Origin of the sequence: Klenkia marina, assembly GCF_900101025.1 — a bacterium.
In the GTDB taxonomy this organism is placed as follows: domain Bacteria; phylum Actinomycetota; class Actinomycetes; order Mycobacteriales; family Geodermatophilaceae; genus Klenkia; species Klenkia marina.
Genome location: NZ_FMUH01000008.1, coordinates 1 through 57,403, shown reverse-complemented (window position 1 = coordinate 57,403; position 57,403 = coordinate 1). Strand labels below are relative to the sequence as shown.

Below are 57,403 nucleotides of genomic sequence, written 5' to 3'. Positions count from 1 at the left end.
AGCGCCAGCGGGTCGCCGTGGCCCGGGCCCTGGCCGCCCGGCCCGAGGTGGTCGTGGCCGACGAGATCACCTCGGCCCTGGACGTGTCGATCCAGGGCACCGTGCTGAACCTGGTGCGCCGGCTGCAGCGCGAGCTGGGCACCTCGATGCTGTTCATCTCGCACAACCTGGCCGTGGTGCGCTACGTCGCGAGCACCATCGCGGTGATGCGCGAGGGCCGGATCGTCGAGCAGGGCCCCGCCGAGCAGGTGCTCGGAAACCCCGCGCACGACTACACCCGCGAGCTGCTGGCCGCGGTCCCGGCAGGTGTGCGGTGACCGATCAGCTGCTCGCCGACATCCACGAGCTCGTCAGCTGCGAGTCGCGGTCCGACGACCTGGCCGCCGTCGCCCGCAGCGCCGACGTCGTCGCCCGGGTGGGCGCGCGCCGGCTGGGCTGCGCACCCGAGCGCATCGTGCTGGAGGGCCGCACCCACCTGCGCTGGCGGCTGGGGGAGGGCCCGACGGAGGTGCTCGTGCTGGGCCACCACGACACCGTCTGGCCGATGGGTTCGCTGGCCACCCACCCGTCCGAGGTCGTCGACGGGGTGCTGCGCGGGCCGGGCAGCGTCGACATGAAGGCCGGGCTGGCGGTGGCGTTCGCCGCCGTCGCCGCCCTCCCCGACCCGGCCGGGGTGACCGTGCTGGTCACCGGCGACGAGGAACTGGGGTCGCCGTCCTCGCGCGGGCTGATCGAGGCGGAGGCCCGCGGCTGCCGGGCCGCCCTCGTGCTGGAGGCCGCCGCCGACGGCGGTGCCCTCAAGACCACCCGCAAGGGCGTCTCGCTGTACCGGGTCGAGGTCACCGGCCGGGCCGCGCACGCCGGGCTCGCACCCGCCGACGGCGTCAACGCCGGCGTCGAGCTGGCCCACCAGGTGCTCGCGCTGACCGCCCTCGGCGACCCCGACCGGGGGACGACGGTCACCCCGACCGCGTCGTCGGCCGGCACCGTCACCAACACCGTGCCGGCGCGGGCGTGGGTGGCCGTCGACGTCCGGGTGCCCGACGCCGCCGAGCAGGACCGGGTCGACGCCGCGGTGCGCGCCCTGCGCCCGGTGCTGCCCGGCGCCCGGGTCGAGGTCACCGGCGGGCCCAACCGGCCCCCGATGGAGACCGCGGCCGAGCTGTTCGACCGGGCCGCCGGGGTCGCCCGCCGGCTGGGCCTGCCCGAGCTGCGGGGTACGGCGGTCGGCGGGGCCTCCGACGGGAACTTCACCGCCGGGGTCGGGGTGCCCACCCTCGACGGGCTGGGCGCGGTGGGCGGCGGTGCGCACGCCGACGACGAGCACGTGCTGGTCGCCGAGCTGGCCCCGCGCCGGGCGCTGCTGACCGGGTTGCTCGTCGACCTGCTGACCGGGGACGGGGCCGACCGGTGAGCGCGCCGACGCCGGTGGACGACGCGGTGCTCTCCGCCGAGGCCACGGGCCGGGCGGCCGGCGTGCAGGTGCGCGCCGTCACCTCCGTGCCCGACCTCGCCGCGGTGTCCGGGCTGCTCGGCGCGATCTGGCAGCGGGCGGACAGCCCGCCGCTGAGCACCGAGCTGCTGCGTGCGCTCGCCACCGCCGGCAGCTACGTGGCCGGCGCCTACGACGGGCCCGACCTCGTGGGCGCGTGCGTGGGGTTCTTCGCCGAGCCGGCGGCCGGGTCGTTGCACAGCCACATCGCCGGGGTCTCCGGGGCGGTGCGCGGCCGCAACGTCGGCTTCGCGATGAAGGTGCACCAGCGCGCCTGGGCGCTGGCCCGCGGCGTCGGCACGATCACCTGGACCTACGACCCCCTGGTCGCCCGCAACGCCTGGTTCAACACCGGCAAGCTCGGCGCCGCCGCAGTGGCCTACCTGCCCGACCACTACGGCGGCATGCGCGACGCGCTCAACGGCGCCGACGAGACCGACCGCCTGCTGGTGCGCTGGGACCTCGCGGCGCCGCAGGTCGTCGCGGCCTGCCGCGGCGAGGCCCCGGGGACCGCCGTCCCGTCCGGTGCGGTCGTGGCGCTGGCCTGCTCGCCCGACGGTGCCCCGGTGCCCGGGCGCACCGACGGACCGGTGCTGCTGGTGGCCGTCCCCCGCGACGTCGAGGCGCTGCGCCGGGACGACCCGGGGCTCGCGGGGCAGTGGCGCACCGCCGTCCGGTCGGTGCTGCACCCGGTGCTGGCCGAGGGCGGGCGCATCACCGGGTTCGACCGCGCCGGGCGGTACGTGCTGCACCGGCGCACGACCACCGACGCACCAGGGGAGAGGACATCGTGGAGCTGATCGACGCACCGGTCGAGGGGATCGAGCTGCGGCGGGTGGGGTTGCCCCTCGTCGCCCCGTTCCGCACCTCGTTCGGCACCCAGACCCACCGCGACGTGCTGCTGGTGCGGGTGGTCACCGGCGCCGCCGAGGGGTGGGGCGAGTGCGTGGCGATGGCCGACCCGCTGTACTCCGAGGAGTACGTCGACGGCGCGGTCGACGTGCTGCGCCGCTTCCTGGTGCCCCGGCTGGCCGCGGCCGGCCGCGTCGACGCCGCGTCGGTGGCGCAGGTGCTGGCCCCGGTGCACGGGCACCGGATGGCCAAGGCGGCCCTGGAGCTCGCCGTGCTCGACGCCGAGCTGCGGGCCAGCGGCACGCCGCTGGCCCGGCACCTCGGCGCGGTGCACGACCGGGTCCCCTGCGGGGTGTCGGTCGGGATCATGGACTCGGTGCCGGCGCTGCTGGGTGCGGTGGGGGAGTACCTCGACCAGGGCTACGTGCGGATCAAGCTCAAGATCGAGCCCGGGTGGGACGTCGAGCCGGTGCGTGCGGTGCGCGAGCGCTTCGGCGACGACGTGCTGCTGCAGGTGGACGCCAACACCGCCTACACCCTCGCCGACGCCCGGCACCTGGCCCGGCTGGACCCCTTCGACCTGCTGCTGGTCGAGCAGCCGCTGCCCGAGGACGACGTGCTCGGGCACGCCGCGCTGGCCCGGCAGATCGCCACCCCGGTGTGCCTGGACGAGTCGATCACCTCGGCCCGGGCGGCCGCCGAGGCGATCACGCTGGGCGCCTGCTCGATCGTGAACGTGAAGCCCGGCCGGGTGGGCGGGTACCTGGAGGCCCGCCGGATCCACGACGTCTGCGCCGCGCACGGCGTACCGGTGTGGTGCGGCGGCATGCTGGAGACCGGGATCGGCCGGGCGGCCAACGTCGCGCTGGCGGCGCTGCCCGGGTTCACGCTGCCCGGGGACACCTCGGCGTCCGACCGGTACTACCGCACCGACCTCACCGAGCCGTTCGTGCTGGCCGAGGGCCACCTCGGCGTCCCCACCGGGCCGGGCACGGGCGTCGTCCCGGTGCCCGAGGTGCTCGAGGAGGTGACCACCTGGCGCGAGTGGTTGCCCCTGTGAACCGGACGGATCACTAACGTCGACCCGGTGATGGGAGCGCCCGCCGGGCTGCGCCGGGTGCTCGACGACCTGGGCACGACGTTGCTGGACCTGCTGCACGGCGACCCGGACGCCGTCCCGCGGCTGGGCGGGGTCGCCATCCACGACCCCATCGACGAGCCCGAGCTGCCGCCGGCGGCACTGGTGCTCGGCGTGGGGGTGGGGGGCGCCGCCGCCACCATCACCCTGCTCACCCAGCTGGGCCGGCGGGGCGCTGCGGGGCTGGTGCTGCGCGCCCCGGTGACGGTGACCCCGGCGGTGCTGGCCGCGGCGCGGGAGTCCGGGGTGGCGCTGCTCGGGCTGACCCGTGGGGCCACCTGGGCGCAGCTGGCGGCCATGCTGCGGGTGCTGCTGGCCGAGGGCGACGTCGGCGCGCAGACCGCCGAGTCGCTGGGCGGGCTGCCCTCGGGTGACCTCTTCGCCCTGGCCAACGCCGTGGCCGCCCTGGTCGACGCGCCCATCACCATCGAGGACCGGAGCAACCGCGTGCTCGCGTTCTCCGGCCGGCAGGACGAGGCCGACCGCGGGCGCATCGAGACCGTGCTGGGCCTGCAGGTGCCCGAGGTGTACTCGCGGGTGCTCACCGAGCGCGGGGTGTTCCGCGAGCTGTACCGCTCCACCGGGCCGGTGCTGGTCGACCCGGTGAGCCCCCGGGACGGCGCCGGCGCCCTGCCCCGCGCGGCCATCGCGGTGCGGGCCGGCGACGAGGTGCTCGGCTCGATCTGGGCGGTGCTGCGCGACGGGCTCAGCCCCGACCGCGCCCGCGCCCTGGGCGAGGCCGCCACCCTGGTCGCGCTGCACATGCTGCGGCTGCGCGCCGGTGCCGACGTGCAGCGCCGGCTGCAGGCCGACCTGGTGTCCACGGCGCTGGAGGGCGGCAGCGGCGCCCGTGAGGCGCTGCACCGGCTCGGGCTGGCCGACCGCTCGGTGGTGGTGCTGGCCCTGGCCGCGCTCGACCCCGTCGACGGGGTGGACGTCGCCGGTGACGCCGGGTCGGCCAACGACCGGCAGCGGCTGGCCGACGCGTTCGGGGTGCACCTGTCCGCCGTCCACCCCCGGTCGGCCACGGCCCTGGTCGGGCACGCCGTCTACGGCCTGGTGCCGGTCACCGGCGAGGACGCCGACGCCGACACCCGGGCGGTGCGGATCGCCACCGACTTCCTCGACCGGGTCGGCCCGCGCATCCCCGCCGTCGTGGGCATCGGTCCACCCGGCCGCGACGTCGCGGGCCTCGCCGCCGCCCGGGTGGCCGCCGACCGGGCGCTGCGGGTGCTCCGGGTGCGCGGGGGTGCGGTGCGGGTGGCCCGGTCCGACGACGTGCACGTCGAGGGGCTGCTGCTCGAGCTGCACGACCTGGCCGAGGCCCGCGGTGACCGCCCGGCCGGGCCGGTGGCCCGGCTCGGGGAGTACGACGCCGCGCACGGGGCGCAGCTGGTGCCGACGCTGCGGGCCTGGCTGGACGCCTTCGGCGACGTGCCGGCGGCCGCGGCGGCGGTCTACGTGCACCCCAACACGTTCCGCTACCGCCTGCGCCGGGTCGCCGAGGTGGGCGGCCTCGACCTGGGCGACCCCGACGTCCGCTTCGCCGCGATGGTCCAGCTCCGCCTGCTCGACCTCTGACCCGGCGCGCACACCAGTTGCCCGGTTCTCGCCCCCTCGACCGGCCCGCAGAGGGCGAGAACCCTGCAACCGGGCGTCACGGAGGAGCCGGGTGGGCGTCAGGGACCCGTCGACGGCTGCCGGAGGGTCGTCGTCCGGCGGCATGGTCGAGCCGTGACCACGTCGATCGCGGCTGCGCGCACCACCCACCGCGGCGCGGACGAGCTGGACGCCTGCCCCGCCTGCGTGGGCCGAGGCCGGCAGGCAGGATCGTGGCCATGGCCTACGAGGCGGCGCAGAACCGCTACGACGACATGACCTACCGCCGCACCGGGCGCAGCGGCACCGACCTGCCCGCGATCAGCCTGGGGCTGTGGCACAACTTCGGTGACGACGTCCCCTTCGACAGGCAGCGCGACATCCTGCGCCGGGCCTTCGACCTGGGCATCACCCACTTCGACCTCGCCAACAACTACGGACCGCCCTACGGCTCGGCGGAGACCAACTTCGGCCGGCACCTGCGCGACGACTTCCGCCCCTACCGCGACGAGCTGGTCATCTCCAGCAAGGCCGGCTACGACATGTGGCCCGGGCCGTACGGGCAGGGCGGCGGCGGGCGCAAGTACGTGCTGGCCAGCCTCGACCAGTCGCTGACCCGCATGGGCCTGGAGCACGTCGACGTCTTCTACAGCCACCGGCCCGACCCCACCACGCCGCTGGAGGAGACGATGGGTGCCCTGCACACCGCCGTCACCAGCGGCAAGGCGCTCTACGCCGGCATCAGCTCCTACGGCCCCGAGGACACCCGGCGGGCCGCTCAGATCCTGGCCGACCTGGGCACGCCGCTGTTCATCCACCAGCCCAGCTACTCGATGCTCAACCGCTGGATCGAGACCGAGGGGCTGCTCGACGTCCTCGCCGAGGTCGGCGCCGGCTGCATCGCCTTCTCGCCGCTGGCCCAGGGCATGCTCACGAGCAAGTACCTCGGCGGGGTGCCGGAGGGCTCGCGGGCCAGCCAGGACAAGTCGCTGTCGACCGACCTGCTCACCGACGAGGCGCTGGACCACGTGCGGGCGCTGAACACCATCGCCGAGGGCCGCGGGCAGACCCTGGCCCAGATGGCGCTGGCCTGGGCGCTGCGCGACGAGCGGGTGACCACCGTCCTGGTGGGCGCCAGCAGCGTGCGCCAGCTCGACGACAACGTCGGCGCCCTGCAGAACCTGGCCTTCACCGACGACGAGCTGGCGACCATCGACCGGCACGCCGTCGACTCCGGCATCGACCTCTGGGAGGGCCCCCGCACCGCGGCGGGGTGACCCACGAGACGGGTTCGCACCGGTGGGTGCGGGGCAGGTCATCAGTTGCCCCGCACCCGCTCGCGAAGGAGAACCCCATGAGCCGCCCCAGGATCGTCGTCGTCGGTGGCGGGTTCGCCGGGTTCCACGCCCTGCGCACGCTGGAGAAGCTGCTGCCGGCCGACGCCGCCGAGCTCGTGCTGGTCAACCCCAGCGACTACCTGCTCTACAGCCCGCTGCTGCCCGACGTCAGCGCCGGCGTCGTCGAGCCCCGGCACATCGCGGTCAGCCTGCGGCAGCGGCTGCGCCGCACCCGGGTCGTGCTGGGCAGCGCCACCGACGTCGACCACGCGGCCCGGACGGTCACCGTGCGGACGACGGACGACGGCGGCGCCACCGAGCAGGTCGTCACCCTGGCCTACGACCGCCTGGTGCTGGTGCCCGGCTCCATCACCCGGCAGTTCGACATCCCCGGGGTGGCCGAGCGCGCACACGGGGTGAAGACGCTGGTCGAGGCGCAGTTCCTGCGCGACCACCTGCTGCGCCAGCTCGACCGCGCCGACGCCTTGCCGGCCGGCCCCGAGCACGACGCCGAGCGCCGGGCCCGCATGACCGTCGTCGCGGTGGGCGCGGGCTACACCGGCACGGAGATCGTCGCCCAGCTGCAGTACTGGCTGGGCACCATCGCCGCCCGCTGGTCGACCGTGCGGCCCGAGGACATCCGCTGGGTGCTCATCGACCTGGCCGAGAGCGTGCTGCCCGAGCTCGGCCCGGAGCTGGGGGAGAAGGCGCTGGGTGCGCTGAAGCGGCGGGGCATCGACGTCCGGCTCGGCGTGACGGTGAAGGAGGCCCGCGAGGGCGAGACCGAGCTGACCGACGGCTCGACCATCCCCAGCCGCACGCTGGTCTGGGGTGCGGGTGTCGCGGCCAGCCCGCTGGTGCAGACGCTCGACCTGCCGCTGCAGAAGGGGCGTCTCGTCGTCCGGCCCGACCTCTCGGTGCCCGGCGCCGAGGGCGTCTTCGCCGGGGGTGACGCCGCCGCCGTCCCCGACCTCACGCAGGAGGGCACGCCGCTGACGCCGCCGACCGCCCAGCACGCCCAGCGCCAGGGCACCGCGCTGGGCCGCAACGTGGCCGCCAGCCTGGGCCACGGGACGGCGAAGGACTACCGCCACCACGACCTCGGCCTGGTCGCCGACCTCGGCGGCCGCGACGCCATCGCCAAGCCCCTGGGCATCCGGCTGAGCGGCCCGCTGGCCAAGCTGGTCGCGCGCGGCTACCACCTGTACGCGCTGCCCTCGATGGCCAACCGGGTGCGGGTGGGCACCGACTGGCTGCTCGCCGCCCTGCTGCCGGCGCAGTCGGTCGAGGTCACCCGCATCCGCCCGGACCAGGCCCTGGTCAGCACCGCCCAGCAGTCACAGGCCCACCTGCGCGGCTGATCGCCCCGTGCGGCTCTGCCCCGACGACGCCGACGCGATCTGCGTGCGCCTGCCCTGACCGGCGGTCAGGGCAGCACGGGCCCGCCGGTCAGCCGACCGCCGGCACGGCCACCGGGCCGAGCAGCAGCTCGCCGGCCCGGTCGGCGGGCAGCGGCCGGCTGAACCACCACCCCTGGGCGTGGTCGCACCGCTCGTCCTGCAACCGGCCCAGCTGTGCGAGGTCCTCGACCCCCTCGGCCACGACGGTGAGGCCGAAGGTGTGCGCGGCCCGGATCATGAGCGCGACCAACTGGTCGTGCCCGGGCTCGGTCGAGGCCACGAAGCTGCGGTCGATCTTGAGGGTGTCCACCGGCAGGCTGCGCAGCTGGCCGATCGAGGTGTAGCCGGTCCCGAAGTCGTCGATGGCCACCGAGACCCCGAGCCCGCGGATGGCGGCCAGGTGCTCGGCGGCGACCGGGTCGTCGACCAGCACGGTCTCGGTCACCTCGAGCACCAGCCGGTCGGCGGGCAGCCCGGCGTCGGCGAGCGCGGCGGCGACGTCGGCGACGACCCGCCGGTCGGTGAGGTGCCGGCCGGACAGGTTGACCGCCATCGTCACCGCGTCGGCGCGACCGGCGGCGGCTGCCCGCCAGGCGGCGAGCTGGCGGGTGGCCTGGCCGAGCACCCAGCGGTCGAGGTCGCAGACCAGCCGGGTGGTCTCCGCGATCGGGATGAACTGGTCCGGGGGCACCATGCCGTGCCCGGGCCGGTTCCACCGCACCAGGGCCTCGTAGCCGGCCACGTCGGCCGAACCCACGTGCACCACCGGCTGGTAGTGCACCTCGAACTCGCCGTCCCTGAGCCCCGCGGCGATCGCCCGCTCCAGCTCGGCCTGCGCGGACAGCTGCTCCCGCAGCGCGTCGTCGAACACCTCGGCGCGGCCCCGGCCCCGCGCCTTGGCCCGGTAGGCGGCCGTGTCGGCCTCGGCCAGGAGGGCGTCGGCGTCGACCCCGGCGTCCCGGCTGACGGCGACGCCGATGCTCGCGCCGATCCCGACCCGGTGCCCGAGGGCGGTGATGGGGTGCGACACCACCGAGATCAGCCGGTCGGCCAGCTCGACCAGGTCGGCCTCGGCGTCCACCGGCTCGACCAGCACCACGAACTCGTCCCCGCCGAGCCGGCACACGACGTCGCCGCCGCGCAGCTGGCCGCGCAGCCGGCGGGCGACCTCGCGCAGCACCTCGTCGCCGCAGGCGTGGCCGTAGCCGTCGTTGACCGCCTTGAACCCGTCGAGGTCGACGAACAGCAGCCCGGTCTTCTCCCCGGAACGGCGGCCGCGGTTGAGCGCCGCGGTGGTGAGGGCGAGCGCCTGGGCCCGGTTGGGCAGGTCGGTGAGGGGGTCGTGGGCGGCCTGGTGGGCCAGCGCGGACTGCAGTTCCTCGCGCTGGCGGACCGAGCTGACGATGCGCTGCACCGAGGCGTGCACGACCGTGCCCAGCGGACCGGGCAGCGGCTCCTCCAGCAGCACGTTGGTGAGGTCGCCCTCGGCCACGGCCCGGGCCTGGTCCTGGATGCGCCGCAGGCTGCCGACCGCCGTCCCGAGTGCGGCGCCGACGGTGCGCACCTCACGCGGTCCGCGTGCCTCGACCTCGACCAACGACCCCTGGCTGACCTCCGCCGCCTGGGCGGCCAGGCGCCCCAGGGACCGCCCGATCGTGCGGGCCAGCAGCGCGGCCCCGAGGGCGGCGAGCGCAGCCAGCCCACCGGCCAGCACCAGGGTCGTGGTGGAGCGGACCGTGGCGGCGTCGGCGTCCTCCTCGGCCAGCAGCTGGGCCCGCTGGAAGGCCGCCCCCGACAGGGCGGCGGTGTCGGTGTCGCGGGTGGTGCGCTGCAGCACGAGCGTGACCACCTGCGCGACGGTGGGGACGGCCCCCGGAGGCGTGGCGGCCGGGTCGAGCGAGGAGTCCAGGCCCTGGACCGCAGGCGTGACGGCGAACCGCTGCCAGCGGTCGGCGATCGAGGGGTCGGTCAGGTCGGCGAGCTGCGCCCGGGCGTCGGTGTAGGCCAGCCACCCGGTCTCCCAGCCCAGCCGGGAGCCGATCAGCGAGCCGGCCTCCTGGTCGATCATGGAGCCCAGGTAGAGCGGCATCTGGCGGCTGGCGGCCTGCGCGTAGCCGGCCACCAGCTGCGCGTCGGCGATGGCGGCACGGGTCGCCGCGGGGGTGCCGCCGGCGCCGGCGTCGGTGGCCGTCCGCCGCTCGACGGCCATCAGCTGGTCCGACAGCGACACGTAGTCCAGGTACAACCCGTGCAGGCCGGTGGTCCGGGCCTCGCCCACCCGCCGCAGGGTGGCCAGGTCCGCACGCACCGTGCCGGCCAGGTCCGGACGCCGGTCGCCCAGCGCGGTGAGGGCGTCGTCGGTGGCTGCGCGGTAGTCCGACTGCAGTCCGGCGACGAGGGGTCGCTGGGCGGACACCTGGGTCACCGGCAGACCGATGGCCTCGATGGTGGCCGGGCTGTCCATCGCCCACAGCAGCAGCGCCCAGACGGCCTCGTTCTCCACGGTCCGGCGCGCCTCGTCGACCAGCGCGGTGACCTGCACGGCCGCCTCGGCGCGGACGGCGCTGGCCGCCTCTGCCCGCCGGGTGTCGATGATGACCGAGCTCAGCACGAGGACGCCCAGCAGGGGCACGCCGACCAGAGCGGTCAGGTACGCCCACAGCGGGACGCCGCGGCGGGTGCGGCTGGGCGGGCGGGTGCGGGCTGCGCGCGGCACAGGACCTCCGAAGGACGGCAGGGGGTTCCCGTGGTCTCCAGGACGACCATCCATCGGCATGCGGAACAAGATCGCCCACCGGGGGCCCGCGCGCGTCCCCCCTCCGGGGGAGCACCGCCCGGCCGCCCGCGGCCTGCACGGCCCCCGCCGGGCCGCGAGACTGGGCCGGTGACCGACCTCCGCTTCTGGTTCGACCCCGTCTGCCCCTTCGCCTGGCTCACCAGCCGCTGGGTCGAGGAGGTGGCCCGGCGACGCGAGTACACGGTCGAGTGGCGGTTCATCTCGTTGCGGTTGCTCAACGCCCACGTCGACTACGCGACCCACTTCCCGCCCGAGTACGAGGCCGGGCACACCGCGGGCCTGCGGTTGCTGCGGGTGGCCGCCCGTGTGCGCGACCAGCACGGCGACGACGGCGTCGGCCGGTTCTACACGGGCGTCGGCCAGGGCATCCACGACGCCGAGCCCACCGGCGGCACCCCCGGCCACGACCGCCGCGGCACCCGCGACTTCCTCGCCCCGGTGCTCGCCGACCTCGGTCTGGCACCCGACCTCGCCGACGCCCTGGACGACGACGCCCTCGACGCCGGCATCCAGGCCGAGACCGACGAGGCGCTGGCGCTGGCGGGCAAGGACGTCGGCACCCCGATCCTGCAGTTCCTGCCCCCGGACGGGTTGGCCTTCTTCGGCCCGGTCATCAGCCGGTTGCCCGCCCCCGAGGACGCCGTCGCGCTGTGGGACCACGTCGTGGGCCTGGCGTCGTTCCCGGGGTTCACCGAGCTGAAGCGGTCGCTGCGCGAGCGCCCCCAGCTGCGCAGCTTCGGGGTCGAGCCCGGTGAGGTCGGGCAGACCGAGGACTGGCACGGCGGCAGCCGGCGGCAGAAGCGGTGACCCCGCTGCTGCTGGCCGACGTCCGGCCGTGGGGCGACGACCCCGTGGACCTGCTGGTGGACGGCGACCGCATCGCCGACGTCGTCCCGGCCGGCTCCGGCACGGCGGCCCGGCGGGTCGAGGGCCGCGGTCTGCTGGCGCTGCCGGGGTTGGTCAACGCGCACGCCCACGTCGACAAGAGCTGGTGGGGCAGGCCGTGGCAGCCCTACGGCGGCGAGCAGACCACGCAGGGCCGCATCGCCCACGAGCGCGCCGAGCGCGACGCCCTGGGCATCCCGTCGGTCGAGGCGACGGTGCGGGTGCTGCGTGAGCTGCTGCGGCACGGCACCACCGCGGTGCGCAGCCACGTCGACGTCGACCTCGGGGTGGGGCTGCGCGGTCTGGACGTCGTCCGGGAGGCCGCGGCCGCGCTGGACGGCGCCGTCGAGGTCGAGGTCGTGGCCTTCCCGCAGGACGGCGTGGTGCGCCGGCCCGGGGTGCTCGACCTGCTGGACGCCGCAGCCGCGGCCGGGGCGGCGTCCGTCGGCGGGCTGGACCCGTGCTCGATCGACCGCGACCCCGTGGCCCAGCTCGACGGCCTGTGCGCGATCGCCGAGCGGCACGGGTGCGGGCTCGACCTGCACGTGCACGACGGCGGCGAGCTCGGCGGGTTCACCTACGACCTGGTGCTCGAGCGGGTGCGCCGGCACGGTCTGCAGGGTCGGGTGACGGTGTCGCACGGCTTCGCGCTGGGCGAGCTGCCGCCGGCCCGGCAGGAGCGGCTGCTCGACGAGCTGGCCGAGCTCGACGTCGCCTGGACGACGGTCGCCCCGGTGCGGTCGGCCCCGCTGCCGTGGGCGGGCATGCGGCAGCGGAGGGTCGGGCTCGGGCTGGGCACCGACGGCATCCGCGACCTGTGGTCCCCGTTCGGCGACGGCGACCTCCTGCGGGTGGCGCTGGACTTCGCCCGCCTGCACGGCCTGCGCACCGACGGCGACCTCACCGCCGCGGTCGAGGCGGCGTCGGTCGGCGGGGCCCGCTTCGTGCACCGCGACGTGCACGGGTTGGTGCCCGGAGCCCGGGCCGACGTGGTGCTCCTCGACGCGGAGAACGTGCCCGACGCCCTGGTGCGCGCGCCCCGCCGCGAGGTGGTCCTGGCCGGCGGCCGCGTCGTCGTCCGCGACGGTGAGCTGCTGGTCTGAGGACGAGGCTCAGCGCAGGTAGGAGGCCCCGTTCACGTCGAGGACGGCGCCGCTGCACCAGAGGGCATCCGGACCGGTGAGGAAGGCGACGGCGGCCGCGACCTCCGGCGGCTCGCCCACCCGGCCGAAGGGGCTCTGGGCCCGGATGCCGTCACCGGCCGGACCGGCCAGCAGGGAGGTCGCCATGTCGGTGGCCACGAACCCCGGCGCAACCGCGCTGACCCCGATGCCGTGCCCACCCAGCGCCAGGGCGAGGGACTGGGTGAGGGAGTGCACCGCGGCCTTCGACGCCCCGTAGGCCATCGCCTGCGGCTCGCCTCGGTAGGCGCCGCGTGACCCCACGGTGACGATCCGGCCCCCGACCGGGCCCTCCGGACGGTCCAGCAGGTGCCGCACGACCTGCCAGCTGACGTTCGCCGTGCCGACGACGTTGACCGACAGCACCTTGTGCCAGGAGGCCTGCCACTGCTCGTAGTCGGAGTCCTCGATGACCAACGGGTCGTGCGCGGCCGCGTTGTTGACCAGGACGTCGACCCCGCCCAGCCCGGCGACGGCGTCGGCCACGAGCGCGGCCACGGCGGCCGGGTCGGCCAGGTCGCCGGTGACCAGCACGTGCCCTGCGCCGGGCAGTCCGTCCAGCACGGCGCGGGCGGCATCGACGTTGCGCCCCGCGTGCACGGCGACGGCGTCGCCCCGGGCGGCCAAGGTGTGCGCGATCGCGGCGCCGATGCCGCGCGAGGAGCCGGTGACCAGGGAACGGGTGCGGGACGTCACCCCCGCACGGTAGCCACCTGCTCAGCCGGGCCGGACGGAGAACAGGTCGCCGGGCTGGCGCCCCGAGCCGTCAGCCCGGCGGCACCCCGGCCGCGGCCAGCAGGCGGTCGACGAGCTGCATCGTCACGACGTTCTCCTCGGCGCTGCCGTCGGGGGCCACGAGGGTCGCGGCGAAGGCGGCGAGTTCGCCGACGAAGCCGCGCAGGTGCAGGTCCTGCTCGCCGCCGGACATCGTGCTGCTCGCCGCGTGCCGCACCTCGACCCGCTCGTGGCCGGCTCGCCAGTCGCCGCTCCCGGGCAGGCGGGTCTCGGTGGTGCGCGTGTCCGTCACCCGCACGACGGCCCGCTCGAACTCGACCTCGACCACGTCCACCTCCGACGAGTACGCCGGGAGCGAGGACAGCCGCAGGGTGCCGTGCACCCCGGGAGCCGTGGTGAGCAGCGCCCGGAGCGTCTCTCCCACGCCGTGCTGGGTGGCGCTCGCGACGACGTCGAGGGGCGCCCCGAGGAGGAACGGCACCAGGTCGACGTGGTGGACGGCTGCGAGGGTGAGGAACGACCGGACGTCGGGGGCGAAGGCCCGGGCGTCGGCGGCGAACCGCACGTCGAAGCCCACCGGTGCGCCGTACCGGCCCGACGCGATGATCGACCGCAGCTCGACGAGGGCTGGTGCGTGCCGCTTCATGAACGCCGCCCGCAGCACGACCCCGGCGTCGGCGGCCAGGTCGGCCAGCCGGCGCGCCTGGCCGGCATCGGCTCCGACGGGCTTCTCGCACAGCACGTTGCGCCCGGCTCGCAGCACCGTCTCGACGATGCCGGGCTGGTCGGCCGGTTGCGCGCACACCACCACGTGGGTCAGGTCGGGCTCGCCGACCAGCAGGGCCTCGACCGAGCCGTACGGGGTCCCGGCCGCCCCGGCCCGGGTCAGGCCGGCGCGGGACCGGTCGACGTCGCGGGTGGCCAGGGCGCCGATCTCCACCCCGGCGGCCCGCAGGGCCGGGACCAGGTTGACCTGCGCGTGGTGACCGGCCCCGACCAGGGCGACGCGGGTGTCGCCCACGTCAGCGACCCCCGCCCTCGACGATCCGCCGGATGGCGGCGAGGGTGGCGGGGACGCCCTCGCGTGCCGCGGCCTGCCGGGTGGCGATCTCGTGCTCGGCGTCCGGGCCGTACTTGTCGGCCATGAACTGCAGGCCGGCGTCGGTGAACTCCCAGGACTCGGTGAGCCGGGTGCCGCCGTCGACCGGCTCGAGGTCGTAGCGCCACAGCACCTTGCGGTCGTTGACGCTCCAGGCGAAGGCCCGGCCGCGATCGGCCTGCTCGACCCGCGATCGGGTCTCCCAGGTGCGCTCGGGCGTCTCCTGGCGGCCGCCGAACTCGTCGCCGACCGCGCCGGTGCCGCCGTCGAGCCACCAGCACTCCCGGCACTGCGGGCTCCACTCGCCGGTGCGGGTGACGTCGGAGACGACGTCGTACACCGCCTCGGGGGAGGCGGCGACGACGACCGAGTCCGACAGGCGCAGGCTGCTCATGCCCCGAGTCTGCCGCCCGGGGCCCGCTGCGTCAGGTCAGGCGACGGTGCGGTCGGCGGGGGAGTCGATCGGGGTCGGGTCGGCGGCCGACCCGTGCAGCCCGCCGGACTGGGCGACCTCGAAGTCGGGCCCGAGCTTCTCCAGCGCCAGGCGTCCGTAGACCTGCTGCTGGGTGGCCACGCGCTGGGCCCGGCCCTTGCCGAGGAAGGACACGATCCAGCTGAACGTGGTGGTCAGCCGGCTCTTGAACCCGACGATGTAGACCAGGTGGACCAGCAGCCACATCGCCCAGGCCAGGAAGCCGGTGACCTTGATCTTGCCCAGGTCGGCGACGGCCTTGTACCGGCTGATGGTGGCCATCGAGCCCTTGTCGAAGTACTCGAACTTCTCCTTGTGCTTGCCGCCGGAGACCGTGGCCTTGATGCGGTCGGCGGCGAAGCGCCCGCCCTGGATGGCGACCTGGGCGACGCCGGGCAGCTTGTCCAGGCTCATCATGTCGCCGACGACGAACACCTCGGGGTGACCGGGCAGCGTGAGGTCGGGCTGCACCTCGACCCGGCCGGCGCGGTCGATGCTGACGTCGCACTGCTGGGCCAGCAGCGCACCCAGCGGGCTGGCCTGCACGCCCGCGGCCCAGATCTTGGTCGCGGCGGTGATGCGACGGGTGGTGTCACCCTCCTTGACGTCGAGGCCGTTGGCGTCCAGACCGGTGACCATGGCGCCGAGCTGGATCTCCACGCCGATGTCGCGCAGCTGCTTGGCGGCGTTCTGCTGCAGCTTGGGCGCGAACGGCGGGAGGACCACGGGGGCGGCGTCGAGCAGGATGACCCGCGCGGACCTCGGGTCGATGTTGCGGAAGTTGTTCTTCAGGGTGCGGCGGGCCAGCTCGGCGATCTGGCCGGCCATCTCCACCCCGGTCGGGCCGGCGCCGACGACGACGAAGGTGAGCAGGCGGTCGATCTCGGCCGGGTCGGTGGCCGCCTCGGCCATCTCGAACGCGCCCAGGATGCGCCCGCGCAGCTCGAGGGCGTCGTCGACGCTCTTCATCCCCGGGGCGAACTGGGAGAACTGGCTGTTGCCGAAGTACGACTGCCCGGCACCGGCGGCGACGATCAGGTGGTCGTAGCCGAACGTGCTCTCGCGGCCCAGCAACCAGGACGTGACGGTGCGGTCGGCCAGGTCGATGTCGACGACCTCGCCCAGGATCACCGTGACGTTCTTCTGCTTCTTGAGGATGTCGCGGGTCGGCGGGGCGATCTCGCCCTCGCTGATGATCCCGGTGGCCACCTGGTAGAGCAGCGGCTGGAACAGGTGCTGCCCGGTCTTGGCGATGAGGGTGATGTCGACGTCGGCCTTGCGCAGCCGCTGCGCGGCGAACAGCCCGCCGAAGCCGGAGCCGATGATGACCACGCGGGGACGGCGGGGGGCGGTCGGGGTGGTGGTCACAGCAGCGGCTCCGGATGTCGTCATGATGTCTTCATCGTCCCACGCGGCACGATCTCCAGTCGGCCGTACCCGTCCGGGCGAGCCGACCTGCGGTGCGACGTCGCCCACAGCGTCCACCGGCGGCGCGGACGCCGCCAGACCGCGACGGGTCGGTCAGCGCCGGCGGTCGCGCACGGCCTGGGTGAGCAGCCCCAGCCCGATGCCCAGCATCCAGACGTCCTTGGACACCGGCAGACCGTCCTGGGTGGGGGCCACCGACTTGCCCGGCTTGGTCATGCCGGGGGTGCGCAGGTAGAGCCCGAGCAGCCCGCCCGAGAAGGCGGTGAGCGCGGCGCCGGCGACGGCGGTGGGCACGAACGGCGTCAGCAACGCGGCGCCGATGGCGATCTCGCCGGTGGACAGGGCCTTCGCGAAGGTGCGCGGGGAGACCTTCGACAGGAACGGGTAGGCGCCGGCGGCGAACCCGTGCAGGCCGGCCGCGGTGCCCTCGTCGGCGTGCCGCTTGCCCAGGCCCGAGTTGAGGATGAACGCCCCGGTGGCCAGGCGGGGGGCGATCTCGGCGGGGGTGATGGGCAGGCGCATGGGACCTCGTTCGTCGGCGCGGGTGGGGAGGCCCCGATCCTCCCTCACCCCGCCGACACCCGCCCGGGGGCCGGTCGGCCCCCGGGCGGTCCGGTCAGCGAGGCGTCAGCGGCCCGCGCGGCGCGGCCGGGTGGGCTGCTGCCCTGCCCGGGCGGCCAGCTCGGCCCGGGTGCGCGCCGGACCCGACGAGCGACCGCCGCCGGAGGACGACCGGCCGGCGGCACCCGAGGCGCCGCCGGAGGCCCGACCGCCGCCACCGCCACCACCGGCGCCGCGGCGACGTCCGCCGCCGGTGCCCTGGGGCTGCTCGACGACCGGCGCGGGCTCCACGTAGGGCGCGGCCGGGCCGGTCAGCGCGCTGATCTCCCGGGCGCCGGGCTTGATCGCCGACACCTCGGGGGTGATGCCGGCCTGGCGGGCCAGCAGGCGCACCTCGCCGGCCTGGTCGGGCGTGGCGATGGTGACCACGGTGCCCCCGGCCCCGGCGCGGGCGGTGCGGCCCGACCGGTGCAGGTACGCCTTGTGCTCGGCCGGCGGGTCGACGTGGACGACGATCGCGACGTCGTCGACGTGGATGCCGCGGGCGGCGATGTCGGTCGCGCACAGCACGCGCGTCGAGCCGGTGGTGAAGGCCTCGAGGTTGCGCTCGCGGGCGTTCTGGCTCAGGTTGCCGTGCAGGTCGACGGCCGGCACGCCGGCGGCGGTGAGCTGCTTGGCCAGCTTCTTGGCCTGGTGCTTGGTGCGGGTGAACAGCACGGCCCGGTCCAGCCCGGAGGCGAGCTCCTTGACCACCTGCGCCTTGTCGGCGGCGTCGACCCGGAAGACGTGGTGGGTCATGGTCGACACCGGGGCGACGGCCGGGTCGACCGAGTGCGTGGTCGGCCGGTCGAGGTAGCGCTGCACGAGGACGTCGACGCCGTTGTCCAGGGTGGCCGAGAACAGCAGCCGCTGGCCGACCTTCGGCGTGCGGTCCATGAGCCGCTTGACCCCGGGCAGGAAGCCGAGGTCGGCCATGTGGTCGGCCTCGTCGAGGATCGTGATCTCGACGGCGGAGAGGTCGCAGTGGCCCTGCCCGATGAGGTCCTCGAGCCGGCCGGGGCAGGCGATGAGCACGTCGAGGCCACCGGCCAGCGCCTGCACCTGGGGGTTCTGCCCGACCCCGCCGAACACCACGGCGGTCTTCATGCCGACGGCGGTGGCCAGCGGGGTGACGACGGCGGCGACCTGGTTGGCCAGCTCGCGGGTCGGCACGAGGATCAGCGACCGCGGCTTGCGGGGCTGCCGCTTGGTGGTGGAGGCGGCGAGCCGGGCGACCAGCGGCAGCGAGAAGGCCAGCGTCTTGCCCGAGCCGGTGCGGCCCCGGCCCAGCACGTCCTTGCCGGCCAGGGTGTCGGGCAGCGTCGCGACCTGGATGGGGAACGGCGCGGTGATGCCGCTGGCGGTCAGCGTCTCGACCAGGGGCGCGGGGACGCCGAGCGCGGCGAAGGTCGTGTCGGTCGCCAGCACGGTGGCCGGGGCCTGGGCGGGGACGACGGCCGGGGCCGCGGGACGGGCGGGCGCCGGGGTGGCGGGGGTCCGCACGGCGGTCTGCTGCTCCGCGGACGGCTGCTCGGCGGTCTGCTGCCCCGTGGCCTGCCCCGTGGCCTGCTCGGGGCGCGGGCCGTTGCCGCGACCTCGGCCACCGCGGCGGCGGCGCCGTCCGGTGCCGGGCTCGCCCGGGGTCTCGGGCCGCGGGGGCTCGTGCCGGGTGACCAGCGGCTGGGCCGGGGAGCCCGCGCCGGGGGCGCGGAAGGCGGGGGCCTGCCGGGCGCCGCCGGGGCCGGCCGGGCTGGTCGCCCGGCGGCGGGGGCGGGCGGCGGGGTTCTGCTCGGTGCTCACGGGGGTGTCCTCACCAGGTCGGTGGCCACCGTTCATCGCCAGGGCGGGGCCCGGGTGGGGGCCGCACCGTCCGGTCGGACGTCGGGTCGCCGGCGCGCCTCGGTGGCGCTGCCTCTGCGCCGACGTCGGGTCCACCCGCTCAGGAGGAGCAGGGGGCGGCGCCGGTGATCACCACTGTGCCACGTCGACCCCGGCCGGTGGCCCGCGGCCGGGGAGTCGGTGGTCACACCGCGTCGGCATGTTCCCGGGACCGACGGTGGGGTAGGTCCGTCCGTCGTGACTGCAGCGTGACCTCCACCGACCGCCGTCCCGGCCCCGCCGAGGAGACCTACGAGCCCGACCCCCGCCGCTGGCGGGCGCTGTCGTTGACCCTCGTGGCCGGCTTCATGACCCTGCTCGACGTCAGCATCGTGTCGGTCGCGCTGCCCTCCATGCGCGAGGCGCTGGGCACCGACGCCGCCGGCGTCCAGTGGGTGGTGTCGGGCTACGCGCTCACCTTCGGGCTGGTGCTCGTGCCGGCCGGGCGGTTGGGTGACGCCTTCGGACGGCGGCGCATCTTCCTGGTCGCGCTCGCCGGGTTCGTGCTGGCCAGCGCCGCGGCCGGCGCGGCGCCGAACGTCGAGACGCTGGTGGCGGCCCGGCTGGTGCAGGGTGTGGCCGCCGGTTTCCTGGCCCCGCAGAACTCGGCGCTGATCCAGCAGCTGTTCCGCGGCGCCGAGCGCGGCAAGGCGTTCGGCCTCTTCGGCGCCACCGTGGGGCTCTCGACCGCCACCGGGCCGGTGGTCGGCGGGCTGCTCATCGGGTTGTTCGGCGAGGACCTCGGCTGGCGGGCCATCTTCTTCGTGAACGTGCCGATCGGCGTCGTGGCCCTGCTGCTCGCCGCCCGGCTGCTGCCGAAGGGGCGACCGTCGGGCACCAGCACGGACATCGACGTGGTCGGCACGCTGCTGCTGGGGCTGGGCGCGGTGCTGGTGCTGCTCCCGCTGGTGCAGGCCGAGGCCGGCGGGTTGAGCCGGTTGTGGTTCCTCTTCCTGCTGGGTGCGGCGGCCCTGGTGGCCTTCGTGCGGTGGGAGCGGCGGGTGGTGGCCCGCGGCCGGGAGCCGGTGTTCGACGTCCGGCTGCTCACGCAGACCCGGGGCTACGCCGCGGGCGTGGCCGTCGGCACCGTCTACTTCATCGGGTTCAGCGGCATCTGGCTGGTGTTCGCGCTCTACTTCCAGACGGGGCTGGGGTGGACGGCGCTGCACTCGGGGCTGTCGGTCATGCCCTTCGCCATCGGCGCCGCGGGGTCGGCGGCGCTGGCCGGTCGACTGGTCAGCACCTACGGGAGGCTGCTGACCGTCATCGGTCTCACGGTGGTGTCCACCGGGCTCATCACCACCGCGGTGCTGGTGGCCACCGTGCCGCCCGACGTGCTCACGTGGGCCGTGGTCCCGGCGCTGTTCGTCGCCGGGCTCGGCGGCGGCTTCGTGATCAGCCCGAACATCACCCTGACCCTCCGCGACGTGCCGGTGCGCATGGCCGGGGCGGCCGGCGGCGGCCTGCAGACGACCCAGCGCTTCGGCGCCGCACTGGGCTCCGCCGTCCTGCCGGGTCTGTTCTACGTCGTGCTGGGCTCGACGGGGGACTACTCGACGGCGGCCGGCATCGCCCTCGGCGTCGCGGTGCTCGGCGCGCTGGGGGCCCTGGCGATCGCCGTGCCCGACTGGCTGCGCGACCGGAGGGCCGACCGCGGTGCCGACGGCGGGGCCGGGAGCGGGGCCGACAGCGGTTCCGGCAGCGGTGCCGACCCGGGGCAGCCGACCGACCGGCACCACGCCGACCACCACGGGCACGCCGCGCACCACTGATCGAGCGCGGCGGGATCCTTGCGCCGCGTGGCCGTCGCACCCCTGGTGGGCGGCGGTCGGTGCGGGTCATGCTCTGCGCCGTGACTGCACCCTCCCGTCGTGTGCACCCCGCCTGGTGGGTCGCCGTCGTCACCTTCCTGGCCCTCGTGGGCGCGGCGGCGTTCCGCGCCGTGCCCGGGGTGCTGATCGAGCCGCTGCAGGCGGAGTTCGGCTGGTCGACGTCCACCATCTCCGCCGCCGTCGGGCTGAACATGGCGCTGTACGGCCTCACCGCGCCGTTCGCCGCGGCGCTCATGGAGCGCTTCGGGATCCGCCGCGTGGTGGTGGGCGCCCTGCTGGTGGTGGCGGTCGGGTCGGGGCTCACGGTGTTCATGACCGCGCCCTGGCAGCTGGTGCTGTGCTGGGGTCTGCTGGTCGGGCTCGGCACCGGGTCGATGGCGATGTCGCTGGTGGCCACGGTCACCGGGCGGTGGTTCGTGGCCCGGCGCGGGTTGGTCTCCGGCGTGCTGACCGCCGGCGGCGCGGCCGGCCAACTGGTGTTCCTGCCGGTCGTGGCGAGCATCTCGGCCGCCCACGGGTGGCGCCCGGCGGCGTTGGGCACCACGGTCGCCGCGCTCGCCGTCGTCCCGCTGGTGGCGTTCTTCCTGCGCGACCGGCCCAGCGACGTCGGGGCGGTGCCGCTGGGCGGCACGGCCGCCGACGAGCCACCGCGCAGCACCGGCAACGCCGCCCGCACCGCGCTGGCCGGGCTGGCGCTGGCCGCCCGCACCCGGGTGTTCTGGCTGCTGGCCGCCGGGTTCGCGATCTGCGGGGCGACCACGAACGGCCTGGTGCAGCCGCACTTCATCCCGGCCGCGCACGACCACGGCATGCCGGTGACCACCGCCGCGTCCCTGCTGGCCCTCGTGGGGCTGTTCGACATCGCCGGCACGATCGCCTCGGGGTGGCTGACCGACCGCGTCGACCCCCGCCTGCTGCTGCTGGCCTACTACTCGCTGCGCGGGCTCTCGCTGTTCCTGCTGCCGCCGCTGTTCGGGTCGGACCTGCAGGCCTCGATGATCGCCTTCATCGTCTTCTACGGCCTGGACTGGGTGGCCACCGTGCCGCCCACCCTGGCGCTGTGCCGTCAGCACTTCGGCCCCCGCGCGCCGGTGGTGTTCGGCTGGGTGTTCGCCAGCCACCAGCTGGGCTCGGCGGCCGCCGCGTACTCCGCCGGAGTGGTGCGCGACGTGACCGGCAGCTACGACGGTGCCTGGTACGGCGCCGCGCTGCTGTGCCTGGTCGCGGCCGGGCTGTCGATCGCGATCCGCCGCGGGCGCAGCTCGGCGGCGGTCCCGCCGGAGCGGGAGGCCGCCGCCGAGGACGCCGTGGTGCGGGGGTAGGTCAGCGGCGCCGGCGCGCCTCGCGCGCGGCTCGCCGGCGCCGGGAGTCCAGGAACTCGCCGCCCTTGCACAACGCCCGCGAGAGCGAGGTGGGGCCGTTCTTGGTCTCCAGCGCGGTGCCGAGCCGCTGCAGCAGCTTGGCCGCCAACGGCGCGCCGACCGACAGCAGCAGCCACATGCGCAGGCGACGGGTGAGGAACAGCCACATGGGGAGGACTCCAGGGGTAGGGGAGTGACCATGCTGCCGGTCGGCGGCCGGTCGCGCTCACCAGGGCACGGGGCCGTCGTCGTCGGAGTAGGTGCCGGTCGGCCCGCCGTCGGGCAGCGTGGCGAGCCGGATCGCGCTCTGCGCGCCCTGCGCCGGGGTGCGGGTGCCGCGGTGGCCGTTGAGGTCGGTGGCCACGAACCCCGGGCACATCAGGTTGACGAGGATTCCGGTGTCCTTCAGCTCCTTGGCGTACTGCAGCGTCACGGCGTTGAGGTAGGTCTTGGACGGCGAGTACGCCGCCGACAGCGGCCCGGTGCTGCCGTCGTCGGCGGCCTGCCGGGTCAGCGACCCCACCCCGCTGGAGACGACCACGATCCGCGGGGACGGCGAGCGGCGCAGCATCGGCAGCACGGCGTTGGTCAGCCGGATCACGCCCCAGACGTTGACCTCCACGGCCGCGCGGACCGCGGCCAGGTCGACCGCGCTCGGCAGCTGCTCGCCGCCCCCGGTCACCCCGGCGTTGTTCACCAGCACGTCCAACCCGCCGCGGTCGGCCAGCAGCGCAGCGGCCGTGGCCACGCTGGCGTCGTCGGTCACGTCCAGCGGCACCCCGAAGGCGTCCACCCCGGCGTCGCGCAGTCGAGCGACCGCGTCCTCCCGGCGGGCGTCGTCCCGGGCGCCGACGCCGACCGCCCAGCCCAGGCGGCCCAGCCCGGCGGCGATCTCGTACCCGATGCCCTTGTTCGCGCCGGTCACCAGCGCTGTCGTCGTCCGTGTGGTCGTCGGTGTCGTCGTCATGGCCCCAGCGTCGACCCGGGTCGCGGTCGGGCGCCAACACCGATCGGGTGCCGATCGATACCCGAGAGGTATCGGCCCGGCGTACCGTCGTCGCGGTGGAGACCCGCGAGCTGCGCTACTTCGTGGCCGTCGCCCAGGAGCTGCACTTCGGCCGGGCGGCGCAGCGGCTGGGCATCGCGCAGCCGCCGCTGTCGCGGGCCGTGGCCCAGCTCGAGCGCCGGCTGGGCACCGCGCTGCTCACCCGCTCGAGCCGGTCGGTCGCGCTGACCCCCGCCGGGGAGGTGCTGCTGGCCGAGGCCCGTGCCGCGCTGGCCGCCGTCGAGGCCGCGGAGCGGCGCACCCGCCGTGCCGGGTCCACCGACCGGCCGGGCCTGGTGCTCGCGGTGAAGGCCGGCGCCTCGGCCGAGCTGCTGGCCAAGCTGCTGGACGCGCACGCCGCCGAGCCCGACGCGGTCCCGGTCGACGTGCTGCTGGTCGGCATCGGCGAGCAGGGCCAGGTGCTGCGCGACGGCCGGGCCGACGTCGCCCTGCTGCACCGCCCCTTCGACGACCTGGCCGGCCTCGACGTCGAGGAGCTGGGCACCGAGGGGCAGATCGCCGTCCTGCCGGCCGGGCACGAGCTCGGCACCCGTCCCGAGCTGGTGCTCGCCGACCTCGACGGCGTGCCGGGGCTGCCCGCGCCCCGCTGGCCCGGGCCCAGCGGGGTGACCTCGGGGCCCGGCCCCCAGGTGCGCGACCACGCCCAGCTGCTGCAGCTCATCGGCCTGGGCCGCACCTTCGCCGTGCTGCCGGACTCGGTGCGCGGGCAGCTGCCGGAGGGCCTGCGCGCCGTGCCGGTGGCCGACGCACCCGCCGTGACGACGGTGATCGCCTGGCCGCCGCACAGCCGCTCGCTCGCCGTCGCCGGCCTGGTGCGCACCGCCCTCCGGCTGTAGCCCCGGTCAGGCCGGGACGGCGGCTCGTGCGCCGAGCTCGGCCTTGACCAGGTCGGAGGCGCGCTCGGCGATCATCATCGTGGGCGCGTTGGTGTTGCCGCGCACCAGCGTCGGCATCACCGAGGCGTCGACCACCCGCAGGCCCTCGATGCCGCGCACCCGCAGCTGGGGGTCCACGACGGCCTGGTCGTCGGTGCCCATGCGGCAGGAGGACACCGGGTGGTACAGCGACTCGAGGGTCTCGCGCACCGACCTCCGCAGCTCGGCGCGGGTCGCGCGGGTGCCGCCGGGGGACCACTCCTCGGCCAGCACGCCGGCCAGCGGACCGACCGCGGCGATCTCGCGGGCCTTCTCGACGCCGGTCACGAGGGCCTCGAGGTCGCGGTCGTCGGTCAGGTAGCCGGCGTCGATGGCCGGCGCCCAGGTGGGGTCGGCCGAGCGCAGCCGCACCGAGCCGCGCGACTCCACCCGCACGAGGACGGCGCAGGCGGTGAAGGCGTCGACGTCGGGGTCGACCCGGGCCTGCTGCCAGTACTTCACCGGCAGGAAGTGGAACTGGAGGTCGGGCTCGGCCAGGGCGTCGTCGGAGCGGGTGAACAGGCCGGCCTCGGCCAGGTTGGAGGTCAGCGGGCCGCGTCGGGCCGCGAACCACTGGGCGTAGCCCTTCGGGGACTCGCCGCGGAACAGCGACTCGCCGCTGCGGACGTTCCAGATCGTGGGCACGAGCGGGTGGTCCTGGAGGCCGCCGCCCACGCCGGGCAGGTCGTGCCGCACGTCCACACCGACCTCGCGCAGGTGCTCGGCCGGGCCGATGCCCGAGAGCATGAGCAGCTGCGGGGTGCCGATTGCCCCGCCCGAGAGGATCACCTGGTCGGCGAACACCTGGTGCACCGCGCCGTCGGAGACGTACTCGACGCCAATCGCCCGGTCGCCCTCGAGCAGCACGCGGGTGGTGCGGGCCCCGGTGCGCACGGTCAGGTTGGGGCGGCTCGTGGCCGGGTGCAGGTAGGCGTCGGCCGCCGACCAGCGCCGGCCGCGCTTCTGGGTCAGCTGGTAGAGCCCGGCGCCCTCCTGGCGCGCACCGTTGAAGTCGGGGTTGCGCGGGTAGCCGGCAGCCACCGCGGACTCGACGACGGCCCGGCTCCACGGGTGCGGCGAGCGGGGGTCCTCCACGCGCAGCGGACCACCGGCGCCGTGGAACTCCGACCCACCGCGGCCGTTGTCCTCCATCCGGCGGAACAGCGGCAGCACCGAGTCGTAGGACCACCCCGGGTCGCCGGTGAGCTGCGCCCACTCGTCGTAGTCGGCGCGGGCACCGCGGATGTAGATCATCGCGTTGTTCGAGCTGCACCCGCCGAGCATCTTGCCGCGCGGCCAGAAGACCCGGCGGTCGGCGGCGGCCGGCTGCGGCTCGGTGGCGTAGTTCCAGTCGCGGCGGGTGCGGAAGGTCTTGTAGAGCGCAGCCGGGATCTGCACCTCGAGCACCTTGTCCGAACCGCCGGCCTCCAGCAGCAGCACCCGCAGCGACGGGTCCTCGGTGAGCCGCCCGGCCAGGGCGCACCCGGCGCTGCCCGCGCCGACGACGACGACGTCGAACCCGCTCACCGGTGGCGCCCGTGCAGCAGGCCCATCACGCGGGCGAGGGCGTCGGCGGCCTTCTCGGGGCGGGCGAAGCTCATGAGCGGCACCGGCAGGGCGAACCGCTGCCGGGTGATCGCCTTGGCCCGGGTGAACTCGCGCAGGCCGTCCTCGCCGTGGATCCGGCCGAACCCGCTCTCGCCGACCCCGCCGAACGGCAACGACGGCACGCTGGCGAAGGTGATCACCGAGTTGATGCTGGTCATGCCGCTGCGCATGCGGCGGGCGAGGTCCATGCCGCGCTCGGCCGAACCGGTGAACACCGACCCGCCCAGGCCCAGCGCCGTCCCGTTGGCGAGGGTGAGCGCCTGCTCGGCGTCGTCGACCTTCGTGATGGTGATGGTCGGCCCGAAGGTCTCCTCCTGCACCGCCGCCGAGGTCTCGGGGACGTCGAGCAGCACGGTGGGGGCGACGAAGCCGTCGGTGATGGTGCCCCCGGTGGCGGTGCGCCCGCCGGCGGCCGCGGCGTCGTCGAGGTGCCGGCGGACGACGTCGGCCTGGGAGGGCATCGTCATCGGCCCGTAGGCGGCCTGCTCGTCGGCGCCGGGGCGCAGGCCCTCGACCTTCTCGGTGACGGCGGCGACGAACGCGTCGTGCACGGCGGCGGTGGCGTAGACCCGCTCGATGCCGATGCAGGTCTGCCCGCCGTTGCTCATCGCGCCCCAGACGGCGGCGTCGGCGGCGGCGGCCACGTCGGCGTCGTCGTCGACGATCATCGCGTCCTTGCCGCCGCACTCCATGAGCACCGGGGTGAGGGTCTCTGCGCAGGTGGCCATGACCTTGCGGCCGGTCGCGGCCGAGCCGGTGAACGCGATCTTGCCGACACCGGCGCGGCACAGGGCCGCCCCGGTCTCGCCGAGGCCGGTCACGACCTGCAGGGCGTCGGGGACGTCGGGGACGGCGGCCGCCCACGCCTGCCCCAGCCAGACGCCGATCGCCGGGGTGAACTCGCTGGGCTTGAACACGACGGCGTTGCCCGCGGCCAGCGCGTAGGCGATCGAGCCCATGGGGGTGAACACCGGGTAGTTCCACGGGCCGATGACCCCGACCACGCCGAGAGGCTGGTACTCCAGCACCGCCTGGTGGTTGGCGGCGAGCAGCCCCGGGTTCACGCTGCGCGGGCCGAGGGTCTTCCTGGCGTGCGCGCCGGCCCAGGCCAGGTGGTCGACGGCGAGGGTGATCTCCAGCAGCGCGTCGGCGTGCGGTTTGCCGTTCTCGCGGTGCACCAGGTCGGCCAGTTCGTGCATGCGCCGGGCCAGGTAGCCGCGGAAGGCGGCCAGCCGGGTGCGGCGCTCGGCGAACCCGAGCGCGCCCCACGCCTCGGCGGCCGTGCGGGCCCGGGCGACCGCGGCGGCGACGTCGGCGGCGGTGTGCACCGGCAGCTCGGCGACGAGCGCACCGTTGGCCGGGTCGGTGGAGCGGAAGGTGTCGGCGGGGGCGGCGGTGCCCCGGTCCTCGACGAGAGACATGCCCGGGATCCTACTGCTCGGTAGCCCTTTGGTGTGAACCGAGGTAGCAGGTACTAGCGGGGCACGGTGAAGGCGACGGGCGCGACGGTGACCGGGGCGCCGGTGAAGGTCGCCGGGTTGCCGAGCACCGTCCAGGCCCCGTCGAGGGACGTGGTCAGGGTGCCGCCCGCGAAGTCTGCGGGCAGGTCCCACACCGCACCGACCCCGATCGTGCCGGAGAGCGACCCGAAGGTGTCGGTGCCCGAGACCTCCACGGACTCGGGCAGGGGTGCCATGACGGCCCCGTCGGCCCCGGCCAGCCCGAAGACCTGGTCCGAACTGGTGGTCACCCCGATCGCCGGGGCGTACTGGCCGGTCAGCTCGAGGTCGGCGAACACCGAGCCCCACAGCCGCCCCGCCGCCACCCACCCCTGGCCCGGCAACCAGGGCGACAGGGTGAAGCCCCGCTCGGCGTAGGACAACCCGACGGTCACGTCGACGGGCGCGTACTGGCCCAGCAGGTCGGTCGCGGTCCCGGCGGCCGAGCCGGAGGCCCCGCCCAGGTCACCGAACCGGCCGCTGTAGTAGGCCAGGCCGGCCGCCGTGTCGGCGTCATCGGACAGGGTCCCGGTGCGCAGGTCCATGCGGGCCGTGCGGCCCTCGTCGGTCACCGCGAACCACACGGGCTGGTCCTCGGGTGCGACGACGACCAGCGTCATGTCGGGGGAGAGCCAGAAGCCGGGGGAGGGCGCCCCGGCGTAGGAGTATTCGCCGAACGCCCCCGGCACCGGGGTGCGTTGCTCGCCCACGACCAGCTCGAACACCAGGGGCGTCTCCCCCGTCTCGAACGGCGAGGAGAGGTCGCGGACGGAGAGCGAGGCCACGACCACGTCGGCGCCCTCGGGTGCGGCCCGCGGCGTGTCGGAGCCCGAGCCCAGCCCGAGCAACGACGCGGTGCTCTGGTCCAGGACGTCGGTCACCTGGACGTCGAGCAGTTGCTGGTGGGTGTGCGGGGTGATCAGGTGGGCGCCGTTCGGGGCCTCGCCGGACGGCGTCTCACCGAGGCCGTACACGTAGGACTGCTGGGTCACCAGGCCGGCCTCGAGCTGGGGCACGTCGGCCTCGGGCGAGGTCGAGGAGCCCGAGGAGCACCCGGTGAGGGCCACCGCGGTGACCGCCGCCGCGGCCAGGAGCGCGGTCAGGGCGCGGTCGACGATCACCGGCAGAGGATAGGGCCCGGGCCGGTTCCGCCGTCCCGGACAGGGACGGCGGAACCGGGGGGCGGGCCTAGAACCAGCGGGGGGCGGCCTGGGCGCCGGGGGCGTGGCCGTGCGTGGTCGAGGCCTTGCCGCCGCCGCGCTGGGGCACACCGGCGTGCGGGGTCCCCTCCAGGCGCAGCCAGGTGGCGTGCAGCGACAGCCACTGGCCCGGCGTGAGCGCGGCGGCCCGCACAGTGGGCGGCAGGCCCTCCGAGCGCAGCCAGCGCACGCCCTCGACCCCGGGGAGCTGGCCGCGGAGCACCGCGCCGAGGGCCTTGCCGCGGGCGGCGGTCACGGCGTGCACGAGGCGGTCGAAGCCCGCGCGCTGCTCGTCGGGGAGCGTCGCTCGGGCGGTGCCGGCGGGGGAGTCGGAAGCGGGGGGATGGGTCATGGGGACCTCCGGACAGGGGTGGTCCGGGCAGGCGTCAGCTGCTGCCCGGTCGGTCGGGCGGGGGGACGGCGTCGAGCGCGGTGCGCGTCAGCCGAACAGCAGCAGGGAACCCATGGCCGCGACGCTAAGGACGCCGCGGCGGGCTGTCACCCGCTTTTCCGGGCCTCCCGGGCGGCCTTGCGGGCCTTCGAGGCCTCCCAGCGCTCGCGGTCCTTCGCGCGGTTGCCGGCGTTGGCCTCGTACTTCTGCTTGCGGCGTCGGGCGCGGGCCATCTCGCGCTCCTCGAACGTCGTGCCCGCGCCCCAGGTGCTGGCCAGGTGGCCGACGACCACGAGCACGCCGCCGAACAGCAGCACCGCCGACCCGAGGATGGGGTCGGCGGAGAAGGCCGCGACCGTGAGGGCGACCCACGCCACGGCCCCGATGAGCACCCGCTTGTCCACGTCGTCGAGTATCCGCGTGCTGCCTGTGCGCCGGTGCGGGCGGTGGGCCACGATCGGACCATGAGCACCCCCACCCCGGTCGGCCCGCCCTTCCGCGCCGACCACGTCGGCAGCCTGCTGCGCCCGGAGTACCTGCTCGAGGCGCGGGCCCGGTTCACCTCCGGCGAGCTCGACGCCGACGGCCTGCGCGCGGTTGAGGACGAGGCCGTCGACGAGGTGGTGCGCATGCAGTCCGACGTCGGGTTGTCCACCGCCACCGACGGCGAGTTCCGGCGCGCCTCGTGGCACATGGACTTCATCTACGCGATCGACGGGGTCGAGAAGGTCGACGAGAACATCACCGTCCACTTCCGCAACGCCGACGGCACGCTGGACTACACGCCCGCCGGGCTGCGGGTCACCGGGCCGCTGTCGATCGAGGAGCCGGTGTTCGCCGACGACTTCGCGCACCTGCAGGGCGCGGTGCAGCCGCACCAGACCGCGAAGCTGACCATCCCGTCGCCGTCGATGGTCCACTACCGCGGCGGCGCGGCGGCCATCGATCCCGCCGTGTACCCCGACGAGGACGCGTTCTGGGACGCCCTCAGCGCGGCCTACCGCCAGCAGGTGCAGGGCATCGCCGCGCAGGGCTGCCGGTACCTGCAGCTCGACGACACCTCGCTGGCCTACCTCAACGACCCCGAGCAGCGCGCCCAGCTCGCCGCCCAGGGGCGCGACGCCGACCACCAGCACGAGCGCTACATCCGCCAGATCAACGCCGCGCTGGCCGGCCGGCCGGCCGACCTGACCGTCACCACCCACATGTGCCGGGGCAACTTCCGCTCGTCGTGGGTGGCCGAGGGCGGCTACGACTTCGTGGCCGAGGCGCTGTTCGGGTCGCTGGAGGTCGACGGGTTCTTCCTGGAGTTCGACGACGCCCGTTCAGGGGGGTTCGAGCCGCTGCGGTTCGTGCCGCCGGGCAAGCGCGTCGTCCTCGGGCTGGTCACCACCAAGCGGCCCGAGCTGGAGAGCAAGGACGACCTGAAGCGCCGCATCGACGAGGCCGCGCAGCACGTGCCGCTGGACCAGCTGGCGCTCTCGCCGCAGTGCGGGTTCTCCTCGACCGTCGAGGGCAACGCCCTCACCCGCGACGAGCAGGTGCGCAAGCTGGAGCTGGTGGTGGAGACCGCCGCCGAGGTCTGGGGGTGACCGGGGTCTGCTGACGGGCCCGGTGTCGGGGACATCGGGCCCGGCAGCGCCGGTCGGACCCCGATGTCCCCGACATCGGGCCCGGGCAGGATGCCCGCATGACCGCCTCGCTGCCCCCGCGCCTCGCTGCTCTAGCCGACCGGCTCGGTCCGTTGCTGACCCCGTCGGCGCGCGAGGTCGGGCTGGACGCCGCGCGGGCCCGCTTCGCCGAGGTGCTCGCCCAGGGGTTGGCCGGCGCGCCGCCGGTCGCCGTCGACACCGTCGAGCTGGGGGAGGGGCTGACGGCCGAGCGGCACACCCCGCCGGCGCCGGGCGGGGCCACGGTGGTGTTCCTGCACGGCGGCGGGTGGACCGTGGGGACGGCGCGCGAGTACGCCGGCCTGGCCGCCCGGCTCGCCGCGGGGCTCTCGGCCGTCGTCCTGGCGGTGGAGTTCCGCCGGGCACCCGAGCACCCGTTCCCGGCGGCCGTCGAGGACGCCGTCGCCGCGGTGCGGTGGGCCCTGGCGCACGCCCCGGACCCGGCGCGGGTGGTCGTCGCCGGCGACAGCGGCGGCGGCAACCTCGCCGCGGTCGCGTGCCGGGCGCTGCGCGCGGCCGGGGGAGCGCAGCCGGCCGCCCAGCTGCTGCTCTACCCGTCGGTGGGGGCGGGGGTGGACTGGCCCTCGGTCGAGGAGCACGGCAGCTCGCCGTTCCTCGCCCTGGCCGACATGGGCTGGTACAGCCGCAACTACGTGCCCCGCGGCCACCCGCTGACCGACCCGCGGATCAGCCCGCTGGAGGACGACGACCACGCCGGCCTGCCGCCGGCGCTGGTGGCCACGGCGGAGCTGGACGCGCTGCGCGACTCGGGTCGCGCCTACGCAGCCGCGCTCACCGGTGCCGGGGTGCCGGTGACCACGGTCGACCTGGCGGGGGTGCCGCACGGCTTCGCCCACCTCGTCGCGCTCGACGCGGCGTGCGCGGACGCCCTGGAGCAGGTGCTCGCGGCCGCGCGGGGCCTGCCCGTGTTCGGGTGAGCTGAACGGGTCACCCTCGGGCGTAACGGGCGGATAACGAAACACCGCACCGGATGCCGAAACGCACCACAGGCCTTCCGTGGCCCACAGGTGGCACTTAGTGTCCCCAGTCACGCCCAGGCTGTGAGCTGCCTCACCGTCGTTGGCGTGCGCAACCTCCGACGACGAAGGGCGGCACGTGCTCGCAGTCAGCAACCTCGAGGTCGTCTACGACGACGTCGTGCTGGTGCTCCGGGGGGTGAGCCTCGAGGTGCCCGACGGGAAGATCGTGGGCCTCCTGGGCGCCAACGGCGCCGGCAAGACGACCCTGCTCCGAGCGCTGTCCGGCTTGCTGGACATCCACCACGGCGCCGTGACCCGCGGCCAGATCACCCTCGACGGCGAGCGGATCGACCACCTGGACCCCCAGCAGGTCGTCGCCCGCGGCATCAGCCAGGTGCTCGAGGGCCGGCGGGTGTTCGGCGAGTTCTCCGTCGAGGAGAACCTCCGGGTCGGCGCGCACACCCGGCCCAAGGAGCGCGCCGCCAACCTCGAGCGGGTCTACGACCTGTTCCCCCGGCTGCTCGAGCGCCGCACCCAGGCCGCGGGGTACCTCTCGGGCGGCGAGCAGCAGATGCTGGCCATGGGCCGGGCGATGATGAGCTCCCCGCGCTACCTGCTGCTCGACGAGCCCAGCCTGGGCCTGGCCCCGCAGCTGGTCGGCAGTATCCGTGACCTCATCGTGCAGATCAACGAGGGCGGCACCACGGTGCTGCTGGTCGAGCAGAACGCCTCGATGGCGCTGTCGATCTCCGACCACGGCTACGTGCTCGAGACCGGCCGGGTCGTGATGGACAAGCCCGCGCAGGAGCTGCTCGACGACTCCGACATCCAGGAGTTCTACCTGGGCCTGGGCGCCGAGGGCGAGCGCAGCTTCCGCGACGTCAAGCACTACAAGCGCCGGAAGAGGTGGCTGTCGTGACCGCCGCGTCCAAGCACGCAGCGCCGAGCACCCCGGTGCTCGAGGTCGAGGGCGTGACCCTGCGGTTCAAGGGCGTCACCGCGATCAACGGGGCGACCTTCACCGTCGGCGAGCGCGAGCTGTTCGCCATCATCGGCCCCAACGGCGCGGGCAAGACCTCGGTGTTCAACGTGCTGTCGGGGGTGTACCGGCCGCAGGAGGGCTCGGTGCGCTTCCTCGGCGAGGACGTCCTGGGCCAGCGGCCCAACCGGATCGCCGCCAAGGGCATGGCCCGCACGTTCCAGAACATCGAGCTGTTCGAGAACCTCACCGTGGTCGACAACCTCATGCTCGGCCGGGCCCACCAGGTCCGCTACGGCATGTTCGCCGCCATGGCCTGGCTGGGTCGCGCCAAGAAGAGCGAGCTGGCCGACCGCGCCGCCGTGGAGGAGATCGTCGACTTCCTCGAGCTCGAGTCCTACCGCCGGTTCCCGGTGGGCCTGCTGCCCTACGGCGTGCAGAAGCGGGTCGAGCTGGGCCGGGCGCTGGCGATGGAGCCCAAGCTGCTGCTGCTCGACGAGCCGGTGGCCGGCATGAACCTCGAGGAGACCGAGGACATGGCCCGGTTCATCATCGACATCCGCGACGAGCTGGGCGTCTCGATCCTCATGGTCGAGCACGACATGGGCCTGGTCATGGACCTCGCCGACCGCATCATGGCCGTCGACTTCGGCGTCCCGATCACCACCGGCACCCCGGCCGAGGTCCAGCGCGACCCGAACGTGATCAAGGCTTACCTGGGCGAGGACCACGACACCGGCGGACGCCGCAAGAAGCGGACCGAGGAGACGCCGGCATGACCACCACGCTCGAGCCCAGCACGCAGGGCACCGGCACCACGACCATCGTCACCCGCATCCGCGACCGCGCCCGCGAGACCCCCAGCGGGGTGGCCATGCGGTCCAAGGAGAAGGGCCTCTGGCGCGAGACCAGCTGGGCCGAGTACTGGGACGACGTCCTCGACGTCGCGCACGCGCTGCTCGACCTGGGCGTGCAGCGCGGCGACCGGGTCGCCATCCAGTCGGAGAACCGGCGCGAGTGGCTGGTGGCCGACCTCGCCACCGTCGCGGTCGGCGGGGTGACCGTCGGGCTCTACCCGACCAACCCGCCGGCCGAGGTCGTGCACGTGCTGCGCGACTCCGGTGCCCGGGTCCTGGTGGCCGAGGACCAGGAGCAGCTGGACAAGGCGCTCGAGGTGTCGGGCGAGCTGCCGGCGCTGGAGCACCTGGTCTACGTCGAGCCCCGCGGCGTCCGCGGCCGCTACACCGAGCCCCGGCTCCTGTTCTGGGGCGACCTGCTCGGCCGCGGCCGCGCGCACCGCGCCGCGCACCCGGGTGCCGTCGAGCAGGAGATGGCCCGGACCTCATCCGGTGACCTGATGACCCTGATCTACACCTCGGGGACGACGGGGGCGCCGAAGGGCGCGATGCTCACGGTCGGCAACTGCGAGGCCACCATCGCCGCGCTCACCGGGCCGGCCGGGCTGCTCGACCCGCCCGCGGGGCCCAAGGACCAGTCGCTGTCCTACCTGCCGCTGTGCCACGTGGCCGAGCGCATCTTCACCACCTGGAACAACGCCGCCACCGGCATCCAGGTGAACTTCGCCGAGTCGATCGACACGGTGCCGGAGAACCTGCGCGAGATCCAGCCGACCTTCTTCTTCGCGGTCCCGCGGATCTGGGAGAAGCTGCTGGCCAACGTCCAGATCAAGCAGTCGGCGGCCAGCACGCTCAAGCGCAACGCCGGCAACCTCGGCCTCGCGCTGTCGGCGAAGGTCGGCCGGGCCCTGGAGGCCAACGGCGGCGCGCACACCGGGGGCAGCCGGGTGCTGCACGGCATCGCGTGGGTGCTCGTGGTGCGGGCGCTCCGCGAGCGGCTGGGCCTGCGCCGGGTGCGCTGGGCCGGGTGCGGCGCGGCGCCGGTGTCGGTCGACGTCCTGCGGTTCTTCATGGGCCTGGGCGTGCCGGTGCACGAGGTCTACGGCATGACCGAGAACACCGCCTCGGCCACCGCCAACCGCCCCGGCCGCATCCGCCTCGGTACCGTCGGCGAGGCCCACGACTCGGTCGAGCTGCGCATCGACGAGGCCACCGGTGAGGTGCTCACCCGCGGCCCGGCGACCTTCGCCGGGTACTGGAACCGGCCCGAGGCCACCGCCGAGACCATCGACGCCGAGGGCTGGCTGCACACCGGCGACGTCGGGGTGCTCGAGGACGGCCGGCTGCGGATCACCGACCGCATGAAGGACATCATGATCACCGCCGGCGGCAAGAACGTCGCCCCGTCGGAGATCGAGAACGCGGTCAAGGTCTCGCCCCTGATCAAGGAGTGCGTGGTCATCGGTGACCGCCGTCCCTACCTGACCGCGCTCATCGGCATCGAGCCCGACACCGTCGGCGACTGGGCGCAGAAGCAGCGCATCGCCTTCACCACCTACCGCGACCTCACCGAGCGCGACGAGGTCAAGGCCGTCGTGCAGGGGATCGTCGACGAGGTCAACGCCGGGTTGAACCCGGTCGAGCAGATCAAGACCTTCCGCCTGCTGCCCAAGCTCCTCGACCACGAGGACGGCGAGCTCACCGCCACCCAGAAGGTCCGCCGTTCCGCGTTGGCCGAGCGCTACTCGTCCCTCGTCGAATCCATGTACACCGGCAAGGGGGCCCGTTCGTGAGGGACGTCCTGCTGACCGTGGTGCGGGGGCTGGGCTTCGGCTCGGTCTACGCGCTGCTGGCCGTCAGCTTCGTGATCATCTACAAGTCCTCGAAGGTGGTGAGCTTCGCCCAGCCGGCGCTCATGCTGGCCGGCGCGGTGCTGGTCAGCTACCTGGCCGGGCCGGTGGGCTTCTACCTCGCCGTGCCGATGGCGGCCATCGCCATCGCGATGCTGGGCTGGGGCCTGGAGCGCACCACCATCCGGCCCATGATCGGCCGCCCGGTGTTCGTCGTCGCGATCATCACCCTGGGCCTGGACATCGCGATCCGGGTGGTGGTCAACGTCTTCATCGGCCCCGACGTGCGCAACGTCGGTGACCCGTGGGGGTTGTCCACCGTCGACGTGCTGGGCCTGCCGGTGCAGGAGCGCTACATCGCGATGGCCGTCGTCCTGCTGGTCGTCGGGGCCGGGTTGTTCGCCTTCTTCCGGTACAGCCGCTACGGCCTGGCCATGCGGGCCTCCTCGCTGGACCAGGAGACCGCGCTGGTGCAGGGCGTGCCGGTGGGCAACATGACCGCGCTCGCCTGGGCCATGGCCGCCGGCATCGCCGCGGTGGCCGGTGCCTTCGTGGGCGCCGGCGGCGGCGTCGACCAGTCGACGTGGGTGATCGCCCTCAAGGCGTTGCCGGCGATCATCATCGGCGGCCTGGACTCCATCGGCGGCGCCGTGGTCGGCGGGCTGCTGGTCGGCCTCGTCGAGAGCTTCTTCGCCACCTACCAGGGCGAGTACCTGCCGTGGCTGGGCCAGAACTTCTCGCTGGTCTCGCCCTACGTGCTGCTGCTCGTCGTCCTGCTCGTGCGGCCCTACGGGCTGTTCGGCACCCGAGAGGTGGAACGCGTGTGACCGCCGTCCGAGAACCGTCCAGCAGCACCCCGGCCACCCCGGCTCCCGCGAAGGGACGTCGTCCCCTCGGTCGGCCGCTGCTCTACACCCAGTACGGCCAGGACATGGCGCTGCTCAACACCGGCGCCAAGAAGGTCTCGATCCTGGTGCTGCTCGCGGTGGCCCTGCTGCTGCCGTTCGTGCTCGAGGACGACCTGCTGCGGTTGCTGGCCACCGGCTGCGTGCTGGCCATCGGCGCCATCGGGCTGAACCTCGTGACCGGGTACGCCGGGCAGGTCAGCCTGGGGCACGCGTTCTTCATCGGCATCGGCGCCTACACCGCCGCGGTGGTCTCCGGTGACCCCGAGGACGACCGGCTCTACGGCTTGGGCATCACCTTCCTGCCGGTGTGGCTGCTGGCCGGTGGCCTGGTGGCCGCGCTGGTCGGCCTGCTGGTGGCGCCGCTGGCCAGCCGGCTGCGCGGCCTCTACCTGGCGATCGTGACCCTGGGCCTGGTCTTCCTGGGCACCCACGTCTGGAACGAGTGGGACGCCGTCACCGGCGGCATCGGGGTCGGCCGCCCGGCCGCGGACCCGGTGCTGTTCGGGGTGGACCTCTCCCGGCGCACCGAGCTGTTCAGCGCCGACCAGCAGCTGTACCTGCTCATGTTCGTGCTGCTGTGCGTCTTCGCGCTGCTGGGCCGCAACATCGCCCGCTCGGCCATGGGCCGCAGCTTCGCCGCCGTCCGCGACCGCGACATCGCCGCCGAGGTGACCGGGGTCGACGTCCGCAAGGTGAAGCGGCGGGCGTTCGTCATCAGCGGGTTCTACGCCGGGTGCGCCGGGGCGCTGCTGTACTCGATCACCGGCTACCTCGACCCGTCGAGCTTCGGCCTGCTGCTGTCGGTGCAGTTCGTCGCGATGGTGCTCATCGGCGGGGTCTCCACGATCTCCGGCTCGATCATGGGCGCCTTCTTCATCGCGCTGCTGCCCCGGCTGACCCGCGAGCTGCCCGAGTACCTGCCGTTCCTCTCCTCGTCGGCGACCGAGACGCCCAACGTCTTCCAGGTGGAGACGCTGCTCTACGGGCTGCTGATCGTCGCGTTCCTGCTGCTGGAACCACGGGGCCTGTTCGGCCTGTGGGTCCGCATCCGCAACTACTGGAAGGCCTGGCCCTTCTCCTACTAGAAGGACCCCCTCGCCCCCCACGCCACGCTCCGCGCGGCGCGGGACCCTGCGAGGGGGCCGTTCCACCCACTTCCGTTCGACCACGAACGGGATCGCCCGACCGGCACCGACGCCGGCACGAAGGGAGCACGACAGATGAGCAGCACACGGACGCGACGGCGCGTCGCGGCGGCCGGCCTGGCCGGTCTCGCGGTCCTGGCCGCGGGCTGCCGCGGCGGCGGCGAGGACCCCGGCGACGGTGGCGGCGGCGAGGGCGGCATCGCCACCGACGTCGGCGTGACCAGCGAGGCGTGCCCCGAGGCGGTGAACCCGGACAACGGGTGCATCTACCTGGGCACCCTCTCCGACCTCACCGTGGGCCCCTTCGCCCCGGCCGGACCGGTCATCGTCGCCGGCCAGGAGGCCTTCTGGCAGCGGGTGAACGAGGACGGCGGCATCGGCGGCTACGACATCAACGTCACCGAGTACGTGCGGGACAACCAGTACAACCCGCAGGTCGCCAACCAGGTCTACCAGGAGATCAAGCCCGACATCCTGGCCCTGGCCCAGACCCTCGGCTCGCCCCCCACCGCGGCCATCGTCGAGGACCTCGAGGCGGAGAAGATCGTCGCCGCCCCGGCCGGGTGGACCTCGCTCTACCTGTTCCAGGACGCCATCCTCGAGTCCGGCCCGACCTACTGCGCCGAGGCCATGAACGGCGTCGACTACGCGGTCGAGACGAACAACGCCGAGTCGGTGATGGCCGTGCACTACGCCGGTGACTACGGCGGCGACGCCGCGGCCGGCGCCAAGGTGGCCGCCGACGCCAACGGCATCGACTTCGCCAACGTCGAGACCACCGCCGGCACCGACAACCAGGCTTCCGCGGTCGCCGCGATCGTCGAGCAGCAGCCCGACGTCGTCGTCGTCTCGACCGGCCCGGCCGACATGGCCACGATCGTCGGCCAGTCGGTCGCCGCGGGCTTCACCGGCAAGTTCCTGGGCTCCTCGCCGACCTGGAACGTCGCCCTGCTGCAGAGCCCGGCCGCGCCGGCGCTGCAGGCGTCCTACCAGCTGCTGGGCCCGTGGGCGCCGTTCGACTCCGACAGCCCCGGCCACGAGGCCATGCGTGCCGGTGCCGAGGCCGCGGGTGCGACCCCGAACGAGTTCTTCCTCGCCGGGTGGGCCTGGTCCTACCCGCTGAAGGCGGCGCTCGAGGCCGCGGCCGAGAACGGTGACCTGACCCGCGAGGGCCTGTACGAGGCGGCCTCGGGCCTGTCCTCGGTGGACTACGAGGGCATCCTGCCCGACGGTTCGGGTGACTACGCCGACGGTGGCGACTCGGCCGCTGTCCGGGTGACCCAGCTCTCCAGCCCCGACCCGACGGCCTCCACGGGCATCTCGGTCACCGAGGCCGACCTCGAGGGGTCGACCGCCGAGGGCTACGAGTTCACCGGTCCCTGCTACGAGGACGTCGAGCTCTGACGTCCTGAGCATGCGGCGACGGCCGGTCACCCCACCCGGGGTGGCCGGCCGTCGTCGTCGGTGACCGGGTGCCCGCCGGTCATGAGTTCGAGGCGGGGCCAGTCGGCGAGGTCGCGGAGCAGCTGCCGGTCGTGGGTGGCGACGACGACCGCGGCCCCCGTGGTGCCCAGCGCCTCGGTCAGCTCGTCGACGAGGGCGACCGAGAGGTGGTTGGTCGGCTCGTCGAGCAGCAGCAGGTCGGGCCGGGTGCCCAGCCGGACGGCGAGGTCCAGCCGCCGCCGCTGCCCCTGGGACAGCCGGCCGACCGTGGTGCCCAGCGCCTCGGCGTCCAGCAGGCCGGCGACCGGGGCGCCGTCGAGCACCTGGTGCGCGGTCCGGTCGCTGGGCAGCCGGTCGGGCTCCTGGGCGAGCAGCGCGACGCGGACCCCCTCGTGCCGGTGCACGCGGCCGGTGGTGGGGGCCAACCGCCCGGCGAGCACGTCGAGCAGCGTGGACTTGCCGGCCCCGTTGCCGCCGGTGACCAGCAGCCGGTCACCCGCGGCGAGCGCCACGTCGACCGGCCCGGGCACCCGGCCGGCCACGGTGACCTGCTCGGCGGTGAGCAGCGGCGCCCCGGGCCGGGGAGCGAGGCCGGGGAAGCGCAGCGGCACCGGCGGCCGGGGCACGGTGACCCGGTGCTCGGCCAGCGACTCCTGGTCCCGGCGCAGGGCCTGCACCACGCCGGGCGCGTGGGACTGCCGCTGGTGCTTGCCGGTGCCCTTGTCCGGGCGCCAGCCGGTGCTCAACCGGCCGCGGGCGCGGTCCATGGCCTCGGCCAGCCGGCGGTGCTCGGCCACCTGGCCGGCGTGCTCCTGCTCCCACGCCGCCCGGTCGCGGCGACGGCCCTCCTGCCAGTCGCCGTAGCCACCGACGTGGAGGGTGGCGCGGCCGTCGCGGCTGGGGTCCAGGTCCAGGAACGAGGTGGCCGTGTCACCGAGCAGGGCCCGGTCGTGGCTGACCACCGCCCAGCCGCCCTCGTGGCCGCGCAGCTGCTCGGTCAGGAAGTCCAGCCCGCCGGCGTCGAGGTGATTGCTGGGCTCGTCCAGCAGCAGCAGGTCGTGCCTGGTGCCCAGCAGGCACGCCAACCGCACCCGGTAGCGCTGACCCACCGAGAGGGTGGCCAGCTCGCGGTCGCGGTCGGTGCAGGCGCCCAGGGCCGCGAGGGCCACGTCGAGCCGGCGTCCGGCGTCCCAGGCGTCGAGCCGGGTGGCCCGGTCGAGGGCCTCGGCGTAGCGGTCGTCGGCACCGGGGACGCCGCCGGCCAGGTCGGCGGCGGCGCGGTCGAGGTCCCGCAGCGCGCGCACGGCGTCGGCCGACGCCGCGGTGGTGAGCGTGCCGACGGTCTCGCCGGAGGAGGCCGGCATGGTCTGCCGGGCCAGGCCGAGGGTGCCCGTGCGGTGCACGGACCCCTCGTCGGGCGTCAGCAGTCCGGCGAGGACGTGCAGCAGGGTCGTCTTGCCGCGGCCGTTCTCGCCGACCACCGCCGTCCGGGTGCCCGTGGAGACGGTGATGGTGAGGTCGTGCAGGAGCGGTCGACCGCCGCGGGTGACCGAGACGGCGTCCGCGCGGAGGTGGGCCGAGGGGGAGGGGGAGGTGGGCATGCGTCTGCTCCGTGGCTCGTCCTGGAGCCGGGCAGCGCGGATGGCCGCCCGGCGATGGCCGGGACGGCGGGCAGGGACCTGCTGTGGTGTGTCTCCGCGTGGGTCTGGTGCGCCGCCGTCAGCGGGGCGACCAGGGCTTCGCGGTGCAGGCGCAGCGGTGCATGCCGGTCATGGTGCCGGGGCGCCGGCGACGGCCGCAACCGGGTTCGGCCGGCTCGTCGCGACCCGGCGGTCGGCCTCGGCGCGCTCGAGGGCGGGGGAGAACAGCCAGCCCTGCGCCGTGCGGCAGCCCTCGGTCAGCAGGTGGTCGCGCTGGTCGGCGGACTCGACGCCCTCGGCGACGACGTCCAGGCCCATGACCCGGGCCAGCTCGAGGAGGCCGTCGACCAGCGGCGCGGCCGAGCGGTCCGACCCCAGGGCGCCGACGAACGAGCGGTCGATCTTGAGCACGTCGACGGGGAAGCGGCGCAGGTGGGTGAGCGAGGAGTACCCGGTGCCGAAGTCGTCGACGGCGATGCGCAGCCCCAGGGCCCGCAGATCCTCCAGGGCGGCCGCGGCCTGGTCGGGGTCGACGACCAGAGCGGTCTCGGTGAGCTCGAGGCACAGGGCTGCCGGTGGCAGACCGGTGTCGGCGAGGGCGGTGGCGACGTCGGCCACCAGGCCGGGGCTCTGCAGCTGGCGGACCGACAGGTTCACCGCGACGGTGAGGTCGGGGTGGTGGGCCCGCCAGCCGACGGCCGCGGCGCAGGCCTCGCGGAGCACCCAGCGGCCGATCTCGACGATCGCGCCGGTCTCCTCGGCGACCGGGATGAACACGCTGGGCAGCACCGTGCCCAGCTCGGGGTGCTCCCACCGCAGCAGTGCCTCGAACCCCTGCAGGCCACCGTGGTCGAGGTCGACGACCGGCTGGTAGACCACCCGCAGCTGCCCCCCGGGCAGGGCGGTGGAGAGGTCGTCGCGCAGCTGGGTGTGCAGCAGCAGCTCGGTGCGCATGGTCGGGGCGAACACGGCCACGCGTCCCTTGCCGCCGTCCTTGGCGCGGTACAGCGCGGTGTCGACATCGCGCATGAGGGTGGCAGAGGTGGAGCTGCCGTCGTCCTCGGCGCGCACCAGCCCGACGCTCACCCCGACCCGCACCGTGCGGCCCTCGAGCTCGTAGGGCGCGCCGATCGCCTCGACCAGCCGCTCGGCGAGTTCGCGGTGCCGGTCGGGGCCGTCGCCGGGCAGCGGCTCGATCAGGACCGCGAACTCGTCCCCGCCGAGCCGTGCGACGGTGTCGGCCGAGCGCACGTGCGCGACCAGCCGCGCGGCGACCTGACGCAGGAGCTGGTCGCCGGCCGGGTGCCCGAGGGTGTCGTTGACGGCCTTGAACCCGTCGAGGTCCAGGGACAGGACGACGGGTGCGGTGCCGCTGCGCAGGCTGCGGGCGAGGGCGTGCGTGGTGCGGTCGTCGAGCAGGGCGCGGTTGGGCAGCCCGGTCAGCACGTCGTGGAAGGCACGCGTCTCCAGCTGCGTGCGCAGTTCGGCCTGCTGCTCCAGCAGCCGGGCCCCGCGCAGGAAGGCGAGCACGAGCACGATGCCGGCGACCACGATCCCCGGTCGCGGGTCGACCGCGGTGCCGTGGGCGGCGGCGACGAGCTGGGCGGCGCCGGGCACCGCCAGGGGGAGCAGCGCGAGGGCAAGTTGCGGCCGGGTGACGGTGCCGCCGGCGACGGGCTCGGCCGTCGCCGTGCCCGTGCGCCAGGCACGGAGCGCGGCCCACGAGGACGCCGCGAGCGCGACGCTGCCGATGTTCCACCCGGCGTCGAGGAAGTCGGAGTCACCGGGGAGGGAGAGGTAGTCGAGGTCGGCGACGAACCACGCGGCGGCCGCCAGGGCGACCCAGCCCGCCTCGGCCCGCACGGTGCGGCGCACGAACCACAGCCGGACGACGAGCGCCAGCAGCCAGGCGTCCAGCACCGGGTACGCGGCGAAGAACAGACGGGTGGCGACCGGCACGCGGTGGTCGGCGACGACGTCGGCCAGGGCGAGGACCCACTCCAGGTAGACCACGACCAGGAAGACCGCCGTGGTGTCGACGAGGCGGTCCAACCGCGAGGCCCGGGAGGCCCGGGCGAGCAGGCGGCGCAGGCCGATGCCGCCGGCGACGTAGGCGGACAGGAAGAAGACGTCGGCCAGCGACGCCCGGCCCGGCGGCAGCCCGCCCCAGGTGAGCAGCTGCCAGGTGACGTCACCGAGGGCGGAGAGGGAGACCGCCGCGGCGATCCAGGCACCGGGCCGCCACCCGTGGGCCACCGCCCACCACGCGACGGCGCAGGCGGTCAGGGCGACGACGCCGTAGAGCACGTTGCTCAGCACGCCCTCCGGGAGCAGCAGACGCCCGACGGCCACCACGGCGAGCGCGACCAGCACCCGGCGGGCGGCGGTCTCGCTGGCGGTGCGGGGCGTGGGCACGGAGCTCCCAGGTGGCTGGTCGACGCGGTTCCTCTCCGGTGTCGGCCGGGCCGGGCCCGGGTTTGACCGGACCTCCCCAGGACGGGGGAGCCCGGTCGGGTGCCCGCCGCGGCCACCGGGTCGGAACTGCCCACCGGGTCTGACCAGCGAGGCGGTGCCGAGCAGCCCGGGGGGCGCGAGGGTCGCGATCGCGGCGAGGTCGGCGCTACCCGTCGAACGGCCCTGTCGAGCACCGCGGTCGGTGTCGGGTGCGCCGACGTCGAACAGCTGGCAATGACCTCGCCGTGGACCATCGATCACAGCACTGAGCTGGGCTTTCGTCTTGCGCTAGCGGCGATGCCCCAGTATGCTTCGATCAGGTGTTCGAACGGGTGGAGGGGTGAGGATGAGCGGCTCGGCAGTGCTCACCGCCCCTGAGCTGGATCTGCTGGTCGATCAGGTGGAGGACCTGCACCACCTGTCCTCGGTGCAGGTGCTGGACCAGATGCGTGAGCTGGCGACCGAGCGCAACCGGGTGGATGCGGTGCTGGCGCGGTTGGCCCGGCATGCGGAGCTGACGCAGGCCGTGGAGGTCGACGGGTTGATGTCGGTGCGGTCGTGGTTGATCGGGCACCTTCGGTTGTCGGGTGCCGAGGCCTCGCGGATCGTGCGGGTGGGGCGGGCGGTGGAGCACTTCCCGCAGCTCGGTGCGGCGTTCGCCGACGGCTCGGTGTCCGCCGCGCAGGTCGACGTCGTGGCCTCGGCGGTGGGGGACCGGGAGCGGGCAGCGGCGCAGCTGCAGGGCATCGACCTGGCCGTGTTCGACCGGGCGTGGACCGAGGTCGCTGTGACGTCGTCGCACCGGGCGTTGGTGACCGCGGTGCAGGCGTTCGTCGAAGCACTGGACCCCGACGGGGTCGAGCCGGACCCGGTGCAGCAGCGGGCGCTGTCGATCAGCACGCACGCTGATGGGACGGTGACCGGCCGGTTCGACCTGGATGCGGTCGGTGGGGAGAAGGTCAAGACGGCGTTGGAGTCGATCGTGCAGGCCGACCGGCCCGAAGGCGACCTGCGCACGCGGGTGCAGCGCCAGGCCGATGCGCTGGTGGCGTTGGCCGACCGGCAGCTGAGCGCAGGTGGGCTGCCGGTGCTGCGGTCGGTCAAGCCGCACGTGGTGGTCACCATCGGGGTCGAGGACCTGGTGGCTGATGGCACCGGCCCGGCGACGGCGTCGATGGGGTTCGGGGCCACGATCTCCGCGGCCCGGGCCCGGTGGCTGGCCTGCGACGCCACGGTCTCCCGCATCGTGATGGGCCCCGAGGGGACCCCGCTGGACGTGGGTCGCACCCACCGGGTGGTGACGCCGGGGTTGCGGCGGGCGGTGGTGGCGCGGGACCAGACGTGCGTGTTCGCCGGCTGCGGCGCACCCCACCACTGGGCCGACGTGCACCACCTGGTGCACTGGGCGCACGGTGGGGAGACCTCGCCGGCCAACTCGGCGCTGCTGTGCGAGCGGCACCACACCAAGGTCCACCACGGCTTCCGCGTCGAACGCGACCCCGGCGGACGATGGCGCACCCACCGCCCCGACGGCACCGAGATCATCACCGGCCCCCGCATCGAGTGACGCCGGCACGCCCCGAGCGGCCCGCCCCCACGGCGAGGCGGCCCGTGGCACATGCTCCCGGGTCGTGTCGACACCGGGGAACGTAGGCGGTCGTTGCGCGGCCGGAGGCCGTCGGCGCCGCGGGGCCGGAAGCGTGCAGGATCCCTCAGGTGGCCGGGTCGCGGTCGGGGTAGCGAGCCCGAGCCAGGGCGTAGACCCCGAAGGCGGCGAAGCCGACGGCGACCGCGGTCAGCAGCCACTGGCCGGTGGGCACGGCGCCGATGGCGTTGAGGGCGCCGTCCAGGCCGGTCGCCGTCGAGACGTCGCGGGTCACCGCGGCCCACACCACCAGGCCGCCGGCGACCACGAATGCCACCGCCTTGGCGAGGTAGCCCACCCGGCCCAGCGCGGCGATCGTCGGCTCGTACCGGTCCGGAGCGGCGTCGAGGTCGACGTCCTTCATGAAGCCCGCCGTCCACCCGCGCCAGGCGAGGTAGGCGCCCACGCCGACCACCACCAGACCACCGGCCACCAGCAGGACCGCCCCGCCCGGGATCTCCAGCAGGTCGTCGGTGAGGTCCTGCGTGCTGTCGGTCGCGTCGTACCGCGAGCCCACCGCGAAGACCAGCGCGATCCCGGCCAGCGCCCCGTAGACGACCGCCTTCGCCAGGCACTTCGCGCAGATGAACGCAGCGTGCACCCGGCGCTCGGGCACCAGCAACCCGGTCCACCAGCGCAGCACCTCACCGGCCTGCCACAGCGCCAGCGACAGCAGGCCCAGCCCGATCACCCACAGCAGCACCAGCCCACCCGGGCTCTCCGACACCGTGCGCAGCGCACCGGCCTGGTCGGCGTCGGCGGCGTCGGGGGAGACTCGCCAGGCCACGGTGAACGCCAGCCACCCGATCAGCAGGTGCACCGCCCCGTAGGCGACCAGCCCCACCTGCGCCAGCCGCTCGAGCCAGGGGTGGTCGGTGACCTCGCGGGCGCGGTCGGCCGCCGCGTGCGCACGGTCGAGCCAGCGCTGCGGGATGCGGGCCTGCACCCGGTCGAGGAGCCGGCCGACCGCCGGGGGCAGGGTCGCCACGGCTCAGGTGCGCTGCGGGTAGCGCGCGCGGAAGAAGCAGAAGACGCCGAACGCCGCGATGCCCACGGCCACCAGCGACAGCAGCCATCGACCGAACGGCGCCTGCAGGATCGTGTGCATCGCGCCGTCCAGACCGGTGGACTTCGACGGGTCGAACGTGATGGCCGCGTAGGCCAGCAGCCCGCCGACGACGACGAACGCCGCCCCCTTCGCCACGTACCCGACCTGGCCCAGGCGGGTGACCGCCCGCACCTCGGACGACGATGCCTTCGACGTGTCGATCTCGTCCAGGAACTTCTTCTTCAGCCCCTTGACGACCTGGTAGAGGCCGACGCCGATGACGACCAGCGCCGCGAGGCCCACCAGGAACCGGCCCCCGGGCAACGCGAACACCCCGGACGTCGTGTCCTGCTGCTGCCCCGAGCTGGACGACCCGCCACCGGTGGCGAACCTCAGCGCGGTGAACGCGAGCGCGGCGTAGACGACCGCCTTGGCCACGCTCTTCACCACGCCGACAGCGGCCTTCTTCTTGGTGTCGCCCGAGCCGGACAGCCCGCCGACCTGCCGCAGCACCTCGGCCAGCTGCCACACCGCCAGGGCGATCAGGCCCAGGCCGAGCACCCACAGCAACGGCGTGCCGAACGGCTCCTCGGCGAGGGTCTGCATCGCGCCCGACTGGTCGGCCGAGCCGCTGCCGCCGCCCCACGCCAGCTGCAGCGCCAGCCAGGCGATCAGCAGGTGCACGACGCCGTAGGCGGCCAGGCCCACCCGGGCCAGCCGCTCGAGGGTGTCCGACCGGCCGACGCGGTCGGCGGTCTGCTGCACGCTCATGAGGATCTCCCGGCGGTGTCTGCTGGCTGGTCGGACCCCGTCCCGGGAGCGTGGCACAGGGTTGCCCGGTCCGCCCGGCGGATGGGGGACACTGGGCGGGTGACCGCGTCCGCCACCGCACCCTCCACCCCCGTGTCCGCCGAGGAGGCCCGTCGCTCCTGGCCGTGGTCGGCGCTGCAGGGCGTCGTCCTGGTCGTGCTCGCCGTGGTGGCCGTGGTCGTCGCCGACACCGGCGTGCGGCTGCTCGTGGGCGGGCTGGGCGTGCTCGGTGTGCTGCGGGGCGTCGCCGCGCTGCGGGGCGCCCGTGCCGGTCGGCTCGACCGGTCCGCGGCCGTGGCCGGCGCCGGGGCCGCCTGGTTCGGGGCGGTCGCGATCGGCCTGGCCTTCCTCCCCCCGGCCGTCTCCGCATGGGCCTGCGTGGTCGCCGTCGCCGCCGTCCTGGTCGGGTTGGTGGCGCGGGCGCAGCAGCGGGTGCGCGCCGGCCTGGGCGTCGCCGTCGCGGTGGCCGCCTTCGCGCTGGGCGCCGTCCTGGTGGGCCCGGGGTGGTTGGCCGCGGCCGCCGTCCTCGCCGTCGCCGTGGCCGTCCTCGCGCTCGGCATCGCCTCGGTGCTCGCCGCGCTGGCGGCCCGGAAGGTGGTCGACGAGCCGGCCCCCGCGGCCGGCTGCGGCGGGTGCGCCTGCAGCGCAGGCGGGTGCGGGGTCCTGCCCCGCGACTGACCTGCGTCCGACCCTCGCCGGACCGCAACCGCGAGTTCATCGAGACGTCATGATGTCTGGGTAGCGTCGCCTCCGTCACACCGACGGACCCAGGGGGACCACCATGCCCGACCTCGACGGACGCACCCAGGTCCGGACGCCGACCCGCGGCGCCTGGAACTGCGCCAACTGCCCGACCACGAACGAGGCGCACCGCAAGCGCTGCACCGACTGCGGCACCACCCGGCACTGACCCCGAGGAGGTGAGCCCGCACCGTCGCGGGCCCACCGCCGACCAGGGACGCAAAGGCACCCCGAGCCCTCCCCGGGCTCACGGAGGTCGCCCGCGCCGCAGCGGGTTGGACGTCAACCCGCGAGCACCGCGGGCCGCCGGTCGGCCCAGGGCTGTGCCTGCTCGAGCTGGCCGGCCACGGCCAGCAGGGTTTCCTCGCCCAGGTGCGCGCCCACCAGCTGCACGCCCACCGGCCAGCCCTCGGACGAGGGCGTGCCCGGGATGCTGATCGCCGGGGCGCCGGTGACGTTGGACAGGGCGGTGAAGGGCGCGAAGCGGAAGATCTTGTCGTACCACCCGCGCGCGTCGAGGCCGGCGTCGTCGGCGTCGAGGTGGCCGATCGCGGTGTTCGGCTGCGCGGTGGTCGGGGTCAGCCAGACGTCGTGCTCGCCGAAGAAGGCCGCGACCGCCCGGGTGACGGCGTTGAAGGTGCGGTCGGCGGTGTAGAGGTCGATCGCCGTGAGCGTGGCGCCGTGCTCGGCGCAGGCCAGCGTCGTCGCCTCCAGCACGTCCCGGCTCAGCGGCGTGCCCAGCGCCGCGGACAGCCCGAGGGCGGCGTCGGCCAGGAAGCTGGTCCAGGCGGTGAAGTTGGCGTCGTGGAAGGCGGCGGTGTCGTAGACCGGGGCCGCCTCCACCACCTCGTGGCCGAGGTCCTCGAGCACCCGGGCGGTCCGCTCGGCGGCGGTGACGTTCGCCGGGTCGACCGGGGCGCCGTCCGGGGCCGTGGTGCTCAGGGCGACGCGCAGTCGCCGGGGCGCCCGGGCAGCGGCCTCGGCGAAGGAGGTGCCCGGCGCCGGGAGGACGTAGCGCTCGCCGGGCTCCGCGCCGTGGACGGCGTCCAGCACGCCGGCGCAGTCGCGGACGGTCCGGGTCACGACGAACTCGATGCCCAGACCGAGCAGGGGGTCGCTGTGGTCGGGGCCGACGGTGGTGCGGCCCCGGGTGGGCTTGAGCCCGACCAGGCCGCAGTTGCCCGCCGGGATGCGGATCGACCCGCCGCCGTCGTTGGCGTGCGCCACCGGGAGGGCGCGGGCGGCGACCAGCGCGGCGGAGCCACCGGAGGACCCGCCGGGGGAGCGGGTGGTGTCCCACGGGTTCCTGGTCGGGCCGTTCGCCACCGACTCGGTGGCGGCGTTGAAGCCGAACTCCGGCGTCGCCGTGAGCCCGACCGTGGCGAACCCGGCCCGCCGGAACCGGGTCATCAGCGCGTTGTCGTACGGGTAGGGCACGCCGTCGCCGAGCAGCCGGGAGCCGGCGCGCTGCGGGACGCCCTCAGCGTGGGTGATGAGGTCCTTGACGGCGAAGGGCACGCCGCCGAACGGCCCGTCGGGGGCGTGGGCCAGGGGCGCGTCGAACAGCTCCCCGACCAGGGCGTTGAGCTCGCCGTCGACGGCGGTGACGGCGGCCCGGGCGGTGTCGGCCACCTCGTCGGCGCTGACCTGCCCGGTGCGGATCAGCCCAGCGAGGGCGGTGGCGTCGAGGTCGCGGTACTCGGTGATGTCCATGCCGGGCACCGTGGTCCACCGCGTGCAGGCCGCGCATCGGGGGAATCCCGTAGTCGCGGACGGTGCCGCGGAGGCGGTCGGTGTGCCAGGCTGCGGCATGCCGTCCCGGGTGGCCACCGCGCTGCACGTGCGTGCGGCCGCCGACGCCGTCGTCGAGGGCGGGTCCGCGGCCGACCGGGCCGGGACCGTGCTGGAGTCGCTGGTCGACCTCGTCGGCTCGGGGTGGGCTGCGGTCCAGCGGTGGGACCCGGTCGCGGGGCGGCACGCCACCGTGCTCAGCACCGGCTACTCGGCCGACACCGTCCGCGGGATCGAGGAGTGCTTCCACGCCGACCCGCTCTTCGACCTGGTCGGCCGCACCGCGCTGCGGGTGCGGGACATCCCGGCGGACCGCCGGCACGGGCCGGTGTTCGACCGGGTCATCGACGCCGGCGGGTTCACCGACGGGGTGAGCGTCTGCCTGACCGCCGGGCGGCGGTACGTGGGGTCCCTCCACGCGAGCACCCGGGCCGCGGGGGTGGCCGACGAGGCGGCCCAGCTGCTCACGCTGCTGCGGCCGGACCTGGCCGCCCTGGTCGACCCGCTCGACGGTTGGTCGGGAGCCACCGTCGACGACGCGGTCGACGCGTTCGCTTGGCACGCGACGTCGGGGCGGGTGGTCCTGCTGACCGCCGGCGCCCGCGTCGACCTGCGGCCCGCGTTGTCCCCCGCCGCGGCCGGGGCGCGGCTGCTCCTGGCACCGCGCGGCCTGGTGGCCGTCGAGGTCCGCCGGGCCGGCCGCTGGTGGGTGGCCGAGCACCGCCCGGCACCGGCTCCGGGTGGACTCAGCCCCCGCGAGCTGGAGGTGCTGGCCGAGGTCACCACCGGGGCGACCAACCGGGCCATCGCGGCCCGGTTGGCGATCCGGGAGCGGACCGTCGAGGCCCACCTGGCGCACCTGTCGGTCAAGCTGGGCGTGCAGAGCCGGGCCGCCGCCGCGGGCCTGGCCGCCCGGCTGGGGCTCGTCCGGGTCTGACCAGCCGGCCGGTGGCGGCACCACCTCGTCGTCCCCGGGCGCCACGGTCAGCAGCCGGGTCGTGAGGGGGCGGGGGAGCCCACCTGCATCGACACCACCGCGGTGCCGTCGGCGGTGACGTCCAGCCGGGAGCGCTGCAGCTCGGCGCCCGGAACTAGCGCCACCGTGCGCGCCGACACCGGACCGGGGTCGAACCGGGCCAGCCACGCACCGGTCGCCGACCGCCCCGTCGACCGCTGGTCAGCCGAGCACCCACCGGACGGCCGAGCCGTCGCAGGTGCCGGCGACCACGACGGTGCCGTCGTCGGCGGCCACCGCCAGGGCATCGCCCTCGCCGGCGCACAGCTGCAGACGGGTCGGGCGACCCCCGACGGGCACCAGCACGGTCGGCGATCGCTGGTCGAGCAGGGCGACCACCAGGCCGTCGTCGGTCGCCGCGGCGCCGGACACCCGGGCCCCGTCGGCCTCGCCGCCGAGGTCGTCGGCGGTGACGGGGGTGCCGTCGGCGGTGAGCGCCAGCAGGGGACCGTCGAGCACCTCGGGGTCGCCGGTCTGCCGCAGGTCGTCGTCCAGGCCCACCAGGCGGCCGGCGGAGGTGCCGTCGGCGGTGCGGACGACGAGCCCGGCGAGCAGGCCGTCGTCGGTGGCGGCCAGCCCGACCAGGTCGATCGAGGTGACGTCGTCGCCCAGGTCGAGGTCGACGTCCGACTGCACCTCGCCGGAGGCGGGGTCGACGGTCAGCACGGTGGCGGCCAGGTCGTCGGCGGCCTCGGCCAGGACGTGCACGACGTCCCCGTCGGCCACGGCGAGGACCGGCACCCCGCGCGGCGCCGGGCGCGGGGGCTCCAGCGGCTGCGGCGCACCGTCCCGGCCGGTGAGGGCCAGCACCGGGTCGCCGGTGACCGGGTCGGCGGCCAGACCGACCGCGACCGGCTCGCCGTCGACCAGCACGAGGTCGGTGGGCGCGAGCCCGCTCAGCCGGGTCGAGCGCTCGCCGTCGACCACCGTGGACGTCGGCCCCACCAGCAGGACGGCGCCCTCGGCGGTCACCCGGGCGGCGGCGACGTCGGTCGCGGCCACGCCGAGGTCGACCTCGTCGGCGACCGCGAGCTCGCCGCCGGCGGACGACGGACCGGAGGGAGCCGACGACCCGGCCGTGGCCGACGGGTCGGGAGCGGCGTCGGTGAACGACGTGCACCTGGCCACCGCGAGGACGGCCACCGCGAGCACGGTGGCCGGGACGAGGAGCCGGACGGCGTGCACGATCAGTACGAGGTGGAGCCGCCGGCGCCCTCGGACTCGGGGACCTCCTCGCCGGCCGCCACCGGGCCGGGCGGGGTGCCGTCGCCGAACGGCGAGCCGCCGAGCTCCTCGCGGTGGTGCGGGGTGAGCCAGACCGAGGTGTCCGGGCCGACCGGCACGACCTGGGTCGGGTTGATGTCGGCGTGGACGACGTAGTAGTGCCGCTTGATCTGCGGGAAGTCGGTGGTGTCGCCGAACCCGGGGGTCTGGAACAGGTCGCGGGCGTAGCCCCACAGCACCGGCATCTCGGTCAGCTTGGTGCGGTTGCACTTGAAGTGGCCGTGGTAGACCGCGTCGAACCGGGCCAGAGTGGTGAACAGCCGCACGTCGGCCTCGGTGATGGTGTCGCCCATGAGGTAGCGGCGGGTCTCCAGCCGCTCGCTCACCCAGTCCAGGGCGGTGAACAACCGGTCGTAGGCCTGGGCGTAGGCGTCCTGCTCGCCGGCGAACCCGCAGCGGTACACCCCGTTGTTGATCTCGGTGTAGACGCGCTTCATCACGTCGTCCATCTCGTCGCGCAGGTGCTCGGGGTAGAGGTCGGGCGCGCCGTCGCGGTGGAACGCCGTCCACTCGGTGGAGAAGTCCAGCGTCATCTGCGCGAAGTCGTTGGTGACCACCGCCTTGGTGGGCAGGTCGACCATCGCCGGCACCGTGATGCCGCGCGGGTACTCGGGGTCACGGGCGAAGAACGCCTCCTGCAGCCGCTCGTAGCCCAGCACCGGGTCGCGGCCACCGGGGTCGAGGTCGAAGGTCCAGCTGCGCTGGTCGTGGGTCGGCCCGCAGATGCCCATCGAGAAGGCGGACTCCAGGCCCAGCAGCCGGCGCACGATCGTGGCCCGGTTCGCCCACGGGCACGCCCGGGCGACCACGAGCCGGTACCGGTCGGCCTCGACCGGCCAGCCCTGCGCTGTGCCGGATCCACGTGCGGGGTCGGCGAGGATCCGGTCCTCGATGTAGTTCGTGTCCCGCTCGAAGGACTTGCCCGGCTCCACGTAGCCGTTCTCGTTGCTCACCCGCACAGCCTCGCCGACGGGGCGGGGCCGTGCAGGGTGGAGCCGTGCGGGGTGGGGCTCAGGGTCGGGCGAGCTTCAGGTTGGTGCGGGCCAGTCGCACGGCCTCGCCGATGCCGCCGTCGAGCACGACCTTGCCCATCGACAGCGCGAAGCCCTTGGCCTCGGCCGCGGTCAGGTGCGGGGGCACCGACATGGCGTCGGCGGTGGTGACGACGTCGAGCAGCGCCGGGCCGTCGTGCGCCAGCACCTCGGCCACGGCCGCCCGCAGGTCCTCGGCCCGCTCGACCCGGCGGGTGAAGAAGCCGGCACCGGCGGCGACGGCGGCGTAGTCGACCGGCTCGTGGTCGGTGCCGAACGGCGGGTCACCGGCCACCAGCATCTCCAGGCGCACCATGCCGAGGCTGGCGTTGTTGAACACCACGACCTTGGTCGGCAACCGGTGCAGCTTCACCGTGAGCAACTCGCCCAGGAGCATGGCCAGCCCGCCGTCGCCGCTGAAGGACACGACCTGCCGGCCGGGGTGGCTGACCTGCGCACCGATCGCCATGGGCAGCGCGTTGGCCATCGACCCGTGCACCCACGAGCCGATGAACCGGCGCGAGCCGTTGGGGGTCAGGTAGCGGGCGGTCCAGGTGCAGCACATGCCGGTGTCGGCGGTGACCACGGCGTCGTCGTCCATGAGCTCGTCGAGCACGGTGGCGACCAGCTCGGGGTGCACCGGGCCGCCGTGCTGGCCCTCGCCGGTGTAGGCGGCCAGCCGGCCGTCGACCGCCTTCTCGGTGTGCTGCACCGCCTCGTCGAGGAACGCGGTGCCGGTGCGCTGCGGCAGCCGCTCGAGCAGGCCGCGCACGGTGGCGCCGACGTCGGCGGCCACGCCCTGCACCAGCGGCGTGCGCCGGCCCAGGCGGGCCGGGTCGCGGTCGACCTGCACGGTGCGGGCGCCGGGCAGGAAGTCGTCGTAGGGGAAGTCGGTGCCCAGCAGCAGCACCAGGTCGGCCTCGTGCAGCGCCCGGTAGCAGCCGCCGTAGCCGAGCAGCCCGTTCATGCCGACGTCGTAGGGGTTGTCGTACCCGAAGACGTCCTTGCCGCGCAGGCTGTGCCCGACCGGGGCGTGCAGCCGCCTGGCCAGGGCCAGGACGTCCTCGCGGGCGCCGGCGGCGCCGATGCCGACGAACACCGCCACCTTCTCCGCGGCGCCGATGCGCTCGGCGAGCTCGTCGAGCTCGGCAGCGGCCGGCACCACCTGCGGCGGTGCCTGCACGACGGACCCCAGGCCGACCGGGTCGGGGGCGTCGGCGGCGAGCACGTCACCGGGGACGACGAGGACGGCGGCGCCACCCTTGCCCAGGGCGTTCTGCAGGGCCAGCCGCACCCGCCGCTCCAGCTGCGCGGGGGAGGTGACCTCCTCGCAGTAGTGGCTGGCCTGGGCGAACAGGTCGCGCGGCCGGGTCTCCTGGAAGAAGCCGGTGCCGATCTGCGCGGTGGTGATGTGCGAGGCGATCGCCAGCACCGGCGCGCCTGAGCGGTGGGCGTCCATCACGCCCTGCACCAGGTGCGTGTTCCCGGGCCCGCAGCTGCCGGCGCAGACGGCCAGCCGGCCGGTGAGCTGGGCCTCGGCGGAGGCGGCGAACGCGGCGGCCTCCTCGTTGTGCACGTGCACCCAGTCCAGGCCGCCCTCGGCCGACCCGCCCCGGCGGCGGACGGCGTCGGAGAAGGCGTTGAGGCTGTCGCCCACGATGCCGTAGACGCGCTGCACCCCCGCCTGCACGAGGAGGTCGACGAAGAGGTCGGCGGTGGTGGTCATCGTCGTCGCCCGGTCACTCGTCGGCGGGGCGGCTGGCGACGAGCTCCTCGCTGACCTGCCAGAGCCTCTCGGCGTTGCCGGGGTCGAGGGCCCAGGCGCGCACCCCGTCCCGCGTCTGCTCGTCGTCGCCCACGGTGCGGGCCTCCTGGCAGTCCTCGAGGTAGTGCCCGCCGGTGGCGAACTCCGGGGCCACGGCGGCGACCAGGGTGGTGGCTGCGCCCTGCTCGGGGGTCTTGAAGGTGACGGTGCCCTCGCGCTGCATGCGCTCCCACCCGTCGATGACGTCCTGGGAGACGTGGCGCTGCAGGTTGGTCATGATCCCGCCGGGCATGAGCGCGTTGGCCACGACGCCGTCGTCGGCCCAGCGGCGGGTGGCCTCGACCGCGAGCAGCACGTTGGCGGTCTTGGACTGCCCGTAGGCCTGCCACGGGTCGTACTCCCGCTGCTGGAAGTGCAGGTCGGCGAAGTGCACGGGGCTGGCGAGGTGCCCGGTCGAGGACACCGACACGACGCGGGCGCCCCCGGCGGCGGTCAGCGCGCCGTGCAGGCCGGTGGTGAGGGCGAAGTGGCCGAGGTGGTTGGTGGCGAACTGGGTCTCCCAGCCGCGGTCGGTCAGCGTGAGCTGGGGGAGCGCCATGACGCCGGCGTTGTTGACCAGCAGGTGCAGCGGGCCCTCCCAGTCGGCGACGAAGGCCGCGACCGAGTCGAGGTCGAGCAGGTCGAGGCGGGCCACCCGCACGGTGGTGTTGCCGGTGCTGCCGACGACGTCCTGCGCGGCCCGCGCGCCCTGCTCGGGGTCGCGCACGGCGATGGTGACCTCGGCGCCGGCGGAGGCCAGCGCCCGCACGGTCTCCACGCCGATGCCCGAGCCGCCGCCGGTGACGACCGCCCGGGTGCCGGTGAGGTCGTGGCCGGCGACGACGTCGGCGGCGGTGCTGGTGGCGTCGAACGAGGTGGTGATCAGGGGCATGGCCACCACTGTGCCCCGGGTCGTGGTCCGAGGCGACCGCGTGGCCCGCTCGCGGGTCACCGACCAGCCGCGGCCTCGTCGCGCTCGGCGGCGAGCAGGTCCTTGCTGCGCACCAGGCGCAGCAGGGTCACCACCAGCAGGCCCCCGGCCATGTTCGCCAGCACCGTGTACCAGAGCCAGGCCAGCCAGTCGCCGTACCCGAACGGCGCTCCGGAGTGCAGGGCTGCGAACACCAGCAACGAGTCCAGCACCGAGTGGAACAGCTGGAGCCCGGCGAGCAGGAAGGCCCCGGCGACGGCGGCCACGATCTTGGCGCCGTCGGACTCGGTGCCGTGCTGCATGCGGGTCATCAGGGTGAGCGCGCTGCCGGCCAGCAGACCCAGGCACACCGACTGCAGGTCCAGCGGCGAGTCCACGAAGTGGGTGCCCGCCTCGACGGCCGTGGCCCGCAGGTCGGGGAAGGCACGGACCACCAACCACATGATCAGCCACCCGCCGAGCAGGTTGGCCACGAACGTGCCGGCCCAGAACTTCACCAGCTGGACCGCGCTGGCCCGGCCGGCGACCACGGCGGTGACCGGCACCAGGAAGCCCTCGGTGAACAGCTCGCTGCGCGCGAGCAGCAGGGCGATGAAGCCGATGCTGAACGCCAGCCCGGCCAGCAGGTGGCTGTCGGTCTCGGCCAGGACAGCCAGGTAGGCCAGCACCCCGGTGCCGACCTCGAGGCCGCCGGCCAGACCCGTCGTCAGGACCTCTCGCCAGCTGCGGTGCAGGCGCTGGCTGCCCTCGTCGACGATCGCGTCGAAGGCCTCGACCACCTCGTCCTCGGCCGGCTCGTCGTGGTCACCGAGATCGGCGCGGATGTCGCTCATGGACGCTCCTGGTGTGGTCGGTGCGCACCGCGGGGTCGAGCGACCGGGCGGGGGCCGGGCGGGGTCCGGCCCCCGCCCGGATCAGACCGGGACGTCCTGGACGTCGAAGTGCACCATCGTCGCCCCGCCGGAGGCGAAGGTGGCGACGTCGGCGCCCGCGGCCCGGCCGGCCTCCGACGACATGCCCGCGCCCATCGCCTCGGCGGACTCGAAGTCGAGCTCGGCGACCAGGTAGGCCGGGGACGGTGAGCCGTCCATGGTCTCGGCGTGGCCGGTGGAGAACCGGACCAGCCCGGGGATGGCCTGCGCCAGCCCGGTGTGCACGTCGCGGTAGTGGGCGTCGAACGCGGCCGGGTCGGTGGGCTGGCCGTAGGTGACGAGCAGGCGGTGGGTCACGGAGCAACTCCAGGGGTGGTCGGGGCCGGGCTGGTCGGTGCAGCGGTGCCCGGGTCGACCATCAGACCACGGGTCACGAGCGTCGGCGGAGCAGCGCCGAGGCCCCCGCGAGCAGGCCGGCGCCCGCCACCGCGGCGACCGCGCCGTGGTACCGGCTGGCCCAGATCTGGGCGTCCCAGGTCCACTGCTGGTCGCTGAACCGGCCCTCGGCGCCGAAGTCGCGGCCGCCCGCGCCGTCGGCCGGCTCGTACAGGTTCACCGGGTCGTCGGCCGAGGCGTCGGTGTCGGTGAGCTGGCCGTCGATGCCGCTGCGGGACAGGTACCAGTCCATGAACTGCGGCCACACCTCGGCGCCGAGCACGGTGTAGACGGTGGGGGTGCCGATCCACCAGGCGCGCCGGCGCGGGTGGTCCGCGGCGTGCACCATGGCCCGGCCCATGAGCTCGGGAGCGTAGATGGGCGCAACCGGCTGCGGGCGCTTCGGCATCTTGTTGAGCACCCAGCTGAACTGCGGGGTGTTGACGCCGGGCAGGTCGACGCGCGTGATGTGCACGCCGCTGCCCTCGGCCTTGAGCTCGGTGAGCACCGACTCGGTGAACCCCTTCACCGCGTGCTTGGCGCCGCAGTAGGCGCTCTGCAGCGGGATGCCGCGCCGGCCCAGTGCCGAGCCGGTCTGCACGATCACCCCCCGGTCGCGGGGGCGCATGCGCTTGAGGGCGGCCATCGTGCCGTGCACGAACCCGAGGTAGGTCACCTCGGTGACCCGGGCGTACTCCGCGGCCGTCAGCTCGTGGAACGGGGCGAACGCGGCGGTGAAGGCCACGTTCACCCAGACGTCGATCTCGCCGAGCTCGGCCTCGACGCGCTCGGCCGCGGCCTCCACGGCCTCGGCGTCGGCGACGTCGACCGGGACGACGAGGGCGGTGCCCCCGGCGGCGCGCACCTCGTCGGCGGCCGCGGCCAGCCCGACCTCGCCCCGGGCGAGCAGCGCGACCCGGTCACCGCGCCGGGCGAACTCGACCGCGGTGGCCCGGCCGATGCCCCCGCTCGCGCCGGTGACGACGACGGTGCGGGGCGTGCCGCCGGTGCTCGTGCGGACGGGGTTCGTGCGGCGCTGGGGCATGCGGGTCTCCTGCGGGCGGCCGGGGGTTGGACCCCGTGCGCCTACCCGCCGGCGCGGGGGGCTCACGCCCCCCGCGCCGGACTCACAGCGGGTCGGGGTCGTTCGCGCCGGCGCGCTTGCCCGTGTCGTCGAGGACCTCGCGGGCGTAGGTGCCGTGCTTGTTCCCGGCGTGTGCTTCGGCTTCGAGGCGGTCGCGCAGGTGGGGGTAGTGCAGCTCGAAGGCGGGGCGTTCGGAGCGGATGCGGGGGATCTCCAGGAAGTT

Annotated in this window: 52 protein-coding genes (1 of these 52 cut by a window edge); 24 read left to right on the top strand and 28 right to left on the bottom strand. The window is 75.0% G+C overall.

Annotation, left to right across the window (positions count from 1 at the left end):
- The 7 genes from BLP29_RS19345 to BLP29_RS19315 form a co-directional block, all read left to right on the top strand.
- A protein-coding gene (locus BLP29_RS19345; protein WP_092807648.1) for an ABC transporter ATP-binding protein crosses the window boundary here: on the top strand, positions 1–317 show its final stretch. Its footprint begins 427 nt before the window's first position; the window shows 317 of its 744 coding nt (coding positions 428–744); the start codon falls outside the window, past its left edge; it ends in the stop codon at positions 315–317.
- Complete coding sequence (locus tag BLP29_RS19340) at positions 314–1,414, top strand: M20 family metallopeptidase (RefSeq protein WP_092807646.1); 1,101 nt, start codon at positions 314–316, stop codon at positions 1,412–1,414. The genes BLP29_RS19345 and BLP29_RS19340 overlap by 4 nt, the downstream gene beginning before the upstream one ends.
- Positions 1,411–2,292, top strand: a complete 882-nt coding sequence (locus BLP29_RS19335) for a GNAT family N-acetyltransferase (RefSeq protein ID WP_207798610.1) — start codon at positions 1,411–1,413, stop codon at positions 2,290–2,292. The genes BLP29_RS19340 and BLP29_RS19335 overlap by 4 nt, the downstream gene beginning before the upstream one ends.
- On the top strand, positions 2,283–3,404 hold the full coding sequence (menC, locus tag BLP29_RS19330) for an o-succinylbenzoate synthase (RefSeq protein ID WP_243470113.1): 1,122 nt from the start codon (positions 2,283–2,285) through the stop codon (positions 3,402–3,404). The genes BLP29_RS19335 and menC overlap by 10 nt, the downstream gene beginning before the upstream one ends.
- 30 nt (positions 3,405–3,434) lie before the next feature.
- Entirely contained in the window at positions 3,435–5,063 is a 1,629-nt protein-coding gene (locus tag BLP29_RS19325; protein WP_092807644.1) for a PucR family transcriptional regulator, read from the top strand.
- Positions 5,064–5,320: 257 nt separating this feature from the next.
- Entirely contained in the window at positions 5,321–6,358 is a 1,038-nt protein-coding gene (gene mgrA / locus BLP29_RS19320; RefSeq protein WP_092807642.1) for an L-glyceraldehyde 3-phosphate reductase, read from the top strand.
- Between the two features lie 77 nt (positions 6,359–6,435).
- Positions 6,436–7,779, top strand: coding sequence for an NAD(P)/FAD-dependent oxidoreductase (locus tag BLP29_RS19315; protein WP_092807640.1), 1,344 nt, complete (start codon positions 6,436–6,438; stop codon positions 7,777–7,779).
- 88 nt (positions 7,780–7,867) lie between these two features.
- On the opposite strand, the gene BLP29_RS19310 is transcribed toward BLP29_RS19315, so the two are convergent.
- A complete protein-coding gene (locus BLP29_RS19310) occupies positions 7,868–10,534 on the bottom strand; it encodes a putative bifunctional diguanylate cyclase/phosphodiesterase (protein ID WP_165839458.1) in 2,667 nt (888 codons plus the stop codon).
- A gap of 168 nt (positions 10,535–10,702) precedes the next feature.
- Here BLP29_RS19310 and BLP29_RS19305 point away from each other — a divergent pair, with 168 nt between their 5' ends.
- Together BLP29_RS19305 and BLP29_RS19300 are read left to right on the top strand one after the other, a co-directional pair.
- A complete protein-coding gene (locus BLP29_RS19305; RefSeq protein WP_092807636.1) occupies positions 10,703–11,422 on the top strand; it encodes a mycothiol-dependent nitroreductase Rv2466c family protein in 720 nt (239 codons plus the stop codon).
- Positions 11,419–12,603 (top strand): amidohydrolase, encoded by a 1,185-nt coding sequence (locus BLP29_RS19300; RefSeq protein ID WP_092807634.1) that lies wholly within the window; start codon positions 11,419–11,421, stop codon positions 12,601–12,603. The genes BLP29_RS19305 and BLP29_RS19300 overlap by 4 nt, the downstream gene beginning before the upstream one ends.
- A 9-nt stretch (positions 12,604–12,612) precedes the next feature.
- Here BLP29_RS19300 and BLP29_RS19295 read toward each other — a convergent pair whose 3' ends face one another.
- From BLP29_RS19295 to BLP29_RS19270, 6 genes are all read right to left on the bottom strand, one after another.
- Positions 12,613–13,377 (bottom strand): SDR family NAD(P)-dependent oxidoreductase, encoded by a 765-nt coding sequence (locus BLP29_RS19295; protein WP_092807632.1) that lies wholly within the window; start codon positions 13,375–13,377, stop codon positions 12,613–12,615.
- A gap of 70 nt (positions 13,378–13,447) precedes the next feature.
- Positions 13,448–14,437 carry a Gfo/Idh/MocA family protein gene (locus tag BLP29_RS19290; RefSeq protein ID WP_092807630.1) on the bottom strand — a complete coding sequence of 330 codons (990 nt, stop codon included), beginning with the start codon at positions 14,435–14,437 and terminating at the stop codon, positions 13,448–13,450.
- A 1-nt stretch (position 14,438) separates the two neighbouring features.
- The gene (locus BLP29_RS19285; RefSeq protein WP_092807628.1) at positions 14,439–14,909 is read right to left on the bottom strand and encodes an SRPBCC family protein; all 471 of its coding nucleotides are present in this window, start codon (positions 14,907–14,909) and stop codon (positions 14,439–14,441) included.
- Positions 14,910–14,945: 36 nt separating this feature from the next.
- Positions 14,946–16,379 carry an NAD(P)/FAD-dependent oxidoreductase gene (locus BLP29_RS19280; RefSeq protein ID WP_092807626.1) on the bottom strand — a complete coding sequence of 478 codons (1,434 nt, stop codon included), beginning with the start codon at positions 16,377–16,379 and terminating at the stop codon, positions 14,946–14,948.
- Between the two features lie 129 nt (positions 16,380–16,508).
- On the bottom strand, positions 16,509–16,937 hold the full coding sequence (locus BLP29_RS19275) for a hypothetical protein (RefSeq protein WP_092807624.1): 429 nt from the start codon (positions 16,935–16,937) through the stop codon (positions 16,509–16,511).
- 105 nt (positions 16,938–17,042) lie between these two features.
- Positions 17,043–18,815: a DEAD/DEAH box helicase gene (locus BLP29_RS19270; protein ID WP_243470112.1), complete on the bottom strand. Its 1,773-nt coding sequence runs from the start codon at positions 18,813–18,815 to the stop codon at positions 17,043–17,045.
- 287 nt (positions 18,816–19,102) lie between these two features.
- Between BLP29_RS19270 and BLP29_RS19265 the strand changes: the two genes are divergently transcribed.
- The gene (locus BLP29_RS19265; RefSeq protein ID WP_092807620.1) at positions 19,103–20,665 is read left to right on the top strand and encodes an MFS transporter; all 1,563 of its coding nucleotides are present in this window, start codon (positions 19,103–19,105) and stop codon (positions 20,663–20,665) included.
- Between the two features lie 80 nt (positions 20,666–20,745).
- Positions 20,746–22,047, top strand: coding sequence for an MFS transporter (locus BLP29_RS19260; protein WP_243470111.1), 1,302 nt, complete (start codon positions 20,746–20,748; stop codon positions 22,045–22,047).
- A 1-nt stretch (position 22,048) separates the two neighbouring features.
- On the opposite strand, the gene BLP29_RS19255 is transcribed toward BLP29_RS19260, so the two are convergent.
- Positions 22,049–22,255 carry a hypothetical protein gene (locus BLP29_RS19255; protein WP_092807619.1) on the bottom strand — a complete coding sequence of 69 codons (207 nt, stop codon included), beginning with the start codon at positions 22,253–22,255 and terminating at the stop codon, positions 22,049–22,051.
- A gap of 57 nt (positions 22,256–22,312) precedes the next feature.
- Positions 22,313–23,053, bottom strand: a complete 741-nt coding sequence (locus tag BLP29_RS19250) for an SDR family oxidoreductase (RefSeq protein ID WP_092807617.1) — start codon at positions 23,051–23,053, stop codon at positions 22,313–22,315.
- A gap of 95 nt (positions 23,054–23,148) precedes the next feature.
- Here BLP29_RS19250 and BLP29_RS19245 point away from each other — a divergent pair, with 95 nt between their 5' ends.
- Complete coding sequence (locus BLP29_RS19245; RefSeq protein WP_092807615.1) at positions 23,149–23,988, top strand: LysR family transcriptional regulator; 840 nt, start codon at positions 23,149–23,151, stop codon at positions 23,986–23,988.
- Between the two features lie 6 nt (positions 23,989–23,994).
- On the opposite strand, the gene BLP29_RS19240 is transcribed toward BLP29_RS19245, so the two are convergent.
- The 5 genes from BLP29_RS19240 to BLP29_RS19220 form a co-directional block, all read right to left on the bottom strand.
- Complete coding sequence (locus BLP29_RS19240; RefSeq protein WP_092807613.1) at positions 23,995–25,593, bottom strand: GMC family oxidoreductase; 1,599 nt, start codon at positions 25,591–25,593, stop codon at positions 23,995–23,997.
- Positions 25,590–27,095, bottom strand: coding sequence for an aldehyde dehydrogenase family protein (locus BLP29_RS19235; protein ID WP_092807611.1), 1,506 nt, complete (start codon positions 27,093–27,095; stop codon positions 25,590–25,592). The genes BLP29_RS19240 and BLP29_RS19235 overlap by 4 nt, the downstream gene beginning before the upstream one ends.
- 53 nt (positions 27,096–27,148) lie before the next feature.
- Positions 27,149–28,294, bottom strand: a complete 1,146-nt coding sequence (locus tag BLP29_RS19230; RefSeq protein WP_092807609.1) for a hypothetical protein — start codon at positions 28,292–28,294, stop codon at positions 27,149–27,151.
- A 67-nt stretch (positions 28,295–28,361) separates the two neighbouring features.
- Complete coding sequence (locus BLP29_RS19225) at positions 28,362–28,724, bottom strand: hypothetical protein (RefSeq protein ID WP_092807607.1); 363 nt, start codon at positions 28,722–28,724, stop codon at positions 28,362–28,364.
- Between the two features lie 146 nt (positions 28,725–28,870).
- Positions 28,871–29,218, bottom strand: a complete 348-nt coding sequence (locus BLP29_RS19220; RefSeq protein WP_133379304.1) for a hypothetical protein — start codon at positions 29,216–29,218, stop codon at positions 28,871–28,873.
- A gap of 9 nt (positions 29,219–29,227) precedes the next feature.
- Between BLP29_RS19220 and BLP29_RS19215 the strand changes: the two genes are divergently transcribed.
- From BLP29_RS19215 to BLP29_RS19180, 8 genes are all read left to right on the top strand, one after another.
- Positions 29,228–30,355 carry a 5-methyltetrahydropteroyltriglutamate--homocysteine S-methyltransferase gene (locus tag BLP29_RS19215; RefSeq protein WP_092807603.1) on the top strand — a complete coding sequence of 376 codons (1,128 nt, stop codon included), beginning with the start codon at positions 29,228–29,230 and terminating at the stop codon, positions 30,353–30,355.
- A 98-nt stretch (positions 30,356–30,453) separates the two neighbouring features.
- Positions 30,454–31,371: an alpha/beta hydrolase gene (locus BLP29_RS19210; protein ID WP_092807601.1), complete on the top strand. Its 918-nt coding sequence runs from the start codon at positions 30,454–30,456 to the stop codon at positions 31,369–31,371.
- A gap of 178 nt (positions 31,372–31,549) precedes the next feature.
- Positions 31,550–32,332, top strand: a complete 783-nt coding sequence (locus tag BLP29_RS19205; RefSeq protein WP_092807600.1) for an ABC transporter ATP-binding protein — start codon at positions 31,550–31,552, stop codon at positions 32,330–32,332.
- A complete protein-coding gene (locus tag BLP29_RS19200; protein ID WP_092807598.1) occupies positions 32,329–33,171 on the top strand; it encodes an ABC transporter ATP-binding protein in 843 nt (280 codons plus the stop codon). The genes BLP29_RS19205 and BLP29_RS19200 overlap by 4 nt, the downstream gene beginning before the upstream one ends.
- Positions 33,168–35,042, top strand: a complete 1,875-nt coding sequence (locus tag BLP29_RS19195) for an AMP-dependent synthetase/ligase (protein WP_092807596.1) — start codon at positions 33,168–33,170, stop codon at positions 35,040–35,042. Before BLP29_RS19200 ends, BLP29_RS19195 begins: the two co-directional genes overlap by 4 nt.
- Positions 35,039–35,926, top strand: coding sequence for a branched-chain amino acid ABC transporter permease (locus BLP29_RS19190; RefSeq protein ID WP_092807594.1), 888 nt, complete (start codon positions 35,039–35,041; stop codon positions 35,924–35,926). Before BLP29_RS19195 ends, BLP29_RS19190 begins: the two co-directional genes overlap by 4 nt.
- Positions 35,923–37,092, top strand: a complete 1,170-nt coding sequence (locus tag BLP29_RS19185) for a branched-chain amino acid ABC transporter permease (RefSeq protein ID WP_207798607.1) — start codon at positions 35,923–35,925, stop codon at positions 37,090–37,092. Before BLP29_RS19190 ends, BLP29_RS19185 begins: the two co-directional genes overlap by 4 nt.
- Positions 37,093–37,227: 135 nt before the next feature.
- A complete protein-coding gene (locus BLP29_RS19180; RefSeq protein WP_092807592.1) occupies positions 37,228–38,556 on the top strand; it encodes an ABC transporter substrate-binding protein in 1,329 nt (442 codons plus the stop codon).
- Positions 38,557–38,582: 26 nt separating this feature from the next.
- Here BLP29_RS19180 and BLP29_RS19175 read toward each other — a convergent pair whose 3' ends face one another.
- Together BLP29_RS19175 and BLP29_RS19170 are read right to left on the bottom strand one after the other, a co-directional pair.
- The gene (locus BLP29_RS19175) at positions 38,583–40,196 is read right to left on the bottom strand and encodes an ABC-F family ATP-binding cassette domain-containing protein (protein WP_092807590.1); all 1,614 of its coding nucleotides are present in this window, start codon (positions 40,194–40,196) and stop codon (positions 38,583–38,585) included.
- 168 nt (positions 40,197–40,364) lie between these two features.
- Entirely contained in the window at positions 40,365–42,650 is a 2,286-nt protein-coding gene (locus BLP29_RS19170) for a putative bifunctional diguanylate cyclase/phosphodiesterase (RefSeq protein ID WP_092807588.1), read from the bottom strand.
- A gap of 385 nt (positions 42,651–43,035) precedes the next feature.
- Between BLP29_RS19170 and BLP29_RS19160 the strand changes: the two genes are divergently transcribed.
- Entirely contained in the window at positions 43,036–44,256 is a 1,221-nt protein-coding gene (locus BLP29_RS19160; RefSeq protein ID WP_092807584.1) for an HNH endonuclease, read from the top strand.
- A 145-nt stretch (positions 44,257–44,401) separates the two neighbouring features.
- On the opposite strand, the gene BLP29_RS19155 is transcribed toward BLP29_RS19160, so the two are convergent.
- Positions 44,402–45,322, bottom strand: a complete 921-nt coding sequence (locus BLP29_RS19155) for a DUF1206 domain-containing protein (RefSeq protein ID WP_243470110.1) — start codon at positions 45,320–45,322, stop codon at positions 44,402–44,404.
- A gap of 3 nt (positions 45,323–45,325) precedes the next feature.
- A complete protein-coding gene (locus BLP29_RS19150; protein ID WP_092807582.1) occupies positions 45,326–46,153 on the bottom strand; it encodes a DUF1206 domain-containing protein in 828 nt (275 codons plus the stop codon).
- A 99-nt stretch (positions 46,154–46,252) separates the two neighbouring features.
- On the opposite strand from BLP29_RS19150, the gene BLP29_RS19145 reads away from it, so the two are divergent.
- The gene (locus tag BLP29_RS19145; RefSeq protein WP_092807580.1) at positions 46,253–46,870 is read left to right on the top strand and encodes a hypothetical protein; all 618 of its coding nucleotides are present in this window, start codon (positions 46,253–46,255) and stop codon (positions 46,868–46,870) included.
- Positions 46,871–46,973: 103 nt separating this feature from the next.
- Positions 46,974–47,102, top strand: coding sequence for a hypothetical protein (locus BLP29_RS21880; protein ID WP_279385471.1), 129 nt, complete (start codon positions 46,974–46,976; stop codon positions 47,100–47,102).
- A gap of 113 nt (positions 47,103–47,215) precedes the next feature.
- Here BLP29_RS21880 and BLP29_RS19140 read toward each other — a convergent pair whose 3' ends face one another.
- Positions 47,216–48,646, bottom strand: coding sequence for an amidase (locus BLP29_RS19140; RefSeq protein WP_092807578.1), 1,431 nt, complete (start codon positions 48,644–48,646; stop codon positions 47,216–47,218).
- 97 nt (positions 48,647–48,743) lie between these two features.
- On the opposite strand from BLP29_RS19140, the gene BLP29_RS21360 reads away from it, so the two are divergent.
- Complete coding sequence (locus BLP29_RS21360; RefSeq protein WP_207798606.1) at positions 48,744–49,661, top strand: helix-turn-helix transcriptional regulator; 918 nt, start codon at positions 48,744–48,746, stop codon at positions 49,659–49,661.
- 47 nt (positions 49,662–49,708) lie between these two features.
- On the opposite strand, the gene BLP29_RS21875 is transcribed toward BLP29_RS21360, so the two are convergent.
- The 9 genes from BLP29_RS21875 to BLP29_RS19095 form a co-directional block, all read right to left on the bottom strand.
- Positions 49,709–49,840, bottom strand: a complete 132-nt coding sequence (locus BLP29_RS21875; RefSeq protein WP_279385470.1) for a hypothetical protein — start codon at positions 49,838–49,840, stop codon at positions 49,709–49,711.
- A 61-nt stretch (positions 49,841–49,901) separates the two neighbouring features.
- Positions 49,902–50,924, bottom strand: a complete 1,023-nt coding sequence (locus BLP29_RS19130) for a hypothetical protein (RefSeq protein ID WP_092807576.1) — start codon at positions 50,922–50,924, stop codon at positions 49,902–49,904.
- A gap of 2 nt (positions 50,925–50,926) precedes the next feature.
- Positions 50,927–51,976 (bottom strand): glutathione S-transferase family protein, encoded by a 1,050-nt coding sequence (locus BLP29_RS19125; protein ID WP_092807760.1) that lies wholly within the window; start codon positions 51,974–51,976, stop codon positions 50,927–50,929.
- A gap of 58 nt (positions 51,977–52,034) precedes the next feature.
- Complete coding sequence (locus tag BLP29_RS19120) at positions 52,035–53,780, bottom strand: thiamine pyrophosphate-dependent enzyme (RefSeq protein ID WP_092807574.1); 1,746 nt, start codon at positions 53,778–53,780, stop codon at positions 52,035–52,037.
- A 13-nt stretch (positions 53,781–53,793) separates the two neighbouring features.
- Positions 53,794–54,750: an SDR family NAD(P)-dependent oxidoreductase gene (locus tag BLP29_RS19115; protein WP_092807758.1), complete on the bottom strand. Its 957-nt coding sequence runs from the start codon at positions 54,748–54,750 to the stop codon at positions 53,794–53,796.
- A gap of 56 nt (positions 54,751–54,806) precedes the next feature.
- Positions 54,807–55,622, bottom strand: a complete 816-nt coding sequence (locus tag BLP29_RS19110) for a formate/nitrite transporter family protein (protein WP_092807572.1) — start codon at positions 55,620–55,622, stop codon at positions 54,807–54,809.
- A gap of 81 nt (positions 55,623–55,703) precedes the next feature.
- Positions 55,704–56,018 (bottom strand): EthD family reductase, encoded by a 315-nt coding sequence (locus BLP29_RS19105; protein WP_092807570.1) that lies wholly within the window; start codon positions 56,016–56,018, stop codon positions 55,704–55,706.
- A 73-nt stretch (positions 56,019–56,091) separates the two neighbouring features.
- A complete protein-coding gene (locus BLP29_RS19100; RefSeq protein WP_092807568.1) occupies positions 56,092–57,141 on the bottom strand; it encodes an SDR family oxidoreductase in 1,050 nt (349 codons plus the stop codon).
- 82 nt (positions 57,142–57,223) lie between these two features.
- Positions 57,224–57,403, bottom strand: a 180-nt coding sequence (locus BLP29_RS19095) for a hypothetical protein (protein WP_481269003.1), incomplete at its 5' end; no start/stop codon positions are given.

Bases quoted from the DNA above. Each gene is read 5' to 3' on its own strand.
- BLP29_RS19210 (WP_092807601.1), top strand. From the start codon at position 30,454: ATGACCGCCTCGCTGCCCCCGCGCCTCGCTGCTCTAGCCGACCGGCTC.
- BLP29_RS19275 (WP_092807624.1), bottom strand. From the start codon at position 16,937: ATGCGCCTGCCCATCACCCCCGCCGAGATCGCCCCCCGCCTGGCCACC.
- BLP29_RS19110 (WP_092807572.1), bottom strand. From the start codon at position 55,622: ATGAGCGACATCCGCGCCGATCTCGGTGACCACGACGAGCCGGCCGAG.
- BLP29_RS19285 (WP_092807628.1), bottom strand. From the start codon at position 14,909: ATGAGCAGCCTGCGCCTGTCGGACTCGGTCGTCGTCGCCGCCTCCCCC.
- BLP29_RS19180 (WP_092807592.1), top strand. From the start codon at position 37,228: ATGAGCAGCACACGGACGCGACGGCGCGTCGCGGCGGCCGGCCTGGCC.
- BLP29_RS19315 (WP_092807640.1), top strand. From the start codon at position 6,436: ATGAGCCGCCCCAGGATCGTCGTCGTCGGTGGCGGGTTCGCCGGGTTC.
- BLP29_RS19255 (WP_092807619.1), bottom strand. From the start codon at position 22,255: ATGTGGCTGTTCCTCACCCGTCGCCTGCGCATGTGGCTGCTGCTGTCG.
- BLP29_RS19100 (WP_092807568.1), bottom strand. From the start codon at position 57,141: ATGCCCCAGCGCCGCACGAACCCCGTCCGCACGAGCACCGGCGGCACG.
- BLP29_RS19160 (WP_092807584.1), top strand. From the start codon at position 43,036: ATGAGCGGCTCGGCAGTGCTCACCGCCCCTGAGCTGGATCTGCTGGTC.
- BLP29_RS19235 (WP_092807611.1), bottom strand. From the start codon at position 27,095: ATGTCTCTCGTCGAGGACCGGGGCACCGCCGCCCCCGCCGACACCTTC.
- BLP29_RS21880 (WP_279385471.1), top strand. From the start codon at position 46,974: ATGCCCGACCTCGACGGACGCACCCAGGTCCGGACGCCGACCCGCGGC.
- BLP29_RS19325 (WP_092807644.1), top strand. From the start codon at position 3,435: ATGGGAGCGCCCGCCGGGCTGCGCCGGGTGCTCGACGACCTGGGCACG.
- BLP29_RS19225 (WP_092807607.1), bottom strand. From the start codon at position 28,724: ATGACCCATCCCCCCGCTTCCGACTCCCCCGCCGGCACCGCCCGAGCG.
- BLP29_RS19195 (WP_092807596.1), top strand. From the start codon at position 33,168: ATGACCACCACGCTCGAGCCCAGCACGCAGGGCACCGGCACCACGACC.
- mgrA (WP_092807642.1), top strand. From the start codon at position 5,321: ATGGCCTACGAGGCGGCGCAGAACCGCTACGACGACATGACCTACCGC.
- BLP29_RS19280 (WP_092807626.1), bottom strand. From the start codon at position 16,379: ATGACGACATCCGGAGCCGCTGCTGTGACCACCACCCCGACCGCCCCC.
- BLP29_RS19115 (WP_092807758.1), bottom strand. From the start codon at position 54,750: ATGCCCCTGATCACCACCTCGTTCGACGCCACCAGCACCGCCGCCGAC.
- BLP29_RS19215 (WP_092807603.1), top strand. From the start codon at position 29,228: ATGAGCACCCCCACCCCGGTCGGCCCGCCCTTCCGCGCCGACCACGTC.
- BLP29_RS19140 (WP_092807578.1), bottom strand. From the start codon at position 48,646: ATGGACATCACCGAGTACCGCGACCTCGACGCCACCGCCCTCGCTGGG.
- BLP29_RS19150 (WP_092807582.1), bottom strand. From the start codon at position 46,153: ATGAGCGTGCAGCAGACCGCCGACCGCGTCGGCCGGTCGGACACCCTC.
- BLP29_RS21360 (WP_207798606.1), top strand. From the start codon at position 48,744: ATGCCGTCCCGGGTGGCCACCGCGCTGCACGTGCGTGCGGCCGCCGAC.
- BLP29_RS19120 (WP_092807574.1), bottom strand. From the start codon at position 53,780: ATGACCACCACCGCCGACCTCTTCGTCGACCTCCTCGTGCAGGCGGGG.
- BLP29_RS19250 (WP_092807617.1), bottom strand. From the start codon at position 23,053: ATGACGACGACACCGACGACCACACGGACGACGACAGCGCTGGTGACC.
- BLP29_RS19175 (WP_092807590.1), bottom strand. From the start codon at position 40,196: ATGCCCACCTCCCCCTCCCCCTCGGCCCACCTCCGCGCGGACGCCGTC.